Origin of the sequence: Streptomyces sp. NBC_01176 (assembly GCF_045039825.1) — a bacterium.
Lineage (GTDB): Bacteria > Actinomycetota > Actinomycetes > Streptomycetales > Streptomycetaceae > Streptomyces.
The window spans coordinates 2,807,628-2,865,298 of record NZ_CP108600.1 but is presented as its reverse complement, the minus strand read 5'-3'; the positions used below and the strand labels follow the sequence as shown (position 1 = coordinate 2,865,298).

The 57,671-nt window shown below is 71.7% G+C and carries 45 protein-coding genes (2 of these 45 cut by a window edge); 16 read left to right on the top strand and 29 right to left on the bottom strand.

Annotated features, from left to right (window positions below; translation table 11 throughout):
* Together murC and msrB are read left to right on the top strand one after the other, a co-directional pair.
* Nucleotides 1–1,069: the 3' portion of a UDP-N-acetylmuramate--L-alanine ligase gene (murC, locus tag OG199_RS12150; protein ID WP_356798626.1), read on the top strand. It extends 317 nt beyond the left edge of the window; only the last 1,069 of its 1,386 coding nucleotides appear in the window; the start codon falls outside the window, past its left edge; its stop codon occupies nucleotides 1,067–1,069.
* 28 nt (nucleotides 1,070–1,097) lie between these two features.
* Entirely contained in the window at nucleotides 1,098–1,505 is a 408-nt protein-coding gene (msrB, locus tag OG199_RS12145; RefSeq protein ID WP_266702513.1) for a peptide-methionine (R)-S-oxide reductase MsrB, read from the top strand.
* 111 nt (nucleotides 1,506–1,616) lie between these two features.
* On the opposite strand, the gene OG199_RS12140 is transcribed toward msrB, so the two are convergent.
* The 13 genes from OG199_RS12140 to OG199_RS12080 form a co-directional block, all read right to left on the bottom strand.
* Nucleotides 1,617–3,032 carry a DUF6177 family protein gene (locus OG199_RS12140; RefSeq protein WP_405829470.1) on the bottom strand — a complete coding sequence of 472 codons (1,416 nt, stop codon included), beginning with the start codon at nucleotides 3,030–3,032 and terminating at the stop codon, nucleotides 1,617–1,619.
* Nucleotides 3,029–7,027 (bottom strand): type VII secretion protein EccCa, encoded by a 3,999-nt coding sequence (eccCa, locus tag OG199_RS12135; protein WP_405829468.1) that lies wholly within the window; start codon nucleotides 7,025–7,027, stop codon nucleotides 3,029–3,031. The genes OG199_RS12140 and eccCa overlap by 4 nt, the downstream gene beginning before the upstream one ends.
* A gap of 43 nt (nucleotides 7,028–7,070) precedes the next feature.
* Complete coding sequence (locus OG199_RS12130) at nucleotides 7,071–8,234, bottom strand: hypothetical protein (RefSeq protein ID WP_405829466.1); 1,164 nt, start codon at nucleotides 8,232–8,234, stop codon at nucleotides 7,071–7,073.
* A gap of 4 nt (nucleotides 8,235–8,238) precedes the next feature.
* Nucleotides 8,239–9,624 (bottom strand): type VII secretion integral membrane protein EccD, encoded by a 1,386-nt coding sequence (gene eccD, locus OG199_RS12125; RefSeq protein WP_405829464.1) that lies wholly within the window; start codon nucleotides 9,622–9,624, stop codon nucleotides 8,239–8,241.
* A gap of 21 nt (nucleotides 9,625–9,645) precedes the next feature.
* Nucleotides 9,646–9,912, bottom strand: coding sequence for a hypothetical protein (locus OG199_RS12120; RefSeq protein ID WP_405829462.1), 267 nt, complete (start codon nucleotides 9,910–9,912; stop codon nucleotides 9,646–9,648).
* Between the two features lie 45 nt (nucleotides 9,913–9,957).
* Complete coding sequence (locus OG199_RS12115) at nucleotides 9,958–10,830, bottom strand: immunity 49 family protein (protein ID WP_405829461.1); 873 nt, start codon at nucleotides 10,828–10,830, stop codon at nucleotides 9,958–9,960.
* Between the two features lie 12 nt (nucleotides 10,831–10,842).
* A complete protein-coding gene (locus OG199_RS12110; protein ID WP_405829459.1) occupies nucleotides 10,843–13,338 on the bottom strand; it encodes a hypothetical protein in 2,496 nt (831 codons plus the stop codon).
* A complete protein-coding gene (locus OG199_RS12105; protein WP_405829458.1) occupies nucleotides 13,335–13,730 on the bottom strand; it encodes a DUF6507 family protein in 396 nt (131 codons plus the stop codon). Before OG199_RS12105 ends, OG199_RS12110 begins: the two co-directional genes overlap by 4 nt.
* A 48-nt stretch (nucleotides 13,731–13,778) precedes the next feature.
* Nucleotides 13,779–14,090 carry a pore-forming ESAT-6 family protein gene (locus OG199_RS12100; RefSeq protein WP_405829456.1) on the bottom strand — a complete coding sequence of 104 codons (312 nt, stop codon included), beginning with the start codon at nucleotides 14,088–14,090 and terminating at the stop codon, nucleotides 13,779–13,781.
* A 23-nt stretch (nucleotides 14,091–14,113) separates the two neighbouring features.
* The gene (locus OG199_RS12095; protein ID WP_405829454.1) at nucleotides 14,114–14,446 is read right to left on the bottom strand and encodes a hypothetical protein; all 333 of its coding nucleotides are present in this window, start codon (nucleotides 14,444–14,446) and stop codon (nucleotides 14,114–14,116) included.
* A gap of 259 nt (nucleotides 14,447–14,705) precedes the next feature.
* Nucleotides 14,706–15,488 carry a hypothetical protein gene (locus tag OG199_RS12090; RefSeq protein WP_405829453.1) on the bottom strand — a complete coding sequence of 261 codons (783 nt, stop codon included), beginning with the start codon at nucleotides 15,486–15,488 and terminating at the stop codon, nucleotides 14,706–14,708.
* A 5-nt stretch (nucleotides 15,489–15,493) separates the two neighbouring features.
* Nucleotides 15,494–17,755 (bottom strand): CHAT domain-containing protein, encoded by a 2,262-nt coding sequence (locus tag OG199_RS12085; protein ID WP_405829451.1) that lies wholly within the window; start codon nucleotides 17,753–17,755, stop codon nucleotides 15,494–15,496.
* Complete coding sequence (locus OG199_RS12080) at nucleotides 17,752–18,402, bottom strand: hypothetical protein (RefSeq protein ID WP_405829449.1); 651 nt, start codon at nucleotides 18,400–18,402, stop codon at nucleotides 17,752–17,754. Before OG199_RS12080 ends, OG199_RS12085 begins: the two co-directional genes overlap by 4 nt.
* A 208-nt stretch (nucleotides 18,403–18,610) precedes the next feature.
* On the opposite strand from OG199_RS12080, the gene OG199_RS12075 reads away from it, so the two are divergent.
* A complete protein-coding gene (locus tag OG199_RS12075; protein ID WP_401801276.1) occupies nucleotides 18,611–19,168 on the top strand; it encodes a cysteine hydrolase family protein in 558 nt (185 codons plus the stop codon).
* A gap of 164 nt (nucleotides 19,169–19,332) precedes the next feature.
* Here the strand turns inward: OG199_RS12075 and OG199_RS12070 are convergent, their stop codons facing one another.
* The 5 genes from OG199_RS12070 to OG199_RS12050 all read right to left on the bottom strand — a co-directional run bounded on the left by OG199_RS12070 (nucleotide 19,333) and on the right by OG199_RS12050 (nucleotide 24,557).
* Nucleotides 19,333–19,977 carry a GTP-binding protein gene (locus tag OG199_RS12070; protein WP_405829447.1) on the bottom strand — a complete coding sequence of 215 codons (645 nt, stop codon included), beginning with the start codon at nucleotides 19,975–19,977 and terminating at the stop codon, nucleotides 19,333–19,335.
* Nucleotides 19,964–20,320, bottom strand: a complete 357-nt coding sequence (locus OG199_RS12065) for a DUF742 domain-containing protein (RefSeq protein ID WP_266702523.1) — start codon at nucleotides 20,318–20,320, stop codon at nucleotides 19,964–19,966. The genes OG199_RS12070 and OG199_RS12065 overlap by 14 nt, the downstream gene beginning before the upstream one ends.
* Before the next feature lies 1 nt (nucleotide 20,321).
* Nucleotides 20,322–20,750 carry a roadblock/LC7 domain-containing protein gene (locus OG199_RS12060; protein WP_356798606.1) on the bottom strand — a complete coding sequence of 143 codons (429 nt, stop codon included), beginning with the start codon at nucleotides 20,748–20,750 and terminating at the stop codon, nucleotides 20,322–20,324.
* A gap of 11 nt (nucleotides 20,751–20,761) precedes the next feature.
* The gene (locus OG199_RS12055; RefSeq protein WP_401801270.1) at nucleotides 20,762–23,359 is read right to left on the bottom strand and encodes a nitrate- and nitrite sensing domain-containing protein; all 2,598 of its coding nucleotides are present in this window, start codon (nucleotides 23,357–23,359) and stop codon (nucleotides 20,762–20,764) included.
* 190 nt (nucleotides 23,360–23,549) lie between these two features.
* Nucleotides 23,550–24,557, bottom strand: a complete 1,008-nt coding sequence (locus tag OG199_RS12050) for a substrate-binding domain-containing protein (RefSeq protein ID WP_405829444.1) — start codon at nucleotides 24,555–24,557, stop codon at nucleotides 23,550–23,552.
* A gap of 267 nt (nucleotides 24,558–24,824) precedes the next feature.
* Here OG199_RS12050 and OG199_RS12045 point away from each other — a divergent pair, with 267 nt between their 5' ends.
* Complete coding sequence (locus OG199_RS12045) at nucleotides 24,825–25,004, top strand: hypothetical protein (protein ID WP_401801265.1); 180 nt, start codon at nucleotides 24,825–24,827, stop codon at nucleotides 25,002–25,004.
* A gap of 78 nt (nucleotides 25,005–25,082) precedes the next feature.
* Here OG199_RS12045 and OG199_RS12040 read toward each other — a convergent pair whose 3' ends face one another.
* From OG199_RS12040 to OG199_RS12025, 4 genes are all read right to left on the bottom strand, one after another.
* On the bottom strand, nucleotides 25,083–26,138 hold the full coding sequence (locus OG199_RS12040; protein ID WP_405829443.1) for an alpha/beta fold hydrolase: 1,056 nt from the start codon (nucleotides 26,136–26,138) through the stop codon (nucleotides 25,083–25,085).
* Nucleotides 26,139–26,158: 20 nt separating this feature from the next.
* On the bottom strand, nucleotides 26,159–28,546 hold the full coding sequence (locus OG199_RS12035) for a SpoIIE family protein phosphatase (protein WP_405829442.1): 2,388 nt from the start codon (nucleotides 28,544–28,546) through the stop codon (nucleotides 26,159–26,161).
* A 177-nt stretch (nucleotides 28,547–28,723) separates the two neighbouring features.
* The gene (locus OG199_RS12030; protein WP_405829440.1) at nucleotides 28,724–29,143 is read right to left on the bottom strand and encodes a DUF6114 domain-containing protein; all 420 of its coding nucleotides are present in this window, start codon (nucleotides 29,141–29,143) and stop codon (nucleotides 28,724–28,726) included.
* A complete protein-coding gene (locus tag OG199_RS12025) occupies nucleotides 29,143–29,802 on the bottom strand; it encodes a DUF6230 family protein (protein ID WP_405829438.1) in 660 nt (219 codons plus the stop codon). The genes OG199_RS12030 and OG199_RS12025 overlap by 1 nt, the downstream gene beginning before the upstream one ends.
* A 650-nt stretch (nucleotides 29,803–30,452) precedes the next feature.
* Between OG199_RS12025 and OG199_RS12020 the strand changes: the two genes are divergently transcribed.
* Nucleotides 30,453–31,103 (top strand): Tat pathway signal sequence domain protein, encoded by a 651-nt coding sequence (locus OG199_RS12020; RefSeq protein ID WP_356805825.1) that lies wholly within the window; start codon nucleotides 30,453–30,455, stop codon nucleotides 31,101–31,103.
* A gap of 19 nt (nucleotides 31,104–31,122) precedes the next feature.
* Here the strand turns inward: OG199_RS12020 and OG199_RS12015 are convergent, their stop codons facing one another.
* Nucleotides 31,123–32,067 carry a lytic polysaccharide monooxygenase gene (locus tag OG199_RS12015; RefSeq protein WP_405829436.1) on the bottom strand — a complete coding sequence of 315 codons (945 nt, stop codon included), beginning with the start codon at nucleotides 32,065–32,067 and terminating at the stop codon, nucleotides 31,123–31,125.
* A gap of 396 nt (nucleotides 32,068–32,463) precedes the next feature.
* Between OG199_RS12015 and OG199_RS12010 the strand changes: the two genes are divergently transcribed.
* Nucleotides 32,464–33,657 carry a damage-control phosphatase ARMT1 family protein gene (locus tag OG199_RS12010; RefSeq protein ID WP_405829434.1) on the top strand — a complete coding sequence of 398 codons (1,194 nt, stop codon included), beginning with the start codon at nucleotides 32,464–32,466 and terminating at the stop codon, nucleotides 33,655–33,657.
* A gap of 10 nt (nucleotides 33,658–33,667) precedes the next feature.
* Here OG199_RS12010 and OG199_RS12005 read toward each other — a convergent pair whose 3' ends face one another.
* The gene (locus tag OG199_RS12005; RefSeq protein WP_405829432.1) at nucleotides 33,668–34,933 is read right to left on the bottom strand and encodes a cytochrome P450; all 1,266 of its coding nucleotides are present in this window, start codon (nucleotides 34,931–34,933) and stop codon (nucleotides 33,668–33,670) included.
* Nucleotides 34,930–35,730, bottom strand: a complete 801-nt coding sequence (locus OG199_RS12000; protein WP_405829431.1) for an alpha/beta fold hydrolase — start codon at nucleotides 35,728–35,730, stop codon at nucleotides 34,930–34,932. Before OG199_RS12000 ends, OG199_RS12005 begins: the two co-directional genes overlap by 4 nt.
* 274 nt (nucleotides 35,731–36,004) lie before the next feature.
* Here OG199_RS12000 and OG199_RS11995 point away from each other — a divergent pair, with 274 nt between their 5' ends.
* The 4 genes from OG199_RS11995 (at nucleotide 36,005) to OG199_RS11980 (ending at nucleotide 43,135) form a co-directional block, all read left to right on the top strand.
* Nucleotides 36,005–38,467: a germacradienol/geosmin synthase gene (locus tag OG199_RS11995; protein WP_405829429.1), complete on the top strand. Its 2,463-nt coding sequence runs from the start codon at nucleotides 36,005–36,007 to the stop codon at nucleotides 38,465–38,467.
* 1,697 nt (nucleotides 38,468–40,164) lie between these two features.
* The gene (locus OG199_RS11990) at nucleotides 40,165–40,842 is read left to right on the top strand and encodes a PDZ domain-containing protein (protein WP_405829427.1); all 678 of its coding nucleotides are present in this window, start codon (nucleotides 40,165–40,167) and stop codon (nucleotides 40,840–40,842) included.
* Between the two features lie 218 nt (nucleotides 40,843–41,060).
* Nucleotides 41,061–42,176, top strand: coding sequence for an aminopeptidase P family protein (locus tag OG199_RS11985; RefSeq protein ID WP_356805839.1), 1,116 nt, complete (start codon nucleotides 41,061–41,063; stop codon nucleotides 42,174–42,176).
* A 29-nt stretch (nucleotides 42,177–42,205) separates the two neighbouring features.
* Entirely contained in the window at nucleotides 42,206–43,135 is a 930-nt protein-coding gene (locus OG199_RS11980) for an aminoglycoside phosphotransferase family protein (protein WP_405829425.1), read from the top strand.
* Nucleotides 43,136–43,472: 337 nt separating this feature from the next.
* On the opposite strand, the gene treZ is transcribed toward OG199_RS11980, so the two are convergent.
* A complete protein-coding gene (gene treZ, locus OG199_RS11975) occupies nucleotides 43,473–45,218 on the bottom strand; it encodes a malto-oligosyltrehalose trehalohydrolase (protein WP_356807988.1) in 1,746 nt (581 codons plus the stop codon).
* A gap of 193 nt (nucleotides 45,219–45,411) precedes the next feature.
* Here treZ and OG199_RS11970 point away from each other — a divergent pair, with 193 nt between their 5' ends.
* The 3 genes from OG199_RS11970 (at nucleotide 45,412) to OG199_RS11960 (ending at nucleotide 48,275) form a co-directional block, all read left to right on the top strand.
* Nucleotides 45,412–45,963, top strand: a complete 552-nt coding sequence (locus OG199_RS11970; RefSeq protein ID WP_356807986.1) for a DUF1707 and FHA domain-containing protein — start codon at nucleotides 45,412–45,414, stop codon at nucleotides 45,961–45,963.
* Nucleotides 45,964–46,275: 312 nt separating this feature from the next.
* Entirely contained in the window at nucleotides 46,276–47,643 is a 1,368-nt protein-coding gene (locus OG199_RS11965) for a M14 family zinc carboxypeptidase (protein WP_405829423.1), read from the top strand.
* Nucleotides 47,640–48,275, top strand: a complete 636-nt coding sequence (locus OG199_RS11960; protein ID WP_405829421.1) for an SSI family serine proteinase inhibitor — start codon at nucleotides 47,640–47,642, stop codon at nucleotides 48,273–48,275. Before OG199_RS11965 ends, OG199_RS11960 begins: the two co-directional genes overlap by 4 nt.
* Nucleotides 48,276–48,303: 28 nt before the next feature.
* Here the strand turns inward: OG199_RS11960 and OG199_RS11955 are convergent, their stop codons facing one another.
* From OG199_RS11955 to glgX, 3 genes are all read right to left on the bottom strand, one after another.
* Entirely contained in the window at nucleotides 48,304–49,554 is a 1,251-nt protein-coding gene (locus OG199_RS11955; protein WP_405829420.1) for a M14 family zinc carboxypeptidase, read from the bottom strand.
* Between the two features lie 277 nt (nucleotides 49,555–49,831).
* Nucleotides 49,832–52,270, bottom strand: coding sequence for a malto-oligosyltrehalose synthase (treY, locus tag OG199_RS11950; protein ID WP_405829418.1), 2,439 nt, complete (start codon nucleotides 52,268–52,270; stop codon nucleotides 49,832–49,834).
* Nucleotides 52,271–52,552: 282 nt separating this feature from the next.
* The gene (gene glgX, locus OG199_RS11945; protein WP_401801228.1) at nucleotides 52,553–54,670 is read right to left on the bottom strand and encodes a glycogen debranching protein GlgX; all 2,118 of its coding nucleotides are present in this window, start codon (nucleotides 54,668–54,670) and stop codon (nucleotides 52,553–52,555) included.
* Between the two features lie 178 nt (nucleotides 54,671–54,848).
* On the opposite strand from glgX, the gene OG199_RS11940 reads away from it, so the two are divergent.
* The 3 genes from OG199_RS11940 to OG199_RS11930 form a co-directional block, all read left to right on the top strand.
* Nucleotides 54,849–55,664 carry a Tat pathway signal sequence domain protein gene (locus OG199_RS11940; protein WP_405829416.1) on the top strand — a complete coding sequence of 272 codons (816 nt, stop codon included), beginning with the start codon at nucleotides 54,849–54,851 and terminating at the stop codon, nucleotides 55,662–55,664.
* 93 nt (nucleotides 55,665–55,757) lie between these two features.
* On the top strand, nucleotides 55,758–57,074 hold the full coding sequence (locus OG199_RS11935) for a copper amine oxidase (RefSeq protein WP_401801222.1): 1,317 nt from the start codon (nucleotides 55,758–55,760) through the stop codon (nucleotides 57,072–57,074).
* 114 nt (nucleotides 57,075–57,188) lie between these two features.
* On the top strand, nucleotides 57,189–57,671 hold the 5' end (the start) of the coding sequence (locus tag OG199_RS11930; RefSeq protein ID WP_266702594.1) for an SAV2148 family HEPN domain-containing protein. Its footprint extends 756 nt past the window's final position; 483 of the gene's 1,239 nt are visible here — the first part of the coding sequence; the start codon lies at nucleotides 57,189–57,191; its stop codon lies off the right edge, out of view.

Below are 57,671 nucleotides of genomic sequence, written 5' to 3'. Positions count from 1 at the left end.
GATGGACGGCCTGCGCCCGATCGCGGTCGCGGGCACGCACGGCAAGACCACGACGACGTCGATGCTGGCGGTGTCGCTCTCGGAACTGGGGCTGCGGCCCTCGTACGCGATCGGCGGCGACCTGGACGCCCCCGGCTCGAACGCGCTGCACGGTGAGGGCGAGATCTTCGTCGCCGAGGCCGACGAGTCGGACCGGAGCTTCCACAAGTACGCGCCCGAGGTCGCGATCGTCCTCAACGTGGAGCTGGACCACCACGCCAACTACGCCTCCATGGACGAGATCTACGAGTCCTTCGAGACGTTCGCGGGCAGGATCGTCCCCGGCGGCACCCTGGTGATCTCCGCGGACAACGAGGGCGCGCGCGAGCTGACGCGGCGGCTGCCGGCCGACGTGCGCGTGGTGACGTACGGCGACTCGGCGGACGCGGACGTCCGTGTGCTGTCCGTCGTCCCCCAGGGCCTGAAGAGCGAGGTGACGGTGGACCTCGACGGCGCGGAGCTCACCTTCACGGTCTCCGTTCCCGGCCGCCACTACGCGCACAACGCGGTGGCCGCGCTGGCGGCCGGCGTGGCGCTGGGCGTCCCGGCGTCCGAGCTGGCCCCCGCGCTGGCCTCCTACACCGGAGTGAAGCGCCGCCTCCAGCTGAAGGGGGAGGCGGCGGGTGTGCAGGTCGTCGACTCGTACGCGCACCACCCGACGGAGATGACGGCGGACCTGGAGGCGATGCGCGCGAGCGTCTCCGGCCGCATCCTGGTCCTGTTCCAGCCGCACCTGTTCTCCCGCACCCAGGAGCTGGCCAAGGAGATGGGCGAGGCCCTGTCGCTGGCGGACGCCTCCGTGGTCCTCGACATCTATCCGGCCCGCGAGGACCCGATCCCGGGCGTCACCAGCGACCTGATCGTCGAGGCGGCGCGGGCGGCGGGCGCGGACGTGACGCCGGTCCACGACAAGGCGGAGGCCCCCTCGGTCGTCGCGGGAATGGCGAAGCCCGGTGATCTCGTTCTCACCATGGGCGCGGGTGACGTGACCGATCTCGGCCCCGAGATCCTGGCCCGCCTGTCGAAGTAGTCACAGCGTTTGTAAGGGGTTGAGCTTCATGTCGTACGACATCGAAAAGCCGGACGAGCAGTGGCGCGCGGAGCTGACCCCGGCCGAGTACACCGTTCTGCGCCGTGCGGGCACGGAGCCGGCGTTCACCGGGGAGTACACCGACACCAAGACCAAGGGCGTGTACTCCTGTCGCGCCTGCGGTGCCGAGCTGTTCACCTCCCACGAGAAGTTCGAGTCGCACTGCGGCTGGCCGTCTTTCTACGACCCGAAGGACTCCGACTCGGTCGAGCTGATCGAGGACCGCTCGCACGGGATGACGCGGACCGAGGTGCGCTGCTCCCGCTGCGGATCGCATCTCGGGCACGTCTTCGAGGGCGAGGGGTATGCGACCCCGACCGATCAGCGGTACTGCATCAACAGCATCTCGCTGCGGTTGACGGAGGACGAGGGCTGAGCCGTCCCGCATTCCGGCGCCGGAACCACCGCTCTGGCGTCGGGAGCTGCCCGCACGTGGCCACGCCGATCACTTCGGGGCGGTGCGGGTGGGCGGGGAAAAGGCCCGGGTTCACGAGGTCCGCATCAAGTACTGACTGAGCTGCTGGAGAGCGTTCCATGCGCGGGGGTCGGTGCCGTCGCCGAGTGGATAGTGCAGGGCGGGTTCGGTGGCGGGGCCGAGTCGGACGGGAGCCGGGCCGAAGGGCGGGCGGAGGGCCCGGGCGAGGCCGACGTCCCGGAGTTCGCCCGCGCCCAGCGTGAATGAGACGGGGATCGGCGGGACTTCGAAGTGCGGGGGGACGGTCAGATCGTGGCGGGCGGCGCGGAGCGACGTCAGCATGGTGGTCAGGCCGTGATCGGTGCAGAGAACCTCGGCGAGGGGCGCGATCGCGTCCAGGGGCGGGGTCCCGTCCTTGCTGTAGCCGAGGGTGAGGGTGATGTCCTCCTCGACGCCGGCGGGGGTGCGGGTGACGCGGGCGGTGGCGATGGCCGGGAGGTCGGGGCGGCCTACGGTGATCAACCAGGTGGGCTGGGGGGCCCGGTTGCGGGCGAGGTCGGTCAACTGACGGGTGTTCCAAGGGAGGTTGACGGGTTCGGCGGTGCTCCAGCCGGCGGGTGGCGTGCCGGTGAGATGCTGCCAGGCGGCCTCCACGGCGTGGCCGAGGACCAGGTCTTCGTCCGCCGGGTGCCGGGTCCGCAGGGAGAGGACGAGTTGGCGCTCGCCGATGCCGGTGGTGGCCTTGAAGGCTTCGGCGACCGAGGCCGCGCCGTTCTCGTCGAGGACGGGGGTGAAGATGCCGCCCTTCCAGTGGAGGACAGCGCCGGACAAGCCGTCGTAGAAGCCGTGTTCGGGGTCTTGGACGACCCAGCGGTTGGGGTGGCCGAGCAGGGCGGCACGGGTGGGCAGGGTCAGGCGGGTGGTGGGTGGGGTGACGATCTGCAGGGCGCGGTCGTCGGCGGTCGCGGCGCGCAGGGCGTCGGAGAGCCAGCTGGTCATCGTGACGAGGGGGCGGTCCTGGATGACCACGGCAGCCTTGGTGGTGAGGACGTCCACCGCCGGGGCCGAGGTGGCGGTAACGGGGATCGCGGAGACGTCCGTGGTGAGCGGGACGAGGTCGGTGCGGGCGGCTTCCGGAGGCCAGACGGCGCCGTTCAGGACCGTGGCGAGGCGTCCGGCGAAGGAGCCCGCCAGTCGGCCGCCCTCCGCGACGGCGGTGGAGGCGCGGGCCTCGGTCCACCACACCGGGCTCTCGGGAAGAGGCAGGTCGGGACCGGAGCCGAGGAGGCGGGCTGTTTCGCCGGGGACCTGGATCAGGATGGGCGCTTCCACGGAGACCAGCGGCCGGCCGTCCGAGGCGCAGAGCTGGATGACGGCACCGTCGGCCAGGGTGTTCACGCCGAGGTCCGGACCGCCGGCGTAGAGGCCCGCGAGGAGGGTGCGCAGGTCCGGCATCTCGGGGGTGAGGGCGATGACGTCCTTGGTCACGGAGCGGATCCCGGCTCTTCGTCTGCTTCGTCGGTCAGCGCGGTCTGGACGAGCTGGTGGCGGCGGCCCCGGCGGACAAGGGTGCCGCGGCCAGGCGGTTGTGCGGAGGCGTACAGGCCCGGAAAGAGCTGGCCCTCGGTGCGGTCGCCGGTCATGAGGAGGGCAGTGGTGGCCGACTCGCGCAGGGTGGTCAGCAGTGGTTCGTACAGGGCGCGGGAGGATCCGGCTGCGCGGCGGGCTATGACGAAGTGGAGGCCGATGTCCTGGGCGGAGGAGATGTACGGCAGGAACGGGGCCAGGGGCTGCTGGCCGGCGGTGGTGAGGATGTCGTAGTCGTCGACCAGGATCACGATGCGCGGACCGGGGAACGTGGGCTCCGCACCGATCGCGTCGGGGTCGGCGGTCTCCGGCAGGCGCTTCTCCAGCTCGGTGGCGATGCCGGTGGCCAGCGCCGCGGCCAGCTTCGCGTTGTGGGCGTAGCCACCGCGGTACGGCTCCGGAACGACGCCGCGCAGGCCTCGGCGTGGGTCGAAAACGCCGAACACCAGCTCCTCATCTCCGTACCGGCCGACGAGCTGACGGGATATCAGGGTCAGCAGATTGGTCTTGCCGCACTCGGTGTCGCCGAGAATCAGCAGGTGTTGATCGCTTCCGAACAGGTCCAGGAGAACCGGGGCGAGTGCGTCCTGGTCCACGCCGATGGGAATGGTCCCGGGCGCGGTGGCCGGTGAGGGGAGCTTCGCCGCGGGAAGCCGCGTCGGAAGCACCCGGACGGGGGCGGCCACCTCGCCGTGCCAGCCCGCGCGGATCGTGCGGCCGGTCCGCTCCAGGGTCTCCGCGAGGCCGTCCGTGTGGGCGCGGCCGTCGACGCGGGGCACCGCGACCTGCGCGAACAGTTTCCCGTCGGTCAGCACCCGGCCCGGAACACCGGGTGAGAGCGTCTCGGACAGCTTGCGGTCGATGGACGAGTCGGCCGGGTCGTTGAGCCTCAGCTCGACGCGCGTGCCGAACATCGACTGGGTGGCGATGCGGACGTCGTTCCAGCGGAGCATCCCGGCGACGATGTGGACGCCGTAGCCGCCGCCGCGCTTGAGGACGTCGGCGACAGCGTCGTCGAGCTCGGTGAACTCGTCGCGCAGTGCGCCGAATCCGTCGACGAGCAGCACGATGTCGGTCGAGCCGAGCTGCGGCAGCCTGCCCTGGGCGCGCAGGTGGCGCAGCTGGTCGACGGAGTCGATGCCGTACGTGCGGAAGACCTCCTCACGCTCGGCGAGCATGGTGCGGACCTCGGCGACGGTGCGCGCGGCCCGCTCGTGGTCGGCACGCCCGGCGATGCCGCCGACGTGCGGCAGCCCGGAGAGGGCCGACAGACCGCCGCCGACCAGGTCGAGGCCGTAGACGGCGACGTCGTAGGGGGTGTGGGTGAGGGCCAGCGAGAGGGTCAGCGTACGCAGCAGGGTGGTCTTGCCGGACTGCGGGCCGCCGATGACGGCCGTATGACCACCGGCGACGGTCAGGTCCAGCAGCCACGGCTGCTGGACCTGCTTGGCCGGATCGTCCAGGATGCCCAGCGGAACGCGCATCGCGCCGTCGCGGCGCGCGAGCCGGAGGCCGTCCCTACCGGCTTCGAGGGGTCCGGCCGCGGCGTCGAGGGCGATGGAGTCGGGCAACGGGGGCAGCCAGATCCGACGTACCGGCGGGGCCGCGGCGACGAGTTGGCCGACCATCATCGACATCACCGTCGGTCCGGTCTCGCGCCTGGTGGCGGTGTACTCCTCCGCGGCGTCCTCGTGGGGTGTGCCGAGCGTGTTGTACGTCGGATACAGCGAGGCGAGGGGTTCGTCGGCCTGCTTGTCGCGCAGCGCGGGACCGGTGTAGGCGCCGGATACGTACCCGGCCTTGAAGCGCTCGTAGGTGGAGGTGTCGACCTTCAGATAGCCGAATCCCGGCAGCGGCGGCAGGTGGAAGGCGTCCGTGGTGTCCAATACGGTGCGCGACTCGTCGGCGGAGAAGGTCCGCAGGCCCAGGCGGTACGACAGGTACGTGTCCAGGCCCTTGAGCTTGCCGCCTTCGATGCGCTGACTGGACAGCAGCAGGTGGACGCCGATGGAGCGGCCGATCCGGCCTATGGACAGGAACAGGTCGATGAAGTCGGGCTTGGCGGTGAGGAGTTCACCGAACTCGTCGATGACGACGAACAGGTGCGGCAGGGGCTCCAGGTCGGGGCGCCCGGAGGTGCGCAGAGCGGCGTAGTGGCCGATGTCGGCGATGTTTCCGGCATCCTTGAGGACCTGCTGGCGACGCTTGACCTCCCCGGCGAGGCTGGTGTGGACGCGCTCGACGAGCCCGGCCTGGTTCTCCAGGTTGGTGATCACGCCGGCCACGTGCGGGAGGCCGGTGAAGGGGGCGAAGGTGGCGCCGCCCTTGTAGTCGACCAGGACGAGTGCGAGGTCCTCGGGGGAGTGGGTGGTGGTGAGCGCGAGGACGAGGGTGCGCAGCAGTTCGCTCTTGCCCGAGCCGGTCGCCCCCACGCACAGCCCGTGCGGACCCATGCCGAGTTCGGAGGACTCCTTCAGGTCCAGCAGCATCGGCTCGTGACGGTCCGTCAAGCCGATGGGCACGCGCAGAAATGCTCGTTCGCCGCGCGGCGACCACAGTTCCGTGACGTCGAGTGCCGCAGGGTCGTCGATGCCCAGCAGGGCGGGGAAGTCCACCGGTCCGGCGACAGGTGTTCCCTCGGCCGCGGACTGCGCCGACAGCCGGAGCGGGGCCAGCATCCGGGCCAGCCCCTCCGAGCCCGCAGCGGTCACGGCGTCCGCTGAGCCCCGCGTCACCATGGAGGTCTCGTGCAGGTCCTCCACGGTGATCCGGGCGCCTTCGACGGTGACGCGGACCGTCACCTGATCCGGCTCGTGCACCTGCTGCTCCAGCAGGTGCACCACGGTCACGCCCATGTCCGACAGATCAACCACCGGGTCGGGACGCGGCAGTTCAGCAGCCGGCTCGCCGTACCCGTCGCTGATGACCAGCAGTCGACTGGTCATCCGCAGAGCGCCGCGGTCCGACAGCCCGCGCCGCACCTCCGCCGCGTACGAAGCCCGCTGTCGCAGATCATCGCGGCAGAGCGCGGCCAGCTCAGCCAGGTTCGGCGCGATCCGGCGGGCGGCGACCGCTCCGTCGTGCATGCCCGGGTCGAGCACGTGGGGAAGCCACTTGGCCCACTCCCACGAGGCCGACCGGTCAGCGGGTACGCCGAGGGCGACCGCCACGTCGTCGGGCGCGTGCGTGACCGCGGTCTGGATCAGCAACGCGCGGGCGACCCGTAGCACGGCCTCGCGGTCACCGACGATGCTGACATGGCCCGCCCGGTCCAGCGGCACGGTGAGCGGGAGGTCCGTCGCCGCGGTGAACCGGTTCTGCAGAGCGCGGGCCTCGTTGAGCATGAACGGGTCCGGCGGGGTGAGCACCCCGCCCACGCCGCTCTGCCCGACACTCAGCTCCTGCACCGGTACGTCCCCGGTGCCGACCCGGACTCGCAGGAAGTCCGCGTCCTGCCGGCGCCGCTCCCACAGCCGCGCCGGATCACGTACAAGGTCGTACAGGGCATCCGGTGGCGGATCGACCAACTGCGACTGCCGACGCCGCTCCCGCTCGCCGGTGCTGAGCTCGTCGCGCAGTTCCTCCAGGTATTCGAGATACCGCTCGCGCTGGGTGCGTCGGGTGCGCTGCGCCTTGCCCCGCTGGGACAGGAACAGTGCCACCGCGCCCAGCAGTGCGAAGACCAGGACGATCGCCCCGAGCGCGGCGAACTGGCTGTTGCGGATGACGGTCATCATCACGACCGAGCTGATGACTCCGGCCATCGGTAGCAGTGCGGTCGCGGCGTTGCCGATCTTGCCCTCGGGCAGGTTCGGCGGCGGCTCGATGGTGCGCGGCTGGGCTGGGGCGAGAGGGCGGGTGGAGCGGGCGGGCCGGTGGACGAGGTGCTGGGTCACGGACGGGCCTTTTCTTGAACGGGTCCTGAAGTCTGGCTCGTGCTCATCGCACTCTCACCGCCCGATGCATCGCCTCCGCGGCGAGCCGGACGACAGCTTCCCTGGTGGCCTGGCCCAGCAGGGCGGTGTGGATGGGGCCTCCCTGGGCCAGATGACGGTCGTAGGGGAGCCGGACGACGGGCGCGCCCGTCTCCCGCAGATGCGCCGCGGCGGTCTTCTCGTCGAGCGTCGTGTCGGGGGAGCTCGCGGAGAGCGCCACCACGGTGCCGGACAGGGCGGAGTGCGGCAGTTGAGCCAGCCAGTCCAGAACCTGCCGAGTGCCGTTGACGCCCTCCGCGGTCATCGGCGCGACCACCACCCGGGCATGAGCGGTGTCCATCGCCGTACGCGCCACCTCGCCCGGCAGGGTCTCGCAGTCCACCACCGTCACCGCGAAGTAGCGCCGCAGCGCCAGCGTGACCGTGCGGTAAGTGCGTATGTCCATCGGCGCGCCGACGCGTCCCTGGCTCGCGGGCAGCAGCCAGCCACCGTCGGAGACCGGCACCAAGTATCCGGTGACGTCCGTGAGCTGCATGGCGGGAGTGAGAATCTGCGCGAGGTCCGCGCATGACCAACGCACCGTCTCGGCGCCCATCCGTACGGGAAGGGTGCCGAGCGCGGCATCGGCCTCCAGCGTGAGCACGGGGTCGTGCCGATAGTGGTTGAGGGTGCGGCCCAGCAGGGCGGAGACAGTCGACTTGCCCACTCCGCCCCGTATGGACGTCACCGCGATGACCCGACCGGTGGTCACGGGCTGCTGGAGCTCCCGTGCGAGGCGTGTCTCTTCGGCGACGTCCTGGGTGACCGACGTGGTGAGTTTACGGAGCGTGCGTCCGGTGCGGCGGGTCGCGGACTCTCCGTGCTGCGGGCGACCCAGGGCGTGTGCCAGGCGAGGGTCGACCGTGGGTACGGACTCCGGGGTGTACAGGGGGAGCCGGGGCTCATGGCGGAACCGGACAGCGGGTTCCGACTGCGGAGCCGGGACAGCGCGGTGAGGTGGCGGACCCGTGGGGGCAGCGGGACCTGCGTCACCAGGGGGTTCCGGGACTGCGTGCATCGGTCGAGGCCGCGGGGTGGACTCGGTGGCGGACTTGGCGCCTTCGTCCGCTGTACCGTGCTGCCCCAACTGCCGCAGCACCTCCTGTTGCCAGTCCTCCCCCTGAGTCATGAAGTCACCCCCGCGCGAAGGTGCCGAGCAGACGCCCGTACACACCGAACGCGCCGATGACGAGTGGGAACAGGGCGATGACTCCCACCGACTCGACTACGTCGCCGAGGCGCCGCAGCCGCACCCGCACGTGCTCCGCAGGGTGCACCGCCAACACCATCAGGGGCAGGACGGCCGGTGTGACGAGCACGGCTGACGACCCCACGGCACCCGAGTGCTCCGTCCACACCACGACGAGCCGGACGGCGACCACCGCACCGGCCCCGAACAGTGCCACGACCTCGGTGACGAGCGGGAAGGCACGCGCCCGCAGTGCCAGAACGACCGAGACGATCACGGCGAGCGACACGCTCCACACCGAAGGCGCGCGCAATACGCAGAGCCCCGCCGCCATGGCCGAGACGGCCAGGACGGCCGTGGCGAGAGCCAGACCACGATGAGTGGCGGTCAGGGCGGCACTCACCTGGTACCTGCTGACGGATGTGCCGCTGGAGCGCCGGTCGTCCAGCCCGGACAGGCCGGAAGCCATGAGCGCGATCCGCGGCAGTACGCCGAGGGCGACAACCGAGACGACACTCAGCAACGCGCCCACACGCGCCTGCTCCACTGACGTCCCCGCACCCGATTGGACCGCCAATGCCGTCTCCCAGCAGACGACACAGCCCACCACCGCGGTGGCACCGACGATCCCGCCCCGGCCCAGTGCCGTGAACCAGCCCAGCAGGAGCAGCGATGCCACCAGAGCGACCCCCACCCCGGCCAGCCGGACTGCGCCCGACCAGGCATGGGCGTCGGCCAGCGTCCATACACCGAGCGCACCGAGGTTCCCCCCGGTGACGAGGAGCGTGGTGGCCAGGCCACGTTGCCCGGACCGCCCGAAGAGAGCCCCCGCGAGCGTGGACACCGCCGCGACGGTCACCAGAACGCTGCCTACCGCAGGCAGCGCGAACTCACCGCGGGCCAGTACGCCGGCCACGACGGCCCAGCCGACCGTGGCGGTTCCCGCGACGATGCGCCGTGATGCGGGGTTCCACCGCCACACGCGTGTGTTCAGATCGTCGGCGACCTCGTCGGTGACGTCGTGCACGACGGGTGCCGCGGGGGCGTCCTCCAACCGCACGAGCCTAAGGACGGCGCCGTCCTGGACCCCGGCCGATTCAAGTGTGTCGTCGTGCGCGAGCGCCGAACCATCTGCGGTGACGAGATGCCGCGACTCGGGCCGGGCCGACACCCGGTCGTCCAGCAGTCGCATCACTTCGGGCAGGAGGAGCCCGACGGGTTCACGGGAGGGCAGGACCAGATCAACCCGCCTTCGCTCGCCGACCAGGGTGACCCGGCTCAAAGCGGTCCGGTTCGGCGTCGTACGGCTCAGGGACCCCGCAGATATCACGCTTTCGAACCTATCATCGAGTTATCGGGTGGAAGACGCGGAAGGCGTCGCGGAAGGCACGGAGGGGCCGTACGGGCTTTTCCCGATGACCCGGTGCGAAACGAACGACCAGCCCACGCAGCCGGCACACAGCACCGCCGCGACCACGATCCCGGCGAACGCCTTTCCCAACCGCTCGTCCACCGACCGCCGTTGCCGCTGTGCCCCGAACAAGACGGCGTCGCGAAGCCGGCGGCGCCGAACCGACACCGACTCCAGCAATTGACTGTCGTAATCCTGGGCTGCCACAGGTATCCGCTGTCCGTTTCGGTTCTCAGAGTGAGGTATCGGCTGTCAGGTGGCGTACTCGCCCACCCAGTTGCGCTGCAGAAGGGCTTTGGGTAGGTACTCGGACTCGACCTCGATGGGGAAGCCGTTGTCATAGGCCATGCAGGCGATGGCTAGTGGGCCGAGAGCGACCAGGCCGTCGCTGCTCAGGGATCGTGCTTCGTCGCCGGTCCAGTACTGCTTGTGCCAGGTGAGGGCTTGGACCAGTGACCTGTTGAACTCATCGGTCTCTTGACGGTTGTAGAGCTGGAAGAGTTCGAGTGGTGGGTACAGGACCATCAGCATGGTGTCCCTGTCGGCGACCTGGGCCACGTCGGGGTCTGTGCCGTTGATCGCAGCGACCAGCTTGTCCCACGTGTTTGCAGCCTGACCGTGCCAGTAACTCTGTAGAGCCTCCACCCAGTCGTAGGTGCACTCGTCGAACAGAGCGCCGGACGCACGAAGGAACGACACAGGTACCTGCATCAGCCGGTCGAGGCGCTCATTCTCACGGCAGATCATCGCCAGGTAGACCGAGGTGATCCAGGCTCCCGCGTGCGTATAGGATGTCGGGCCGGTCGCCGGGAGGTTCTTCACCTGTCCAGTGCTCCCGATACGGCAGGGGACGGGGCCGTCGGCTGCCGTGGCCGAGTCGAACAAGGCGGAGCCGACCTGCATGGCCGTGACCCACGCCTCCCACGTTTCGAACTTACCCCCGTACGGATCCGTCAAGCAGTACGACTGGGCCACCGTCAGGGCACTGCCCAGGGCTCGGGAACGGGACATCTCCGATTCTTCGAGCCGATTGAGCATGCGACCGAGGCTCTCGATGCGCGCGGCATTGCCCTCCGCCGCAACGCTCTCTACGGGGAAGCCGTGGCGGGAAACGCTCGTGGCCACTGGATCTCTCCTCTAGTAAATCTTGAAATGCTCCAGCACGGCACCAGCGTACGAGGTGCCCGCGTGGTCGTTCGCCTTCACCAGGACGTACTGCAGCTTGCCCTTCTCCAGGGCCTCGGACAGGTCGTCCGCGATCCTGACGTCCTCTGGGCCTCGTTTCCACATCTCCTCGAGGATCGTTTCCACGTACAGCTTGGTGCCCTGCTTGACGCGCATGCCTCTGGCCGCATCGCCAGCCCCGTTGCGCCAGTCGAGTTCCCCCTTTGGCGCCTTCGCCTCGACTATCAAGTAATCACCGTCACTGCCGAGCTTGTACACCTGGTCGAACATGTTGGAGCCGTTTGCCGTCTTCGGGAGTTCGACCCACTCGGCGTTGGGGAACTCGTGTGGGGTGACGTGCAGTTCGGCTGCCTTTTCGCCGAGATTCTCGGATATCTTGCTGTTGTTCGGCAGGTCGCCGAGCTGTTGGTGATAGGCGTTCTGGGCGTCTTCCAGGGCTTTCTTCGCTGCAGCGGACGGACTGTCCTCGAATGCCTTTTCCGCCTTGGCGAGGTCCATGGACACCCTGCGGTTCTTCGTCGCCTCGTTGAGATCCGAGCGATGCGCGGGATCGACCGAGTCCGGGCCGAGTGGCGTCCGGCCGTGCCTCATCTCGGATGGCCCGCTCGGCAGGTCATGTGCGGCGACCCACTTGCCTCCAGCGTTCTTGGCCAACTGGGGGAGCTCGACGCCGTCCACCAACTTTGTGGTGCCGTCCGCGTTCAACAGGTGCCTACGGCGACCCAATTTGTCGTAGTGCTCCTTGAACCATGTCCGGTCCGGGTGGTTGGCCTTCCGTATGTGCTCGTCCTGGATCTGCTTCCGCTCTGCGGCGGTCAGCTCCCGCTCTCCGCCGTGGCCGCCGTTTCCGGTGCCCTCGTTCGTATGGTGCGCAGGCGGGACGACCCCGTCGCCAGCGTGGTCCGCGCCGCCCACCGCGTCGTCGCCTGCCCGTCCGACGCCGTCCGGGCCACCGCTTTCATGGCCTCCTGATCCCGTGCCGACATGGCCGTTGCCGACCGGCCCCGCACCGGACCTAGGGGTCCCGGGGCCGACGGAGTGCGAGGCGCCGGCCCCGCCGGATGCTTCCCCGACGTGAGTCGTGGCTCCGGGAGTGCGTGAGGCAGCGCCGACTCCGGCTGGCTCCCGCTGCTGTGCCCTTGTTCCCTCCGGCGTGGACCGTGCGTCCGCGGATGCTTCCTGGCGCGGCGTGTTCCCGACGACGTCACCGTGCTTGTCGACGGGGATGAACCTGCCGTCCTCGATGACGACTTTGGAGCCGTCGCCGAGTTCGATGACGCTGTGAATCCGCTGGGAGTCCGCCGAGACACCGAGGCCGGTGCGGATTCCGGCGGTGAGGTCGGAGAGCTTGGGCAGTGCGCTGACGGCTTTGCCGGTCGCCTTGAGGCCGACGTTGACCGGGTCGATGTACTCGCCGACCTTTGCGGCGATGCCCGCGCCCTTGGCCACCGAGCCGACCTCACCGCCCTTGGCCGCGATGCCCAGGGGGCCGGCGCCGAGGGTGAGGCCGTTGAAGACGACCGTTGCCGCGGCGCGGGCGGGGTTCTCGCTCCACATGTCCCAGGCAACCAGGGACTTGCCGAAGTCCTTGGCGGCCTCCTTCTGCCGGACCTCCGTGGCACTCTCCTTGTCCGGGCCGATCGCCCAGTCCATGAGCGCGTCGTACGGTTTGGCGGTGTACTGGCCGATCCCGCTGACGACGTCTCCGAGATGACCCCAGGCGCCCCCGGCCGCGTCCCAGCCGTTCCAGCCGACCAGGGTCCCCAGGCCCTTGACGCCGCCCCAGATGTTGTCGATGACGAGGCCGTCCCAGAAGAAGCTCTTGGCCCAGTGACCGACCTCCCACGCATGGTGGGACTCGCTCTCCGGGGCGCCCCACGGCGTCTTCTTGGCGTGCTTGAGGACATCGAGGTCGTATCCGTACATCACCGTCTTCGTGTTGACGGTGTGGTGACCGTCGTCGACGACGAACTCCGGGCCGCCCACGAGGGCCGAGATCTTGGTCGCGGCTCGGCGCTCGGCCTCCCGGAAGGCGCTCTCGGCGGCGGCGACACCGTCCATGAGTTCCTGGTGACGGTGGATCTTGTCCCCGTCGTACGTCCAGTCTTCGTCGCCCTCGACGCTGTCGACGAACGCGAAGGCGTCAGTCTTGAGCTGGGCGAGCTTCCTGGCGAGCGGACGGGCCTCGACGGAGTACGTGTCCAGCGCGTCCGCGACGGTCTCCAGCTGGGCGGCGAAGGTGTCGGCCCTGTCCATCACCGGCTGCGTGGTCGCGAACAGGTCGTCGGCCTCCGGTGCGGTGTAGAAGGCCTCCAGCATCTGGAAGCGGGAGTACACGTCCATACCGCCGTCACGGATCCCGACGGCGTCGCCGCGGAGCCCCGAGGTGTCCTTCTCCAACTGGTCGAAGTCGCCGGTGAACTGGGGTATGGCCGACGGTTCGATCACTTGTCACCGCCGCCCTTGCCCGTGCCGTCTCGGCCGGGCAGATCGACCTTCGGCGCGCCGAGCGCCTTGTGCTCGGCCTGGGCGGCCATCTCGAGATCTCCGGCCAGGTAGTACGCGGTCGCCTCCCGTGCCCCGTTCACCGACTTGGCCGCCCGCGCGCCGAGGAACAGCACGTCACCCGCGGTCTTCTCGACGAATACGGCCAGCGCCGCCCCGATCGCACCGGTCGGCGCGGACCCGCAGTACGGCCCGCTGATGGTGCCGGCAGAGGTGGCCGCGCTCTCCACATCCGTCCCGTACGCCTTGACGTTCTTGGCCACATCGTCCATCGCGTCCGCGACCAGCGAGGTCACGAACTCGACGCCGGACGACGAGATGTCCCACCCCGACATGTCAAACCCCCGTGGAAACGTTCCTGCTTACTTCGGCCCCGACCTCGGTCAGCCGATGTTGTCGACGGCCGCGCGGGCCTTGGCTATGGTCGACTGCGCGGTGCCGTCGTTCTGCTCCAGCGTGGTGCGTACGAGCCGGATGATGTCGCGGACCTCGTTCGCGGCACGGTTCCAGCGAATTTCCTTACCGTGGTACTCGTCGGCCACACCGTCGGCGGTGAAGTCGGCCATCGCGGCCTTCACCGCGCGGTCGCGGTCACCGAGGACGCGCTCCAGCTGGCCGATGACGCCCTGCAGGCTGCCCTGCACCTCGGTGGAGGCGCCGGTGTCGTACGAGCGGCGGTCCTGGTTCTGCCCCATGGTCAAGCTCCCCCTGTGTTTGCTTATCGGGCGCCGAAGCGGGCAGCGTCGAAGTTGGACTGGCCCATGTTCTGGTGGGCGTTGTCCTCCTGCTCCAGATCACCGGAGCCGAACGCGGTGTCCATACCGCCCTGGCCACCCAGGATTGCGCCCAGCGAACCGTTCAGCGCGTTCGTGATCTCGTCCGTGTGCGCCTTGAACGAGTCGAAAGCGGTCTTGCCCGCCCCGTTGAACTTCCCCTCCAGCGGCTCCGCCGCCTGGACCAGCCACCGGATCAGCGTGCCCAGGTCCTCGGTCGAACCGACCGTGCTCCTGCCGAGATCCGCCAAGGTCGACGACCCCATGTCGAACTTCATCCACGCGCCCCCGTAAGTGTGTTGTGCACCGCTGCCGTCCGACTGCCGTGTCGTGACCGCGTGTTCACGCACGTCTCGCTGTGCGTCGAACATCCTCTCGCATCGAGCGTTGCAGACGCAACGCAGTAGGACGAGAAGTGGCGTGATCTATTGCATGCGGCGGATCAGTGCGTCCAGGGCAGTCAGGTGGTCGGCACAGGGCGGGAACGGACACGAGCCTGACGCCGGAACTGGGCGATCGTCCGCGCCGGAGGCGGGGTCAGTCGGCCGCCTCCAGGTCCACGCGGAACGTGGCCGGTGGGGTCCGTGGCAGTGCCCTGCGTGGCTCGTGGAGGCCTGCCACCCGGCGCGCCACGAACGCCTCCGCGTCGAAGGTGCCGGTCAAATCAGTGGTGTTCGGGGGGAGTTCGGCGACCACGACGGTCTGAGTCCGCTGCGGTACGAGCGGGGCGCCGGCCTGGGCCTGGAAGGTCCAGCCGAAGCCCGCCGGGCCCTCGTCGACGCCCGTGACGACGGGGAGCCGGTCGACGCGGCTGGCGCTGCCGGTACGTGTGTGTTTGACGCCCATCCCGAGAAGCCTGGTCAGCGTGGGCCGGAACTCCGGGCTGAAGCCCCGCGTCGCATGGGAATCGGGGTACGTCAGATGCGGACGCAGCAGCATGAGGGGCGGCTGCGGTCGCAGCACGATCCGTACCCGGGCCGTCTCGTAGCGGCGCCCCGCGGGCAGTTCACGCAACATGAAGGTGAACTTGAGCAGTTCGAGCCGTCGCCGCTCGGAGCCGGCCCGTCTGCCCGCCATCGCGGGGAAGTCGGCCGCGGTGACGCGGTAGTTGTCCACCTTCAGCAGCAGCACCCCGCCCTCCTGGACGAAGCGGCTGCGGTCGCCGAGCAGCGGCTCGCCGACGAACAGGTCCCGGACGGCGACCGCCGGGCCGTCCGCGCTGGACCCGGCGGACCCCGAACGCCCGGACACCGGGGGCTCGTCGCGCAGGAACCGCAGCCACTCCGGGGAGTCCGCCCCCGTGGAGTCGTCCTCGGTCATCGTGCTCACCCCAGTCCGTACAGCAGGAACGGCGACCACTCGTGTGGCCGGTACCCTTCGGCGGCCAGCTCCCGCTGCACCCTGCACAGAGCGAGCGCGGGAGGGCAGTCACCGGCCGCGAGAAGGCGGTGGAACCCGTAGGAGATCTCGAAGCCGGCCGATTCCTCCACCTCGCACAGGGTGAGGACGAGCGTCGTCGGCCCGGCCGCGAGGAAGGACCGGGACAGCCCGATCACCCCGTCCGCGCTGATCCGTCCGGCGCCGGTCCGGCACGCGGACAGGACGGCGACGTCCCCCGGGACCCGTAGATCCAGGACGTCCCGCGCGCGCAGTCTGCCGTCGTGCCCGCTGGTCGCGGAGAGCGCCACGAAGGAGTCGAGGGCGGCGTCGTCCAGGGCCACCGCGTGGGTGGCGAAGTGCACGACGGAGGGCGGCGGACGGCGAGCGTCGAGCGCCGTGACAGCGGCCGCCTCCCCGGTGTGCACCTCCGCCCGCGGATACAGGCCGGCGATCGCGGGGAAGCGCCGCCGCGTCCAGCTCAGCGGCTCGAAGGGGGCACCACCCGGGGGTGGGTCCGGCAGCGGCTCCGGATCGACCAGTGCGAGCAGCCCTTGCGAAGGCCGCGGCCCGGCGGCCCTTCGCCCGCGCAGCGCCGGGAGCAGCGCCAGCGCGGGGAGCAGCGCGACCGGGTGCCGCTCCACCAGATACCGTCCGTCGGCCGTCCGCAACGCCGGGAACGGCACCCGTAGAAGGTCTCCGTGCGGCACCACCGTCACCGTCTCGTCGGGGGCGGCCGGCAGCCAGGAGTCGGGGATGGGGTCCCACAGCAGTGCGCCGAGGCCGCGGAGCACCTCGTCCAGCTCGCGGACGGAATCGTCGTCGACCGCGCCCGGCGCGAGAGCGAGGTAGCGCCCCGCGAGTGCCCCGAGTTCCGCGGCGGGCAGCGGCCCGAGTGTGTGCAGGGTGCCGTCGGGCCGGGCGACCCAGATCAGCAGGAGGTCGCCGTGCACGGCGTACTCGACGACCGTGCGGCCGTGGTCGGCCAGCACCGACCGCAGCGCCGCCCGGGTCGGCCGCGACGCGGCGGACGCCCCGGCCCGCGACGGCCACCGTGCAGCGGACGCGCCGAGCAGGTCGGCGAAGGCACGGGCCCGGCCGGCCTCGGAGGCGACCAGGGCGTCCTCGTACGCGCCCTGGTCGAAGAGGTACAGGGTGAGGGCCGCGTAGAACGGACGGCCCGCGTCGACGGCGTCGATCCGGGCGGTGTCCTCCGCCAGCCGTGACCGCCAGGCCTCCACGAACCCGGGCAGGAACCGGGCACCGGCGCGCACCTCCTCCTCGTACTCGGGGCCGTACCCGGCCCCCGACGACGCCGCTGTCGCCGTCAGCGCCCGGCGCAGCTCCACGCCCGCGAGAAGGCAGTCCAACAGGCCGTCGTAGTCGCCGAGTTCCAGGGCGCACAGGGCCTGATAGGGGGTCATGAAGGCCAGGCTCGTCAGATCGGACACGACCCTTCCCGACCAGGCGTCCGGGTGGCTCGCGGACGCCGCGTACAGCGCGGCCGAGCGGGCCAGCAGGGGCCGCGCCTCCGCGTACCGGCGCTCCAGGACCAGCGACTGGGCCAGCGAGCGCAACTCCATACGGTCGTCGGCGGGGACCTGGGGGACGGCGCCGGGGTCGGCGGGGCCGGCCGGAGCGGGAGGCGGGGGCGCGGCGTTCGGCGGCGTACGGTTCGCGGGTGTGCGGCTCGACGGAGGACGGCTCGACAGCGGACGGTTCGACGGCGGGCGGTTCGACGGCGGGCGGCTCCCGGTGACCGTCGCCGTGTAGTGCCGCGGTCGTGGCCACCCCGCCTTCGGGTTCGCCCACAGCCGTACCGTCCCGGTCACGCGGTCGCCGTGCAGCCGGAACTCGGCGGTGCCCGCGTCCGCCTCGCGGGGCAGCAGCAGTCGCGGCACGGGGTCCGGTCCGGGCCACGCCTCGGCCTCGGGCCACATCATCCAGTGCGGCAGCACACCGTCCCGGTGCTCGGGGCCGACCCGGACATCGACCGCGCCCGGCGTGTACCGGACCTCGCCGTCGCCGGCCCCCGCCACCATCCAGAACGGTGCTCCGGGGCGGGGTTCACCCTCCGCGGCGAGGGTGAACACCTCTCCGAGGACCAGTGTGCCGGGGAATTCCGGCAGCGCCGTCCCGTCCAGCTCCGGCCGGATCAGGACCGTGTACGCCGCCTCGGATCCGGACCCGCCGTATGCGGGCGGGTTCACCACAGGTCGTAGGGCCGGTCGCCGTCGAGCGTGTCGGCGACCGACGTCTCGGAGGGGGTGTCCCGGCTCCGCCCGTCCTCGGGGGCGGGGCCGCTGTCGCCGCCCGGCACGAAGAGCCAGCCGTGGGCCTCGAAGAGCTTCACGCGCAGGAGATGCCGTACGAAGGAGTCACCGGGAATGCCGTGATGGCCGTGCCGCAGCACGTCCTGGTAGAGCCGGTCGGCCGCCACGAGGGCCAGGTCCGCCGCGGGGTTGCGGCGCAGCGCGTCCCTGACCGGGCCGGCGTCGCACATCCGGAACGCCTCCACGACGGCGTCGCCCACATAACCGTGGTCGGCGCGGTACACCACCCCTTCGTGCAGGGCCATCCGCAGTCTGATCCGGCCTCCGGCGTCGCGCAGACCGTTCATGCCGCCCAGTTCGGCGGTCACCGCGCGCAGGAAGGAGGCGATGAGGCGCGGTTCGTCCACCTTGCCGCCGGTCGGCAGCAGCGCGAGCCCGCCGTCCCCCTGCGGCTGCATCTCGTACTCGCCCGGCGACAGTCCCGCACGGGCACAGGCACCGTCGAGGAGCGCCTGCAACCGACGCTGCACGTCGAACTGCGCCTCTTGGCCGAGCCCGCTGTACCCCTCCACGTCGTACGCCACGCACACACGACGGTTCCCCGGCGCTTCCAATCCCACTGCCCCCCAGGTCAGGCGGTGGAGCAACGGTAGCCCAACACCACGTACGCAGAGGGGAGTTGCGGGAGATGGGCGTGCGGGGGGGGGCGGGGCGACGACAGCCGGGCCGTTGTCAGTGGTGCGCTCTACCGTGGTGCCGCAGGAGATCCACGGCGAGAAACAGGAGGTTCTCATGACCAACCTGCCCGATCGGCCGCACACCGCGCTGCTCGTCATCGACGTCCAGAACGGGGCGATGGCGGGTACCCACGGGCGCGACGAGGTGATCGCGAACATCAACACCCTGGTCGAGAAGGCCCGCGCGGAAGACGCGCCCGTGGTGTGGGTGCAGCACTCCGACGACCAGCTCGTGCGGGGCAGCGAGAGCTGGCGGTACGTGCCGGAGCTGGTCCGGGAGGACGGGGAGCCGCTCGTGCACAAGCTCTACGGGGACTCCTTCGAGAGCACCGAGCTGGAGGAGCTGCTCGCCGAGCGCGGCGTGGGCCGGATCGTGGTCACGGGCGCGCAGACCGACGCGTGCATCCGGGCGACCCTGCACGGGGGCCTGGTCCGTGGGTACGACGTGACGCTGGTCGGCGACGCGCACACGACGGAGGACCTCACGGCGTACGGCGCACCGCCCCCGGACCAGGTGATCGCGCACACCAATCTCTACTGGCGCGAGGCGAGCGCGCCCGGCCGTCGCGGAGGGACCGTCGACACGGCGGAGGTGACGTTCGCGGCGTACTGAGCGACGTGACGTACCGGGTCACGTACCGAACGGGCGACGTGAGGTACCGGGTCACGTACCGAACGGGCGACGTGAGGTACCGGGTCACGTACCGAACGGGCGACGTGAGGTACCGGGTCACGTACCGAACGGGCGACGTGGCGTACCGGGCACGTGCCGAGCGACTACCGCCGGTCCTGCGCGGAGGAGGCGATCAACTCGTCGATCAGGGTGATCAGCACGTCCCGGCACGACGTCCGCTCCCGCGCGTCGCACAGGAGCACCGGGGTCCGCTCCGGCAGGGCCAGGGCGTCCCGGATCTCCTCGGGTGTGTACGGATGCCGTCCGTGGAAGCCGTTGACGCCCACGACGAACGGGATACCGCGTCGCTCGAAGAAGTCGACGGCGGCGAAGCTGGACTCGGGCCGGCGCACGTCGATGAGGACCACGGCCCCGAGGGCGCCGATGGCGAGGTCGTTCCACATGAACCAGAACCGCTGCTGGCCAGGGGTTCCGAAGAGATACAGGACCAGTTCGGGGCTGAGGGTGATGCGGCCGAAGTCCAGGGCCACGGTGGTCGCCCGCTTCTCCTCGATGCCGTCGAGGTCGTCGACGTCCAGACCGGCGGAGGTGAGGGGTTCCTCGGTGCGCAGCGGGACGATCTCGCTGACCGAGCCGACCATGGTGGTCTTGCCGACACCGAACCCTCCGGCGATCAGGATCTTGACCGCTTCGGGTGCCTGGGGTGGTCCGGGTGCTCGTGGTGCGCGCGGTGTCGTTGGTGTTTCGGGTGCTGAAGTCCCTCGCGTGGCGGGGTCAGAGCCGGCCAAGGCCGTCCCTCACTTTCTGCAGCAGGTCCAGATCCGGGGTGCGGGAGACGAGACGCGGCGCCTGGACCGTGATCCGGCCCGCCTCCAGCAGATCGCAGAGCAGGATGACGACGACGCTCACCGGGAGGTCGAGCTGGGCGGCCAGTTCGGCCACCACGACCGGCCGCGCGCACAGCCGCACGATGCGCTGGTGCTCGGGCTGCGAGCGGGCGGACCCGTCGGGCGGCGGATCCACGGCGGTCACCGACGTGATGAGGGTGAAGTCGGCGCGGCTGGGCCGGGTTCGGCCTCCGGTCAGCGTGAACGGCCGTACCAGACGGCCGGCCGCGTCGTCTTCGCTCACCTCACTCGCCGTGGTCGGCGGCGGCGCTGCCCGCACGCGGTGCTGCCCTGAGGTGCTCGCCGATCTTCTTCACCAGCATGTTCATCTGGTAGGCCACCACGCCGACGTCCGCGCCCTTGTTGGTGAGCACGGCGAGATGGGCGCCGGGTCCCGCGGCGGTGAGGATCAGATAGCTGTCGCGCATCTCGATGAGCGCCTGCCGTACGGGTCCGCCGCGGAAGTCCATGCTGACTCCCTTGCTCAGGCTCATCAGTCCGGACGCCGTCGCCGCCAGCCGCTCGGCGTCGTCGCGGACGAAGGCCGTGGACTTGCTGACGACCAGTCCGTCCTCGGACAGCACGACGGCGTGGTTCACGTCGGCCACCCGTTCCACCAGTCCGGTGAGCAGCTGGTCGAGCTGGCTGTGTGTGGCGGGGCTGGGGCGTGTCATTTCTCAGTCCTTCACGAGCGGTCTGCGGGCGGAGTCGACGAGCGGTCTGCGGGCGGGCCCGATGAGTGGCCCTCGGGCGGCGGTGACGGGTGCACGGGCGGCGGTGACGACTGGTGCGCGGGCGTGGTCAGGGTGGGGGCCGCGGCGGGGACCCGGTCACCCGGCTCTTCGCGCGTGTTCTCCGCCTCCCCTTCCTCGCTCGGTTCGCCCCGGTCGTACGGCGCCCCGTCGTCGTCGGTGGCTCGGGCCCGGAGTGTGCCGCGCTGGAAGCCGGCCAGAGAGGAGGCCGCCCGTTCCGCGGTGAAGTCGGTGAGGTCGGTGAAGCCGTCCGCGTCCTGGCCGCCGGTGTCCGCCGGCCCGGCGTCCTCCCGCAGTTCGGTGGCCAGGCTGGTCTGCGGCACGCGGCGGGGCAGCGGGGTGAGTCCGTCCCGCCGGACGGTGGCCGCGGCCGGAGCGGTGCCGGTGCCGGACCGGGAGGCGGCCGGGGCCGTGCCGGACCGGGAGGCGGAGGGATCGGCCGTGCGGGCCCGGGCGGCGGGCCGCGCCTCTCCGGTGCGCTCGTGCGACAGGCGGCCCCCGGCGGCAGCGGTGCCCGGGTTCGTCACGGCCCTGGCCGGTGCGGGTAGGTCGGCGTCCGCCGGGCCGGCGGGGTCCGTGTCCGGAGCGGCCGGGCCCGGTGTCTCGCACACCACGATCTCGTGCGGGATCAGCACGATCGCGGTGGTTCCGCCGTACGGCGAGGACCGCAGGGTGACGGCGATGCCGTGCCGGGTGGCGAGCCGGGCGATCACGAACATGCCGAGCCGCAGGTCGTCGGCCAGCGCCACCACGTCGAACTGCGGAGCCACCGTCAACTGGGAGTTGAACGCCGCGTAGTCCTCCTCGGACAGGCCCAGACCCCGGTCCTCGATCTCCACGGCCAGCCCCTTGGCCACCATCGCGGCCCGCACCCCGACCGGGCTGGGCGCGGGGGAGTAGGCGGTGGCGTTGTCGATGAGCTCCGCCAGCAGGTGGATGACGTCCGCCACCGCGGGCGGCGTGAGGTACACCTCGTCGTCGGCGTGCACCTCCACCCGCTGGTACTGGGCGACCTCGCCGACGGCGCTGCGCAGGATGTCGATCAGCGCGACCGGTTCGGTCCAGCTGCGCCGGGGCTGCTCACCGCTGATGATGACGAGGTTCTCCTCGTAGCGCCGCAACTGACTTGCCGTGGAGTCGAGTTCGTACAGGCCCTTGAGGATCTGCGGGTCCTGGTGCTCGCGTTCCAGCGCGTCGAGCTTGCTGAGCTGCAGGTTGACCAGGTTCTGGCTCTGCCGGGCGATGCCCAGGATCACCTTCTGGAAGCCGCGTCTGGTGTCGGCGAGTTCCACCGCGGTGTGCACCGCCGTGCGTTGCGCGGTGTTGAAGGCCTGGGCCACCTGGCCGAGTTCGTCCCCGCCGTAGTCCAGCGGCGGGGTGGCGAGGTCCACGTCCACCTTCTCGCCCCGGTCCAGCCGGGCGACCACGTCGGGCAGCCGCTCCTCGGCCAGGCTGAGCGTGGCCAGCCGCAGGCCGCGCAGCCGCCGGGACAGGGAGCGCGTGATGCGCCACGACATCACGACGCACAGCAGCAGGGCGACGAGTCCGCCCGCGCTCAGCGCCGCCGCCTTGACCAGCAGCCCGTGGGCCTTGTCGGCGCTGCGGTCGAGCAGCCCCGCGGTCTGCTGCCGGATCAGGTCCGAGTACTGGGCGGAGATCCTGGTGAGCGCGGCGTTCCAGCGCCGGCCCGCGTCCGGCAGCTCGACCGTCCGGGCCACCGCGCCGTGCGCCGTCCGGGCCGCGAGCACCTGGTCCTCGACGGACTCCAGCGTCCTCCAGTCCTGGCTCTGCAGGATCCGTTCGACCCGCGTCTTCACGGCGCCGTCCAGGGAGGAGAGGACCTGGCCGCGGAAGACCCAGCGCCGTACGTCGACGAGTTGCGCGAACCGTGTCCACGCCTTCTCGTCGAGCTTCCCCGTGGGCCAGGCCAGTGCGAGTTCGGCGTCCTCCTGGGCGACCAGTTCCGCGCCGCTTCCCAGGGTGATCAGCGGGCCGGCCTGGGAGGTGAGGTCGCCGTCGTCGACCTGGGAGAGCTCCTGGAAGGCGTGGATCTGGCCGTCGATGATCGCGGTGTACTGGTCCAGCGCCTGCTGGGCGGTGATGTCGGTGGGGTGGTCCACCTGTCCCCGGTAGTACTCCAGGCTTCCCACCGACGCCAGGACCGAGTACAGGCGGTCCCCGACCCGGGCGGGCGCGTTCTTGATGTCGTCCGAGCGGCGCACCAGTTTCGCGACGGCCTCGTCCGTCCTCCCGCGCTGCCGGTCCAGCGCGGTCCGTGAACCGTGCGGCGAGGCCAGCCACGCCGCCGACAGACTGCGCTCCTGTTGCAGCGCGAGCGTCGCGTCGGTGCCCATGGCGCCGGTGGACCTGCTCAGTTCGGTCTGCGACCGCAGCCGCAGCCCCTCCGAGAAGATCTGCGTGGTCGTCACACCCCACATGGCGCCGAGGGTGACGCTGGGCACCAGCGCCAGCAGGATCAGGGAGAGACGTATGGAGCCGAGACGGCGCCGGGCACCTGTCCGTGGAGACATCGTCGTCCTAGTGCGATCAGCGGGGGGAGGAGCGGTTCGGCGGACGGGCGGGGGGTGACCGCGTGTCCGGTACGGCACTGGAGGTGCGCAGGATGCTATCCGTACAAGTGCCCGTACGCACCGTGAGTGTCCGAAAACCTTGGGGCCTGTGATGCCGTGCGCGCCGCCGGGGACGAGCGGTGGGACCGGCTCAACGGGTGCCTTCGGCGGCGAACTTGGCGACGGAGGCGACGTTCTCCTTGGTGACGAACGCCGGTCCGGTGAGCACGGGTGCCGTTCCGCCGCCGCTGAAGTTGCCGTTGGACCTGTAGAGCCAGAGCGAGTCCACGGCGAGGTAGCCCTGTAGGTAGGGCTGTTGGTCCACCGCGAACTGCACGTCCCCGCTCCGCACCGCCTTCACCAGACTGCTGTTGAGGTCGAAGGTGGCGACTGCCGCCCTGCTGCCCGCCTCCTTCACCGACTTCACCGCGCCGAGCGCGAACTGTGCCCCCATCATGACGACTTCGTCGACGCTCGGGTCCTGTCGGAGTCTGGTCGCGACGGCGGTGGTGACCGCCTTCATGTCGGTACCGTTGACATAGAGCAGGTCGGTGTCGCCGGTGAACGCCTTCTTCACCCCGGCGCAGCGTGCCTCCAGGGCGACGTTGCCCTGCTCGTGGATGACGCAGAGGGCGTGCCTGGCCTTGAGTTCGTCCAGCTTGTCGCCGAGCGCCCGGCCCGCGACGCTCTCGTCCTGGCCGAAGTACTCCAGCAGGCCCTCGGACCGCCAGGCGTCGATACCGGAGTTGAGGCCGACCACCGGTATGCCCGCGGCCTTGGCCGCGGTGACGGCGCTCTTCATCGCCTCCGGTTTGGCCAGGGTCACCGCGATGCCGTCGACCCGGTCGCGGACCGCGTCCCGCACCAGGCTCGCCTGCCCCGCGGCGTCGGAGTCGCTCGCGTAGGTGAGGTCGATGTCGTCCTTGGCGGCCGCCGCCTGAGCGCCCTTCCGCACCAGTTCCCAGAAGGCGTCTCCGTCGGCGCCGTGGGTGATCAGGGCGACCTTGATGTGGCCGGTGCCCGCCTTCCCCGCCGCTCCGGTGCCCGCGCCGGAGTCCGATCCGCCGGAGCAGCCGGCCAGGAGCAGGGTGACGGCGACGGCGACGACCGTGCCGCGCGCGGATCCGGGGGAGTGGTGAGGTGTGGGGGACGTGTTCATCGGAGTGCGGCACCTCGCTGTGCGGCCCAGCAGAAGGACGGGGAGGGGGGAACTCGGCGCGGTCATAGGGCTGTTGTGCACCGACTCTTGGACTTTCGTTGGGCCGGAGCCAATCGTGTGTGACGCACGGTCGTCAAGCGAGCGGTCATGAGCGGGGAGTGCGCACGGTCGAGTCCAGGCCTCACCGGGACCCCGACCGTCACCCCCTTGACAGGTGACGAACGGCTTGCGAGGATCAGGCGCAACGTTCAGGACGGGGAGGTCGGAATGACGGGTGAGAAGCAGGAGCCGGGTATGGCCGAGGCGGCGGTCCGGCGGGCGCGGTTCGGCGCGCTTCCGGAGCGGATCCGCCTGGAGGACACGGTCGAGGAGCGGCCGGCCACGCTGCCGGACCCGGCGAGGGACGCGTACAACGAGGACGAGTGGCTCGTCCGCACGTGCCTGTGAGACCGCGTTCCGACCGGTCGGCGCGGACGTCTCCTTCGTACGTACGGCGATCCGTACGGGGCTGAAGGGCGCACGCGGTCAGCTCCCGGCGAGGCCGTCCGCCTCCACGACCGCCCGCGCGAAGGCCTCGGGCGCTTCCTGTGGCACGTTGTGACCGATGTCCGCCAGGGTTCGGTGCGCGTAGGGCCCCGAGAACCGGTCGCGGTACGACGATCCGTCGCCGGCCGCGGTGAAGGGGTCCTTGCCACCGTCGAGGGTGACGGTGGGCACCGCGACGACAGGGCTCGCGGCCAGCTGCCGCTCCAGCCGGTCGTAGCGCGGGTCGCCCTGCGCCAGGCCGAGCCGCCACCGGTAGTTGTGGATCACGATGGCGACGTAGTCCGGATTGTCGAACGCCTTCGCCGTACGGTCGAACGTGGCGTCGTCGTAGTGCCACGTCGGGGAGTTGAACGTCCAGACCAGGCGTGCCAGGTCGGCCCTGTTCTCCTTGAGGCCGAGCCGTCCACGCTCGGTGGCGAAGTAGTACTGGTACCACCACGCCCACTCGGCCTTCGGCGGCAACGGCCGCTTGTTGCGCTCGCGGTCGGTGATCAGATAGCCGCCCACGGAGACCAGGGCCCTGCACCGCTCGGGCCGAAGCACGGCGATGATGTCGGCCGTCCGCGCTCCCCAGTCGAAACCGGCCAGCACCGCCTTGTCGATCTTGAGTGCGTCCATCAGCGCGATGATGTCGAGCGCGACCACCGACTGCTGGGCGTTGCGGAAGGTCCTGGCGGACCGGAAGCGCGTGGTGCCGTGGCCGCGCAGGTACGGCACGATCACCCGGTGGCCGCGCGCCGCCAGCAGCGGCGCGACCTCGACGAAGCTGTGGATGTCGTAGGGCCAGCCGTGCAGCAGGACGACCGCGGGGCCGTGGGCGGGGCCGGCCTCCGCGTAGCCGACGCTCAGTTCCCCGGCCTCGACCCGCCGGAGACGGCCGAAGGACGCGTGCCCCGGCGCGGGCGTCGGGGAGACCGCCCCCGTGGGAGCGCCGACCGCCCCGTCCGCGGTGGCGCCGGTGTCGGACCACCCGGTGAGCGAAGCCCCTGCCGCGCCCACGCCCACGATCTTGCCGAAGCTCCGTCGGTCGACCATCCGTAACCCTTCCGTGGCGGTCAGGGGACCGGCAGCGTCTGCTCGGCCCAGATCGTCTTCCCTGCGCAGGTCGTGCGGGTGCCCCAGCGGTCGGTGAGCTGGGCGACGAGGAGCAGCCCGCGACCGCCCTCGTCGTAGGTACGGGCCCTGCGCAGATGGGGAGAGGTGCTGCTGGCGTCGGAGACCTCGCAGATCAGGGCGCGGTCGCGGATGAGCCGGAGCTGGATCGGCGCGCCGCCGTAACGGATGGCGTTGGTGACCAGTTCGCTGACGACCAGTTCCGTCACAGCGGCGATCTCGTCGAGTCCCCAGCGGGCCAGCTGCTCGGTCGCGTGCTGCCGCGCCTCGGCGACCACCGCCGGATCGGCCGGCAGGTCCCACCGGGCCACCTGCTCGGCGTCCAGCGCGCGGGTGCGGGCCAGCAGCAGGGCCACGTCGTCCGCGGGGCGCTGGGGGAGCATGGCCTTGAGCACGTTGTCGCAGACGTCCTCCAGGTCCCCTGCGGGGGTCGCCAGCGCCTCGCCCAGGGCTCTGGTGCCCGTGTCCACATCGAGGTCGCGGGCCTCTACGAGACCGTCGGTGAAGAGGGCGAGCACGGTTCCCTCCGGCAGCTCCAGCTCGGTGGACTCGAACGGGAGGCCGCCGACCCCGAGCATCGGTCCCGCGCTCACCTCGACGGCCCGGACGGTTCCGTCGGGGAACAGGGCGACGGGCGGCGGGTGCCCGGCGGCGGCGACCGTGCAGCGCCGGGACACCGGGTCGTAGACCGCGTACAGGCAGGTCGCGCCGATCTCGCCGCCCGTCGCGCCGTCGTCGCCCGCGAGGTGTCCGACCAGGTCGTCGAGGTGGGTGAGCAACTCGTCCGGGGGCAGATCGACGTCGGCCAGCGTCCACACCGCCGTGCGCAGCCTGCCCATCGTCACGGAGGCGTGGAGGCCGTGCCCGACGACATCGCCGACGACGAGCGCGACCCGGGTCCCGGACAGCGGGATCACGTCGAACCAGTCGCCGCCGACACCGGCCCGGGACAGGGCCGGAAGATAGCGGGAGGCGAACTCGACCGCCGCCTGGCCCGCCATCGCCTGCGGCAGCAGACTGCGCTGCAGGGCCAGCGCGGTGGTGCGCTCCTTGGTGTACCTGCGGGCGTTGTCCACGCAGACGGCCGCCCGGCCTGCCAGCTCCTGCGCCAGCGTCGCGTCGTCCCGGTCGAAGGGGTCGGGGTTCTCGGCGCTGAGCAGCCGGGCGAAGACCGCCACCCCCAGAGTCGTGCCCCGCGCCACCAGCGGTACCGCCATCAGCGAGAAGGCGCGGTGGGCCGCCTGGTGCAGCTTGGTGGACCGGGAGCCGTGCTCCGCGAGCCAGGTGTCGACGCCCGGATCGCCGGTCCCGGCGAGCACCGCACGACCGGTGGCCAGGGCGCGGGCCGGCGGGGAGTACGACGGATAGACGTCCGCCGCGCCCAGGTCGATCGCGGCCTCCGGCACCCCGGGGGTGCCGGAGTGGTGGGCGACTCGGCGCAGTTCCACCTCGGCGTCCACCGGTCCCACGGCCGGTTCGTCGCCCCGGAGCACCGAGTCCAGCAGGTCCACGCTCGCGAAGTCCGCCAGCTTGGGCACCGTCAGCTCGGCCAGTTCCCGTGCGGTGTGGATCACGTCCAGCTTGGTGCCGATGCAGGTGGCGGCCCTGTTCAGGAGGGCGAGCCGCTGCCGTGTCCCGTACTCCTCGGTGCTGTCGAACGCGGCCAGCCCGACCCCGAGCAACTCCCCGGCCGGCTCCCGCAGCGGCCACATCTCTATGGTCCAGGCACGTGTGCGCGATCCGGAGGGGGAGCGGGTCCAGCTCTCGTAGTGGACCGGCCGCCCGGTCTCGACCACCTTGCGCAGATGATGCAGGAAGCCGCGGCTGAGTTCCGCGTTCTCCACGGTGTCGGGAAAGAAACGGTGGCGCACCTCGGCCTCCCGGGCCCCGATGATCCGGCACGCCGTGTCGTTCACCCGCAGATACCGCTGTTCGGTGTCGAAGACCGACATGGGCGTCGACGACTGGGTGAAGGCCAGCTCGCCCAGCATCCGGCCGCGCTCGTCCGGCGCGCCGGTGATCACGTACCCCCGCTGCTCCCCGTGCTCGCCCTGGAGCGGGCAGACCCGCAGGGCCAGTTCGCTGCGCCGACCGTCCCAGTGCCGTACGGCGACGATCGCGCCGTGGCTGGTGCGCAGGATCTGCCAGGCCGCGGCGGCGTCCCCGTCCACCAGGGCCGACACCGGACGTCCGGCGATCTCCGCGGCGGCGTAGCCGGTCAGCAGGCGGGCGCCCTCGCTCCAGCCCCTGACGATGCCGTGGGCGTCGACCACCACCATGGCGTCGCCTCGCGCGGCCGCGCGCCCGGCATCGCCCGGCAATATCACCATATGTACAAGGATGCGGTGATCGGGCAGTCGCATCAACCCAGGGGCCGGAGCGGGTGCCGGGCGCGTTCGGCTCTCCCGCGGGCCGCGCCACCGGTGCCCGCACCGGCCCCGGCCGTCCACCTGTCCTGGGTCCGGCCGGGGCGGGCGCTGCCACCGGGCTCTTGCGGGTCCTCCGGGCTATGCCTTCGTCGCCGTGGTCTGCCGCTGCCGGCGCCCGCGCAGCAGACGCCTGCGCGGCTCCTGGTCGGGAAGCCAGCCGAAGGCCATGCAGCTGCCGGCCGCCCCGAGGAGCAGGCCGAGGAAGAAGCCTCCGAGGTTGGAGGTGAGCCAGGTGCCGAGCGAGAGAAGGATGCCGAGCAGCGAGTAGAACAGGCGCTGCGCGGGGTTGAAGAGGATCAGCAGACCGCACACGAGCATGACCGTCGGCAGCAGATAGCCCGCCACGCCCTGCATGCCGATGTGCATGACGACCTTGAGGGACGCCTTCTCGGTCAGGAGGATCTCCGCCCCGCCCAGGGTGAGCAGCAGCCCGCCCCAGAAGGGGCGGCGTGCGCGCCACTGCCGGAAGCCCGACCTCGGATTCCGGACCCGGGTCATCAGCAGCCCGTGCCGCTGAAGCGGAGCTTGAGGCCCGGAAGCTTGAACACGGCCGCGGTGGTCGCGTAGTTGGTCTGCCGCAGATTGCCGATGTGGACGGTGTCGGCCTGCTGGCTGAAGACGCCCTTGTTCCCCTGGACGCTGGCCTTGTCGAGCGTGCTCGCGTCGTTGCCGATCTCGATGTTCCCGAAGGACGCGTCACCCGACAGCTCGGTCGAGTCCGTGGTCAGGTCGGTCGCCTGCACCTTGTCCGAGCCGCCGCCCGCGGTGATGACCAGGTTGGTGCCGCCCAGGTCGACGCTCTGGCACAGCTTGGTCAGCGTCGCGTTCTTGATGGCGGAGGTGACGACCAGGACCTGGCCACCGGTGTCGCCGGCGTTCGGGCTGTCCTCGGCCATGTTGTCGAGGTTCCCGAACTGCTCGAAGCCGGTGCCGTTCAGCTCCGTGGCCGTCACGACGAACGGCATGCCGGAGATGGCGAACTGCACGCCCAGGGCGCCCTGGGCGGTGAGGATCATCAGTCCCGCGGCGATCGCGGTGGCAGGCACCGCCATCACCGCGGCGCGGCGCAGACGGACCCGCCCGCGTCGGTCGGAACCGCTCTCGGGGTTCTCGGGGGTGGGACCGGTGGACGCCGTGGCGTCCGAGGACGAGGCCATGTTCTGCTCCCTGGACATAGTCAACGCAGGTGCGGCTTGAGCGGCACGTGTCCTGGCGCGGACAGGGCTGCCGCGTACGCCTCCTCGCAACTCCCGGCGATCGCAAGGGCTTTCTCGTTACGCAGCAGTAGCCTGCTTGGAAGTTACCGGGGGTTACATTCGCGGGTCAAGGGACTTGTGGCAAGCGGATGTCGATTGTGTGGCATCTGTGTGCACGGCTTCCCGTCGCCGACCCGTTGACCTCCAACTTCCCTACCGTGCCTTGACGTTGACTATCCATCAGGTCTACAACTCAGCCTTGTTTCCGATGGATCCGTGGCGCCGGGTCCGTCAGCACGGCGCATGTCACCCTCCCGGCCCCGCCCCCTGCGGCGGGGCGTGCGTGACCCCTCCGAACGTCCCGTGCGCATCCTCGTCACCGTCGTCACCCCACGGCACCGGCGCGGCCGACTTCCCCCCTTGCGGTCGCGCCCGGTAGCCCCTCGCCGCTGCCGGTCCGTCGCGTACGGAGAAGACGTCACGGGCCGGCAGCGGACTCCAGCTCCGTGTCCACCGGGACGGCCAGGACCATGCCCCCCGGTGAGCCCGGGACCGCACCTCTCTCCGAACCAGGCCCCGCACCCCCCGTCAGATCAGAAAGAGGCTCCCCCATGCGTACGCGATCCCTGCTCGCCCTCGTCGGTGTCGCCGCGGCCCTCTCGGTCTCCGCGATCTCCCCCGCCTCCGCCGACGACACCCCGGTGCTCACCGCGGGCGGCGCCGCCGTCGCCACCGGCGATGTGCTCACCGCCTCGCTGGCGAGCGGCACCAAGGCCACGCTCTACTCCAGCAGCACCGGCACGAGCGGCGTCTCCTGTGCCGCGTCGGCCTTCACCGCCACGGCCACCGACAACCCGACGGCCCCCGGCACCGCCACCGAGTCGCTCACCGGCCACACCTTCGGCAGTTGCACCAGCAATGTCATCGGCGTGCTCGGCGTCACCGGCGTCACGGTCAACAACCTCCCGTACGCCACCACGGTCGCCTCCGACGGCACGGTCACCGTCACCCCGGCCGCCGGCTCGACCATCCAGACCACCGTCGTGCTGCGCACCCTTCTCGGCAGCATCACCTGCGTCTACCAGGCCCCCAGCCTGACCGGTACGGCGAGCAACACCGACAACAGCATCACCTTCACCAACCAGCAGTTCGCCAAGGCCTCGGGCTCGTCCCTGTGCTTCAGCAACGGCTACTTCACCGCCAAGTACGCCCCCGTCACCGACACCACCCAGCCGGGCGGCCCGGCGGTCACCGTCAACTGACCGACCACCGGACCACCGGTCACCGCCGGCGTCGCAGCGTGAGCGCGACGCCGGCGGTGAGCAGGAGGGCCGCCGCTCCCCCCGCCCCCGCGACGAGGGGGAGCGAGCCACTGCCCCCGGACGAGTTGTCGGCGGCCGGGGTGAGGTGGTCGGGCGCGGACACCTGCGACGCGGACGGCGTGACCGGCCGCGAGGGTGTCGGCGACTGCCCGGCCGGCGACTTCGTGCCCTGCGCCGCCTTCCCGGTCGCGCGGCCGGGTGCGGTCGTCCGTGCTGCCCGCGCCGATGTCGGCGCGGCCTTGGCGCCAGCACCCGTGCCACGGGCGGCGGCGGGGAAGACCACGTCCGAGCACGAGTAGTACGTGTCCGTCGTACTCGTGTTCTGCCAGATCGTGTAGAGCATCTGCCGGCCGGTGCGGTCGGACGGCAGCGTGGCCCTGATCCGGTACGCGCCGTTCACCAGCGCCGGGTCGGTGGCCGTGGCGAACGGCTTCGTCGGCAGGTCGGACCAGGTCAGGGGCTTGGACGGGTCGTAACCCGGCTTGCTCAGATACAGCTTGAAGGTCCCCGTGTGCGGAATCGTCGAACTGTAGGAGAGGGTGAAGCTCGCGCCCGGTGTCATCCGGGTCGAGGGCCAGTCGGCGCGGGCGAGGTCGAGGCCCTTGTAGGCGGGCAGGTTCCCGCTGCACAGCTTCCCGTCCGGGATCACCTGCCGGTCCCTGCCGTTGACGCCGGCGACCCGGAGGTTGTCCCACGCGGTGAAGGGCGCTCCGTTCGCCGCGATCGCCGCCTTGCAGGCCGTGGTGCGGTTGTCGCCGCCGCCCTCGGGGGAGCAGGCGAACACCCGGCTGACCGGATCCGTCGGCGCTCCGTGCGCCTGGGCCGGTCCCGCGGCCCACGTCAGCAGGAGCAGCGGGGCCGCCGCGGCGACAGCGGCCGCGGTGGCGGTGCGGTGTGCGGTCATCCGGTGGGTCTCCTCGACGGCTGGGATGCGGGTGCGGCCGTACCGCGCCTCGCGGCGACGGCCACAGGGCTGCACTGCGTGACGGCCACAGGGCTGCGCTGCATGGTGAAGTACGGGGGCGCGCGGCCGTGTGTTCAGATCCGCAGCACGCCGCGGTACGGGGAGCGCTGCCGTGCGTCCGGAGCCGGGGTGCGGCGGCGACGCGCCGGTTGTCCGGGTCCGGGTGCGGCGTGTGCCGCCGGGTGTCCGGATCCGGGGTGCGGGCGTGTGCCGCCGGGTGCGTGAGGGGACCTCTCCGGCGGGCGCGGGCCACCGCCGGGCAGGGGTGCCGACGCGCTGCCGCGGCCCGCCGCCGGCTCGGCCGGTACCGCGGACGCAGCCGGTACGGTGAGCCGCATGCCTGAGCCCGTCGCCTCCGCCGAACCCCCCGCTGCTGCCGGCGCGCCCGTGATCCTCGGCGACGTACCGGGCTCGTTCCCCCGGAGCGTGCTGGCCGAACGGCATCCGGCGCTCATCCGGAAGGTGCGGGACGCCTTCCCGTACGGTCCCGAGCAGCGGCGCGCGCTCGACGCCCTCCTGAAGAACTCCGCCGAGGGCGTCCTCGAACCGCTCGGCGCGCGGGCGCGGGACCGCGAGCAGTGGGAGGTCTGGGGCGGCCGGGAGTACTTCGGCCGGCCCTGGTTCGACGTGCCCTTTCTCTGGTCCGAGAGCTACTTCTACCGCCAACTCCTGGAAGCCGTCGGTTACTTCACTCCAGGACCCTGGCAGGGCGTCGACCCCTTCCGGCCGTTCAAGCTCGCCGAGCTCGACACCCCTGAGGCGGACGAGGAGCTCGCCGCGCTCGACGAGCTCGCCGACCGGCCCACGGCGGAACAGGACGAGGCACTGCTGCTGGGCTCACTGTGGGGCAACCGCGCGGACCTCGGATTCCGCCTCGCGGCCGCGAATGACGAGGCGGCCACCGTTTCCCAACTGGTCGTGAACGAGGGCGAGTCCCTGCGGTCCCTGTTCGCCGGCGGCACCCTCTGTGTGGTCGCGGACAACTCCGGTCGGGAACTCGTCCCCGACCTGCTGCTCATCGACCACCTCCTGCGCGGTCGTCGCGTCGAACGGGCCGTCCTGCACGTGAAGCCGTACCCGTACTACGTCTCCGACGCCACCACCGCCGACGTGATCGACGCCCTGCGCCGTCTCAAGGCCGCGCCCGGTGCGGCCGGGGCCTCGGGCCACCGCCTGTGGTCGGCGATGACCGACGGCCGCCTCACGGTCCGGGCCCACCCCTTCTCCTGCGCCCCGCTGCCCTACGCGGACATGCCCGACGACCTGCGCCGGGAGTTCGCGGAGGCCGACGTCACCCTCATGAAGGGCGACCTGAACTACCGCCGCCTCGTGGGTGACCGGCGCTATCCGGCCACCACCCCGTTCGCCGGGACGACCGCCTACTTCCCGGGCCCGGTGGCCGCCCTGCGCACGCTCAAGTCCGACGTGGTCGTCGGTCTCGACCCCCGCACCGAGACCGCGCTCGTCGCGGCCGAGGACCAGCGCTGGCGCACCGGCGGCACGCATGCGCTGATCCAGGTGAGGCGCTGAGACCGCGGGCTCATCCCACCCGCACGGGCAGTGACTTGAGGCCGTTGATGAAGTTCGAGACGAGACGGCGCGGGGCCCCCGCCATGGTCAGTGTCGGCAGGACGCGCAGCGACTCCTCGTAGAGCACGCGCAGTTGCAGCCGCGCGAAGTGCGCGCCCAGGCAGACGTGCGGTCCGTCGCCGAAGGAGACGTGGGGGTTGGGGGAGCGGGCCAGGTCGACCCGGTGCGGGTCGGCGAAAACGCGCTCGTCGTGGTTGGCCGAGGCGTGGAAGACGACCACCTTGTCACCCGCGCGGATGCGCTGCCCCGCCAGCTCGGTGTCGACGGCCGCCGTACGGCGGAAGCTGAGGACGGGCGGGTGCAGACGCAGCAACTCATCCACCGCGGTGTCGAGTCCGACCGTCCCGGAGCGCAGGGCGGCATACGCGTCCGGATGGCGGGCGAGCGTCAGGAGACCGCCCGGAGCGGCGCTGCGCACGGTGTCGTTGCCCGCGACCGTGAGGAGGAAGAAGAACATCTCCAGTTCCGCCAGGGCGAGTTCGGGATCGGTGGCGAGCGTGGTCAGCACGTCGTCGCTCGGCTGGGACTTCTTGTGGAGAGCCAGTCGGTGCGCGTAGGCGAACATGTCCCGCAGCAGGGCCGGGGAGCGCGGATTGACGGGCCTGCCGCTCGCGTCGTGGACGGGCTCGCCCGCCTCGTCGGGGTCCTGGTAGCCGATCACCCGCCGCGTCCAGTGCAGCAGCAGGTCGCGGTCGCGCTCCGGTACGCCGAGCAGGTCCGCGAGGTTGAGCAGGGCGTAGTCGTCGGTGACGGAGGCGACGAGGTCGCAGCGTCCGTCACCCGCGCGGGCCTCGCGGACCGCGTCCTCGAGCAGGGCGCGGGCCCGTCCGCGGACGACCGACGTGAAGTGCTCGATCCGGCGGGGCGTGAAGGCGCGGCTGACCAGACGTCTCAGCCGGCCGTGGTCCGGGGGATCCTGATTGAGCATCATCCGGCGGATGAACGGGAGGTCGTCCGGATCGGGATCCCGGATCTGGGTCGCTCCGAGACGCGAGGAGTACGTCGCCGGGTCCTTGAGCACCCGGACCACGTCCGCGTGCCGGGTCACCGCCCAGAACCCGGTTCCGGCGGGCCAGCCGAGCACCTCGGGTTCTTCCTGCCAGGCCACCGGGTGATGGTCGCGCAGCGTGCGGTAGGCGGCGTGCGGGACTCCGTCGGCGTACCGCCGGGGGTCGAAGACGTCGGGGACGGGCGGCGCGGTCTCCCGTACGCTCACGCCCCGCCTCCGGCCCTGTCCGCGTCCGTTTCCTCCGCGCGCAGGAAGGACTCCACGACGCCGATCAGGTCGAGCGGGCTCTCGTCCATCGCGTAGTGCCCGGTCCGGGCCAGCTCATGGAGTTCGGCGTCCGGGTACCAGCGCATCCAGGTCTCCCGCATCAGGGTGGCCGACAGGGCGGGGTCCAGGGCGCCCGTCACGGCCAGCGCCGGCACCCGCGCGCCCTCGACCTCGGCGTGGAAGTCCGCGCCGGCCCACGAGTCCAGGTAGGCGCGGAACGCCTTCGGGTCGCTGAGTGCCAGCGACCTCGCCACCATCCGGTCCAGCCAGGCCGCGGGCAGTCGGCCGCCGGTCGTGACGTCCATGATGGTCCGCCGGTTCTCCGGCCGGTGCGCCGCGTCCGCGAACAGCTCCCACTGCTCCTCCGGCAGGGACAGTCCCGACGCGGGCACCGGCGAGACCCCGACCAGGCGGCGCAGCCGGTCCGGGGCGAGTGTGAGCACGCGCTGCGCGACGGTGCCCCCCATCGAGTGGCCGATCACCGAGAACCGCTCCCACCCCAACCGGTCCGCCAGCTCGACGACATCGGCGGCCGCCTCGGCGGTCGTGTACGCGCCGACGACGTCCTTCGCCTCCCCGTAGCCGCGCAGGTCGACCAGCGCGTACTGGAACGCGGCACGGTCGAGGTCGGGCAGCACGGCCGCGTACGCGGACCGGTCGGCGAACCAGCCGTGCACGGCGATCACCTTGTGGGGGCCGTCGCCGTGCACTTCATGAGGAAGCACGAAGGAGGTCATGCGCCCACGGTGACGCCGGGCGCCCGGGTCGGCAAGAGCACCGACGGACGCCCGGTGTTCCGCCGGGGGAACCGACGTGCGGACGGGTCGGCCGTCGCCGAACGCCCGTCGGGGCGGGTGTCGCCACCGGCCCGACCCGCCGTTCCCGACCGAACCGAACCGAACCGAACCGAACCGACCCGGCCGGAAGGCCCGTTTCGTACGGATTCACGCGATGGTGTGATCATGTCCCGGTGGGTGGATGTGCCCGGAGGGGCGTGGGTAGGGCCCGGCCATGACGCAGCCGTTCGAACTCCCGCACTTCTACATGCCGTATCCCGCGCGGCTGAACCCGCACCTCGACGAGGCGCGGGCGCACACGGTCGAATGGGCCCGGGGGATGGGCATGCTGGAAGGCTCCGGCATCTGGGAACAGTCCGACCTCGACGCGCACGACTACGGCCTGCTGTGCGCGTACACGCACCCCGACTGCGACGGACCGGCCCTCTCGCTCATCACCGACTGGTACGTGTGGGTCTTCTTCTTCGACGACCACTTCCTGGAGACCTTCAAACGCACCCAGGACCGCCAGGGCGGCAAGGCCTACCTGGACCGGCTGCCCATGTTCATGCCGCTGGACCTCTCGACCCCCGTGCCGGAGCCGGAGAACCCGGTCGAGGCGGGGCTGGCCGACCTCTGGGCGCGCACGGTGCCCTCGATGTCCCTGGGGTGGCGCAAGCGTTTCGCGGTCTCCACCGAGCACCTGCTCAACGAGTCGATGTGGGAGCTGTCCAACATCAACGAGGGGCGGATCGCCAACCCCGTCGAGTACATCGAGATGCGCCGCAAGGTGGGCGGTGCCCCCTGGTCGGCCGGGCTCGTCGAGTACGCGACCGCCGAAGTGCCCGCCCCGGTGGCCGGATCGAGGCCGCTGCGGGTGCTGATGGAGACGTTCTCGGACGGCGTGCACCTGCGCAACGACCTGTTCTCCTACCAGCGGGAGGTCGAGGAGGAGGGCGAGCTCAGCAACGGCATCCTCGTCCTGGAGACCTTCTTCGGCTGCACCACCCAGCAGGCCGCCGAGACCGTCAACGACATCCTCACCTCGCGTCTGCACCAGTTCGAGCACACGGCGCTGACCGAGGTCCCCGCGCTCGCCGTGGAGAACGGGCTCACCCCGGACGAGGTCGCGGCGGTCGCCGCCTACACCCAGGGGCTCCAGGACTGGCAGTCGGGCGGCCACGAGTGGCACATGCGGTCCAGCCGGTACATGAACGAAGGTGCCCTGGAGGAGAACCGGCCGTTCGGATCCGGCGTCCTCGGCACCTCCGCCCTGGACGTCGGCGCCCTGCTCTCGGCCGCCGGGGCGGAGCGGCTGCGCGCGTACACCCATGTCCCGTTCCAGAAGGTCGGCCCGTCGCAACTGCCCGACTTCCTGATGCCGTTCGAGGTGACGCTCAGCCCTCATCTCGACGGGGCCCGGCACCGCCTCGCCGACTGGATGCACGCCATGGGGATGCTCCAGGAGGGCGTCTGGGACGAGGACAAGCTGGACGGGTACGACCTTCCGCTGTGCGCGGCCGGCATCCATCCGGACGCCACCGCGGACGCCCTCGACATCAGCGCGCAGTGGCTGGCCTGGGGCACGTACGGGGACGACTACTATCCGCTCGTCTTCGGCAACCGCCGCGACCTGGCCACGGCCAAACTGGTCACCGCGCGTCTGTCGGCCTGCATGCCCGTCGACGGCGAGGAGCTCCCCGTCCCCGTCAACGGCATGGAGCGCGGCCTCATCGACCTCTGGCAGCGGACCGCCGCCGGCATGAGCACCGACGAGCGGCGGCAGTTCAGGTCCGCGGTCGACGTGATGACGGAGAGCTGGGTGTGGGAGCTGTCCAACCAGATCCAGCAGCGCGTCCCCGATCCGGTCGACTACCTGGAGATGCGCCGGGCCACCTTCGGCTCGGAGCTCACCATGAGCCTGTGCCGGCTCGGCCACGGCCGGAAGGTCCCGCCGGAGGTCTACCGCAGCGGTCCCGTCCGGTCGCTGGAGAACGCGGCGATGGACTACGCGATGCTCCTGAACGACGTCTTCTCGTACCAGAAGGAGATCGAGTACGAGGGTGAGATCCACAACGGCATCCTCGTCGTCCAGAACTTCTTCGGCTGCGACTACCCGACCGCACTCGGCGTCATCCACGACCTGATGACCCAGCGCATGCAGCAGTTCCAGCACGTCGCCGCTCACGAAATGCCCGTTCTGTACGAGGACTTCGAGCTCCCGGAGGAGGTGCGCGAAATCATGGAGGGCTACGTGGGGGAGCTGCGGAACTGGCTGGCCGGAATCCTCAAGTGGCACCAGGAATGCCGCCGTTACGGCGCCGAGGACCTCGCCCGCCGCGCCCACGGCTTCGTACCGGACCTGGTACCCGGCGTGCCGTTCGGCGGCCGGGGATTCGGCCCCGCGTCGGTCCCGGTGCCGGCACCGGCGGGGGAGGCCGCGTCCGCGTACCGTCTGCCCGCCGGGGTGGGGGCCGGGAGCATCGGTGACGGCGGGGCGTTCAGGCTTCCCAGGGCCACGGGCGCAGCCGCCGAATTCACCCTGCCGTCGGATCCCAGGGACTCGACGGGCCCGACGGACCAGGCGGCGTGGACGGATTCGGCGGGCTCGGCGGATTCGGCGGGCTCGGAGGGTCCGACGGATCGGGTGACGGGCCGGAAGACACCGTCCGCTCCGGTGGTGCCGCGGCCGAGGTGACGACGGCCGTCTCCTCGGCGCGGCTCCGCTCGGCGAACGCCCTGGCCGCCCCGGAGAGGCTCGCGAGCAGCTCCGCGGCGGCCGCGGTGACCTCACGGGCCTCCTTCGCGAGCGTCGCGTCGACGCCGGCGGCCCGGGTGAGCGCGTGATGCTCCTGGACGACATACACGCCGAGATTGGTGTCCCGCCACCGCGCCGTCGTGTCGTCGCCGGGGTTTTCCAGGGTGGCGCACAACGACGCCAACGTGTGGGCGGCCCGCCCGAATCGGCCCTCCTCCCGCTCCAGCCGGGCGATTCCGAGGAGGGCCGAGACGCGGTCGCGGGCCGTGGTCAGCAGCGGCAGGCGCAGACGCTGGGCGCGCAGGGCCTGGAAGGTGTCGCCCAACCGCTCAAACTCGTGGACGAGGGAACCCAGCGGGTCCGCGAGGCTCCGGCCCGGGGCCCCGCCGTCGCGCTCGGCGGCGTACACACGCAGGTCGAAGTCGTCCAGCGTCCGGATCAGCGCGACGCGGGCGAGTTCGACCAGGCCCTGCTCGCGGGCGAGACCGGTCCAGGTGAACAGCGGTTCGTCCGCCGGATCGGTGCCGAAGAACGAGTCGTCGAGATCGCGCGCCCAGCTCAGCATGTCGGCCGATCCCGCGCCCGGCTCGGGCATGCCGCCAAGGCCGCACCAGGTGTCGAAGTCCGTCTCGCGCACCTCAAGCAGCAGCGGCAGGTCCTCCGGGAGGCCGTGCAGGCCCACCAGGGCGGCGGCGAGGCGCAGTTCGTCGGTCATGGACGCATCGGCCTCGTGCCGTAGCAGGTGCCGCAGCAGCGGCAGGTCGCCCTCGCGCCGGTCGAACTGGGCGGCTCGCAGCGCGAGCGCGCGCCGCGCCCGGTCACCGGCCACCTCGTCCCAGGCGGTGCCCGCGCGCAGCAGCGCCAGGTCGGCACGGCCCCGCGCGAGGACCGTCTCCCACAGCGGCGGGCGGGGGTGCGGGTCCAGGAGGTCGTGGGCGCCGCCCTCCGCCGCGCCGAGCAGCAGGAAGTCGGGCTCGGTCCGCAGCAGGGCGGTGTGCAGCATGCCGACGAGCTGCGCCGGGGAGCGCTCGGGCAGGCCGAGTGCGGCCCGCAGTTCGCTCCGCTCGGCGTCGATGCTGTAGTACTCCCGGATCTCCTCCTCGCTCTCGGCGACCGCCGCGAGGATCCTCTCCTCCCCGTCGGCCGGCGTGAGCCGCAGGTGGTCGTGCCAGCCGGGCAGCCCGACCAGCACCTCCAGGGCCTCGTCCACGCTGTTGCCGATGACTCCGGCCGAGCCCTCGGAGTCCGCGTAGAGCACGGAGCCGTCTCCGCACACGAAGTACGTTCCCCCTGTGTCGTCGCCCGCTATCGGCTCCAGCGGTCCACCGGAGGCGAGCCGTACGTCCTCGGCGTGCTCCGCCCGGTCGAGGTCGAAGTCGAAGGGGAACGCGGCCAGTTCGGCCAGGCGGGGGTCGTTCCGCAACAGACGCAGGGCGTGATCGGTCATGTCACCGAACGTAACAGCCGGCACCGACAACGGGACTTCCGGCTTCGGCCGGGCGCGGCTCGGGCGGCGGGGCACGCGGGCGATTCGAACGCCGGTGTCAGTCTCACTCGTTCGTGAATCGTCGTGCGCCGGGGCGCAGGGTAGATCAACAGCTGGGGGCGGTCCGTAGAGCAGCTGCCGGAGGCGATCCATGGAACAGACCGCGTTGCGTCCCAAGCCGATGCCCGGTCAGGAGCCGGGCGGCGACGTTCGTCCGGCGCCCGCCGTCCGGCGCCCGCACGCCGTGCGACGCCGTGGCAGGCGGTTGATGTCCCTGCTCTTCGGCCTCTTCGTCGGGACCGTCCTGGTTCTGTCGGGCGTCGGGCTCGGCACCGTGGGCGCCACGGTGATCGGCATGAGCAGGCTGGCGGACCTGCAGAAGCAGGCCGGCGACGCCAAGGCAGGTCGGGAGCAGGGGCACGGACAGGGGCAGGGACACGGACAGGGGCAGGGGCAAGAGGCGGGACACGGACAGGGGGGACGGCAGAGCCCGGGGGCGGGGCCGGGTGAGAGCGCGGGGCCCCGGTCCGCGTCCCCGCGTGGAGGTGCCGAGGCGGTCACCAGGGCGACGCTCGGGGTCGAGGCCGTCGACGCGCCCAAGGGCGCCGGTGCGCTGATCACGGGTGTCCACAACCCCGGCCCGGGCTACGCGGCCGGTCTGGTCCGCGGGGACGTGCTCGACGCCTTCGGCGGGACCCACGTCGGCTCGGCCGCCGACCTGGCGAGGGCCGTCGCCTCGGCGGATCCGGGGAGCGCGGTGACGCTCGGTGTGCGCCATGCCGGCGGCGGCCGTCAGCAGCTGTCCGCAGTTCCGGGCATCGTGACCTGACACGGGCGCCGGCCGGCTCACCCCCGGGTGACGCCCGGCCCACGGACCGGGCGTACGCGGTCGCGAACCGGCGGATCCCGGGTCACAGAGGCATACCATCGTCCATAAGACCCCGGGAACGGCTCCGGAGCCCTCGCGAGCGGCTCGCGAGGGCCGCGACGAAGGGGCAGGATGCTGCCCGTAGCCCCTGCGGGGAACTCGGACATGCGGAGGCATGGATGACCGGCACGCCCACACCCTTCACCGCCGGTGACTACGAGGTCCGTATGCGGCGCGCGGCCGAGGCCGCCACGGAGGCCGGACTCGACGGCCTCCTGGTCGCCCCCGGACCCGACCTGGTGTGGCTGACCGGCTACCGGCCGGTGGAGACCGAGCGGCTCACCCTGCTGGTGCTGCGGGCCGGACAGGACCCCGTGCTGGTGGTGCCGACCCTGGAGGCCCCGGACGCGGCGGCCGCGGCACCCACGCTGACCCTCCGTGACTGGACCGACGGCAAGGACCCGTACGAGGCCACCGCGTCGCTCGTCGACGGCGGCGGCCGCTTCGGTGTCAGCGACAACGGCTGGGCACTGCACCTGCTCGGTCTCCAGAAGCGGCTGCCGGACTCCCGCTACGTCGCCCTCACCGAAGCCCTTCCGATGCTCCGCGCCGTCAAGGACGCGGCGGAACTGGAGCGGCTGGCGGCGGCGGGCGAGGCCGCGGACGCGACGTACGAGGAAATCCGGAAGGTGCCCTTCGGGGGACGCCGGGAGACCGATGTCGCCGCCGACATCGCCGATCTGCTCCGGCAGTTCGGGCACTCCCAGGTCGACTTCACGATCGTCGCCTCGGGGCCCAACGGTGCCAACCCGCACCACGAGGCGGGCGACCGGGTGATCGGGCGCGGCGACATGGTCGTCCTCGACTTCGGAGGCCTCAAGCACGGCTACGGCTCCGACACCTCCCGCACGGTCCACGTCGGCGAACCGGACGCCGAGGAGCGCGAGGTCCACGACGTGGTGCGCGCGGCCCAGGAGGCGGGCGTCGCGGCGGTCCGGCCGGGGGCCGCCTGCCAGGACGTCGACCGGGCGGCCCGCGCGGTCGTCGCCGAGGCGGGATACGGAGACCGCTTCATCCACCGCACCGGGCACGGCATCGGCGTCACCACGCACGAGCCGCCCTACATGATCGAGGGCGAGGAGCAGCCCCTCGTGCCCGGGATGTGCTTCTCGGTGGAGCCCGGCATCTATCTGCCCGGCCGCTTCGGGGTGCGCATCGAGGACATCGTGACGGTGACCGAGGAGGGCGGATGGCGCCTCAACACCACGTCCCGCGAGATGGCGATCGTCGACTGACGGGCCACCGGGAGCACCACGGCGCGACCGTGACCCAGGCACCGGCACCGACCGCGGACACCGTCCGCCGACTGGTCCGTTCACTGATCGCCGACAGCGAGTCGGCCGACGCGGGGCCCGAGGTGCGGCCCGTGACGGAGGCCGGCGAGCACTCCACCTGGTGGGTCGGCCGCCGGCACGTGCTGCGGCTCACCCGGGACCGTGAGGCCGCGATGCGCGGGCGCCGCGAACTGAGGGTGCGCGACCTGGTCCGTCCGCTGGTCGGGGTCCCCGTGCCGAAGTGCGTCGCGCACGGGGACTGGGCGGTCGGACTGGCCTACACGCTGGACACCAGACTGCCCGGGCGCTCCGGCGAGGTGCGGGACGTCTCGGCGGTCGGGGAGGCGGACCTGGCCGGTCTGCTCACCGGACTGCGCGAGGTGCCCGTACGGCAGGCGGAGACGCTCGGTGTGCCCCGCGCCGAGCCGCGCTCCCTGGAGGAGCTGCGGACGGCCGCCGAGGGGGCCGCCGAGCGGCTGGCCGCCGAGGACGAGTTCGACCCCGGGAACCTCGCGCAGCTCACCGCCGCCGCCGCCGTCCAGCTCGCCGCCCAGACCGGGGCCGCCGTCCTCGTGCACCACGCTCTCAAGGGGGAGCACCTGGTGGTGAGCGCGGACGGGCGGGTGCGGGGCGTCCTCGACTGGACCGGCGCGGTCCTCGGGGACCCCGCCGAGGACATCGCCGGACTCGCCGCGGCCGTCGGGGCTCCCGCCGCCGTACGCGCCGCCACCCTCGCCGGGTACGGCGCCCGCCCCTGTCTGCGCGGCCTGTGGCTGGCCCGCTGCGACACGGTGATCCGGCTCGCCGACCGGCTCGCGGGCCGGGACGACAGCCCCTTGGCGCCGCGGCGGACCCAACTCCGCCGCGCCTGGGAGTCGATCCTCCTGGAGCGGGTCACGGAACTGCCGGGCGACGACTGAGCCCCCTCGGCGGCCCGCACGCCGCCGAACCCGCGAGCGACGCGAGGTGCGCGCGGCCGGAGGCACCCGTACACACGCGACGTCACGCTCACGTGTCCGTACGCGGTTCGCGAGCGCAGTCTGCCGTCCGCGCGGTCCGGAGACCGCAGACCCCAGTCCGGAGACCCCAGTCCGGAGACCCCAGTCCGGAGACCGCGGTCCGTCGACCGCGGACCGCGGTCTCCGGACCGCGGTGCGCCGTACGGTCCGCCGGCCGTGCCCGACGTACGGGTCCCCGACGGCCGGACCCGCCGTACACGGTCCGCCGCACCGTCCACGCGGGCCGGCGTCCGCGTTCTCACGCCTGCGTCAGCACCACGCACGACTCGCCGGGCACGCTCAGCAGCCCGTCCGCGTCCGGTGTCCGCACCGGCTCCCACGCGGCCAGCACGCGCGCCCGGCTCAGGCCGAGCGGGATCCCGGCCGCCTCCTTGCCGAGGTTCACCGCCACCCGGACGTCCCCGCGCCGCAGGGCGAGCCAACGGCCTCCCTCGTCGTGGGCGATCCTGACGGCGGCGAGATCGGGGTCCGAGAGGTCGGGGTGCCGCCGGCGCAGGGCGATCAGCTCGCGGTACCAGGCCAGCACGCGCGCGTGGAACGCCTTCTCGGGCTCCGACCAGTCCAGACAGGAACGCTCCCGCGTCGCCGGGTCCTGCGGGTCGGGGACGTCCTCCTCGGCCCAGCCGTGCGCCGCGAACTCCCGTCGTCTGCCCCGCCGTACGGCCTCCGCCAGCTCGGGATCCGTGTGGTCGGTGAAGAACTGCCAGGGCGTGCCCGCGGCCCACTCCTCACCCATGAACAGCATCGGGGTGAAGGGCCCGGTGAGCGTCAGCGCGGCCGCGCAGGCCAGCAGCCCGGGGGAGAGCGACGCCGAAAGGCGGTCACCCTGGGCGCGGTTGCCGATCTGGTCGTGGGTCTGGGAGTAGCCGAGCAGCCGGTGCGCCGAGACCCGGGTACGGTCGAGCGGGCGGCCGTGGTGGCGCCCGCGGAAGCTCGAACAGGTGCCGTCGTGGAAGTAGCCCGACGTCAGCGTCTTGGCGAGGGCCGCGAAAGGGGCCCGCGCGAAGTCCGCGTAGTAGCCCTGCGTCTCACCGGTCAGTGTGGTGTGCAGCGCGTGGTGGAAGTCGTCGTTCCACTGGGCGTGCAGCCCGAGGCCGCCCTCCTCGCGGGAGGAGATCAGCCGAGGGTCGTTCAGGTCCGACTCGGCGATCAGGAAGAGCGGCCGCCCCAGCTCGTCGGCGAGCGTGTCCACGGCCGTGGACAACTCCTCCAGGAAGTGCAGCGCGCGGGTGTCCCGCAGCGCGTGCACCGCGTCCAGCCGCAGCCCGTCGAGACGGAAGTCCCGCAGCCACGCCAGCGCGCTGCCGACGAGATAGGCCCGCACCTCGTCCGAACCGGGCGCGTCCAGGTTCACGGCCGAGCCCCAGGGCGTCTGATGGGTGTCCGTGAAGTACGGCCCGAACGCGGGCAGGTGGTTCCCGGACGGGCCGAGGTGGTTGTGCACCACGTCGAGGACGACGCCGAGGCCCAGCTCGTGCGCCCGGTCCACGAAGCGCTTCAGGGCCTCGGGGCCGCCGTACGGCTCGTGCACCGCCCACAGCGAGACACCCTCGTATCCCCAGCCGTGCCGCCCGGGGAACGGGCACAGTGGCATCAACTCGACGTGTGTGACGCCCAGTTCCGCGAGATGCCCGAGCCGCTCGGCGGCCGAGTCCAGGGTGCCCTCGGGGGTGTACGTCCCCACGTGCAGCTCGTACAGGACCGCGCCCGGCAGTGGACGGCCGGCCCACTCGGCGCGCCAGGCGTACCGGTCCTGGGCGACCACCGCGCTCAGCCCGTCGGGGCCGTCCGGCTGCCGCCGCGCGCGCGGATCGGGCAGTACGGGGCCGTCGTCCACCGCGAACCCGTAGCGCGTCCCGTCCCGCGCCTCCGCGTCTCCCGTCCACCACCCGGCGCGCTCCGGATCGCGCTCCAGCGCGCTCGTGGCGCCCTCGCAGTGGAGTGCCACCCGGTCGGCCTGCGGTGCCCACACCTCGAACCGCACTGACGGTTCCCCCTTGTCCGCTCTCCGTGACGTAGCCCGTCCATGGTGCGCCACCCGAGATCGATTCGCGCTCCTCTCCACCCATTTGCCGCGCGTTCGCCACGTGATGGACGCGCGGCGGGAACATGTCGGTGGGGACGGCCGTTTCCGGGTCTTCTGGACACCCCGCGCCTCCTGACCGACAATCACCTGCGTGACGTCGTCTTTCGAGTTCCACACGTACCCCGCGCGGTTGTCCGACGCGGAACGCGACCGGGCGCTGAAGGCCCTCCGTGACGGCGTCGCTCTCGGACGTCTCTCGCACGACACGTTCATCCACCGCATGGAGCTGGCGCTCTCCGCCCGCCGGTCCGACGAACTCGCCGCGCTCACCGCCGACCTGACCACCGAGGGCCGCTGGTCGAAGCTGGTGTTCGGCACCGTCGAGGCCGTCTCCGGCTTCACCGTACGGGTGCGCAGGGCGTGGCAGGCCGAGCGGCTTCCGAAGCTGCTGCTGCCCCACCCGGGCAACGGCTACCCGTTGCGGATCGGCCGCGACCCCGCCAGCGGGCTGCGCCTCAACCACGAGACGGTGTCACGGATCCATGCCGAGCTGAGCCGCCAGGGCGGCCTGTGGGTGCTGCGCGACCTGGGGTCGACCAACGGGACGACGGTCAACGGACGGCGCGTGATCGGCGCGGCCGTCGTCCAGGACGGCGACCAGATCGGTTTCGGACGGATGTTCTTCCGACTGTCGTCCTCCTGATCCGGCCGACCGACCGTCCAACCCATCCGACCGACCGTCCAGCCCATCCGACCGACCCGACCGGCCCGACCGATCCGACCGATCGGCCTGATCCTCCCGGTCCGTCCGATCCGCTCTGATCCGACCGGCCTGTCCGATGTTCCCTGTCCGTCCGATCCTCACAACCTCCGGCACGGCCGGGCCGAGTTCTGGCCTGGGTTTCACTCAGCGATTTCGTCTCCTTCCCTTGTGTTCCGCGGTGTTGACGTACCTTCACAGTCATGACTGACTGTGCGTACACCGTGTACATCAGGTGAAGCGACGGCACCACATGTGTGGAGGTGCGCCCTGCCGCCACTCCTCCGCTACCCGACCGTCGACGAGCTGGGTGCCCGTGCCGCCGCGCTCGTCGCCCGCCGTCCGAGGGACGCCCGGCTGCGCCGCGTGGGCACGTCCCGGGCGGGCACACCCCTCTGGCTCCTGTCCGTCGGGCACGGCCACCGCCAGGCCCTCGTCGTCGCCGGACCGCACGCCAACGAGCCGGTGGGCGGCGCCACGGTCCTCCGCCTCGCGGAACGGGTGCTCGCCGACCCCCGGCTGCGCGACGGCGCGGACGCCACCTGGAACCTGCTGCTCTGCCTCGACCCCGACGGCTCCCGCCGCAACGAGGCCTGGCTGTCCGGCCCGTACACCCTCGGCCGCTACTTCCGGCACTTCTTCCGCCCCGGCTTCCTCGAACAGCCCGAGTGGCTGCCCGAAGGCGCGGACGCCGTGACCCTGCCCGAGACCCGCGCCCTCCTCGACCTCCAGGACGAACTGCGGCCCTTCTTCCAGTGCTCCCTGCACGGCGTCGACGTCGGCGGCGCCTTCGTCGAGCTGACCCGCGAACTGCCCGGCCTCGCCCAGCGCGTCGCCCACACCGCCGCGCGGCTCGGCATCCCGCGCGAGCTCGGACCGTACGACACCCTGTACTGGCCGCCCCTCGGGCCCGCCGTCTACCGCATCCCACCGCCGCACCGCGGCGACCTGGCCGCCGCGATCACCGAGGCCGCGGTGGAGTCCACCTGGTTCCACCCGCACCGCCACGGCACCGTCACGGCGGTCGTCGAGGCACCCATGTGGGGCGTGGCGGCCGTGGAGGACGCCACCCGGCCCGCCGACACCGACGCGGTGCTGCGCTCCGTCAGCCACACGCTGCGCAACGACACACGCCTTCTCGAGGGCATCCTCGCGCGCGTGCGCCCCGGTCTCGGCACCGCTCCGGACGCGGCCCGCCTCCTCGCGCCGGTCGACGACTATTTACTGGTCGGCCCCGGCCTCGCGGACTCCTGGGACCCCGATCTGCGGGACTCCGGTTCGCGGCCCCTGCCGTCGCTCGGCACCGCCCGGCTGACGTCCCTGCGCCTCGCCGGGCGCCGGGTCGCCCTGCGCACGGCCGGTCTGCTGCACCAGCTCGTCACCGGTTCCGGGCGCGACCCGCGCAGGGCGCTGCCGGAGCTGGACCGGCTGATCGACGCCTGGTGCGCCGACTACCGGGAAGGCTGCGGGGCACGCTGGATCCCGGTCGCGCGCCAGGTCGAGTACCAGGCGCGCGTGGTGATCGCCGCGTTCGAACTCGCCGGGCGGTACGCACCGGTGGGCTCCCCTTCGGGTGAGACGGGGTGGAGTCCACAGGCCGCACTGCCGATGCACCGGGAATGACGAGAACCACCGAAGCGCTGCGCGGCGCGCTGCTGGCCGCGGCGGCCCTGCTCACAGCCGCCGCGGCACCGGCACCGGGATCGGCCATGGCACCGACACCGGCACCGGCACCGACCCTGGCATCGGCCATGGCCCCGGCCCCTCCTCCTGCCTTGATCTCGGCCCCTGTACCGACTCCAGCAGCGGCCTCTGTACGGGAACCGGTCCCGGGGACGTCCCACCGGGCCGTCCCCGGCAGCTGGCTCCACCTCACGATCACCCGCGGCGAGGCCTCTCCCCAAGCCCTCCCACCCCTGCGGGCACCCGTCGGAGCACCGGTCCGAGCACCTGCCGGAGCACGCCTCCGGGCGGAGACCACCCCCGGCACCGACACCCGCGGCGCACTGCTGCTCTGCGACCCGCCCCAGGGCCACCCCCACGCGGCACAGGCCTGCGCGGAACTCACCGCCGTCGAGGGCGACATCGGCCGCCTCCCGGTCACGCCCGGCGTCCTGTGCCCCATGATCTACGCACCCGTCACCGCCGCCGCGCGCGGCGAGTGGGACGGCCGCCCCGTCACCTACGCGCACACCTTCGCGAACTCCTGCGTGATGGGTGCCGCCACGGGCGTGGTGTTCGCGCTGGGGGAGTAGCTGGAGCGGCTGGTGCGGCTGGAGCGGCTCAGGCCGCGTTGCCGCGTGCGTGCAGGGCCGCCGCGACCACCGTGCGGGACTGGTGCTCGACCTGATGCTCCAACGGGACCCAGCGGGCGCCGAAGCGTTCGGCGAAGGCGTCGCTCCAGGAGGCGACAAGGCGTTCGAGGCGAGGCGCCGCCCGGTCGTCGACCTCCTGGAGGACGCGCAGCAGCATCGCCGCGGCCCGCAGCGGCAGCCGGCGCCCGAACGCGTCCACGCTGCCGACGTACGCCCTCGTGGTGTTCGCCGGCGGGGTCCGGACCCAGTCGTCGGCGAGCCCCGGCACCAGCTCCAGCGCCCACTTGGCGGCCCGCAGGAGCGGCCCGTCGGGGCCGGGCAGCCGCGCCACGACCTCCGTCAGCACCGCCTCCACCTGACGCGCGTCCCGCCGCAGCCGGTGCGCCAGACCCCGCATCGCCGCGGCCGGTGCCGGGTGCGGGGCGGGGTCGGCCACCAGGTCGCTGGCCCACATCGGGACCTCGACGACCGCGGTCAGCCCCCCGTACCGGTGCGCGTGGTACCAGGTGCTGTGGCGCGCGTCGTCGGGCATGCTCGGATAGGCCGCGTCGGAGCCGGGGGCCGGCATCACATGCACCCCGGGCCCGGAGGCCGGCCAGCCCGCGGCGTCCGACGCGCCCGTCTCCACCGGGATGTGCAGCTCCGCCGCGGACTTGGCGAACGGCTCGGCGAGCCCCGGGATGTCCTTGGTCAACTGCACCCAGCTGCCGCCGAGATCGGTGCCGTGCAGGGTCGCCTGGAGGTAGGGCCGCAGCTCGTCGATGACCCGGGTGAGGGCGCGGGTCTCCGGCGGCAGCCTGTCGGGCGGCAGTACGGACGGCGACCACTCCGGCTGCTCGGGTCCGGCCGGACGGAAGAAACCGAGGTGGTAGTCGAGCAGGGTGCGCGGCGCCGGCGTCACATGCAGACTCGCCCCGTCCGGGTCCGCGCAGAGCAGGAAGTGCCAGGAGGTGTCGGCCCTCAACTCCGCTCCGTACAGGACGCGTTCGGCCAGCGACAGCAGCGTCGAACCCCCGGCCGGCTCGTTGGCGTGGGCGCCCGCGACGACGAGGACCGCGCGCCGCGCGTGACCGACGGACAGCAGGTGGAGCGGCCTGCCCGCGCGTGAGACGCCGATCTGTCTGAGCCTGCACAGGCCGGGCCGGTGAGCCGCCAACGCCCGTGCGGACGCGACGATTTCGGCCACACTGGGGTAGCGCAGCTCCTGCAGGAGACTCACCCCCGACTTGTCCGCCCTGCATCGCTTTCCGCAGTACTCCACGGACTGCGGGAACTGTCAAGCAGAGGTGGGCCGGCGCCGGGCGCGCCAGGTGGCGTCCACCGCCGGCAGCCCGCGCCTGCGTCACCGAAAGAGGGAGGCCCCGCCTGGGCGTTCGTCGATCCTCCGGCGCGGGCCGGGGCCCGGTGGTGAGCCCCCGACATCACCCGTATGGGCGTACGGGGGCCGCGTTCCGTGCCCGGCGCCGGACGTTCGGCCCGTCGCGGCGGCCCTGATGTCAGCCGCTCGTCGCGGAGTCGGGGCCGTCCTCGGCGACGCGTTCGAGCAGCGCCACCGGCGACCGCTCGAAGAGCTCAGCGACCCGCGCGTGCCCCGTGAACTCCCGTCCCGGAGCGAGCAGGTCCGTCCAGCGTCCGGCGGGCAGCGCGAGACGCGTGTCGCGCCAGCCGCCCTCGTCCGTCAGCCGCAGCGACAGCCGGGTGACGGCCGAGACCACCTCCCCGGAGCGCACGAACGCCACGCAGTGCGCGGCACCCGGACCCTCCGCGGTCAGCGGCGCGTACGTCGCCGTGTCGCCGAAGACGTCCGGGCGCCGCCCGCGCAGCCGGAGCGCCGCCGTGGTGAGCGCGGCCTTCTCGGAGACCTCAGCGGCGTCCCGCGCCGACGGCCGCGGCGAGGACCGCCGGGGCGGTGCGAACGGCTTCCGGTTGTCCGGGTCCACCAGCGCCAGGTACTCGTCCTCGGTGCCCTGGTACACGTCCGGCACCCCCGGCATGGTCAGCTGCACCAGGGCGGCTCCCAGGACGTTCGCCCGGACGTGCGGCGCGAGCCCTGCCCTGAAGTCGGCCACGTGGCGTCCGGGCGCCCCGCACGGGCCCGCCGCGACGAACGCCGCGACCGCCTCCTCGTACGCGGGGTCCTGCTCGGTCCAGGCGGTGTGCAGCCCCGCCTCCCGGACGTGCTTCAGCAGCGCGCCCCGGACGCGGTCCGCGTCGGCGGGGCCCAGCCCGAACACCGTCTGCCACGCGGCCCACGCCAGCTGGGGGTCGGGTACGCCCGCCGCCCCCTCCGGCGTCACCTCGGTCAGGAGGTCGCCCCACCGGCGCGGGCACTGGGTGAGCACGGACAGGGCCGCGCGTACGTCGGCGCTGCGTTTCGTGTCGTGGGTGGACAGGGCCGTCCCGGTGCCGGGCCAGTCGCGCTGCACGCGCGCGCAGTAGGCGTGGAAGTCCTCCGGGGTCACGGCCGGAGCCCCCGGGTCGCCGCCCACCTCGTTGGCCGACAGCAGGGGCACGTAGCGGTAGAACGCCGTGTCCTCCACGGACTTCGCCCGCAGCGCGGAGGAGGTCTGGGCGAACCGTGCCCGGAACTCCGCGTGCTCCGGGCCGTCCCCGCCGCGCCCGAGCACCAGGTTCCGTACGACGTCCACGGCGTGCGCCTCCTCCGGCACGGTGAAGACCGCGCGGGCCTCGGCGGCGGCCTCCGCGGTGACGATCCCGGAGGCGTCCGTGGAGGGATACGGCCGGTACACGTCGACCCGCACGAGCAGCTCGCGCAGCGCGGCGCCCAGGGCCCAGGGAGCGTGGTCACGCAGTCCGGGGTCGAAGGAGCGGGCGCACAGACGCTCCGCCGCACGCGTGAGGCGGTCGAACTCGGTGGCCAGCTCGTGGGTGATCACCTGGTACGCCGCCCGGCGCACCGTCGCCTCCCAGGAGCCGCCCAGGTCGGCCTGCGGAGCCGCGAACTTCCGGTACTGTCCCAGGAGTTCAGCCGCTCCCGCCGGGTCCGTGAAGAGGCCGTCGACCTGCCGCAGCGCGTCGTAGCCGGTGGTGCCCGCGACGGGCCAGGCGGCGGGCAGCGGCTCACCGGCCGCGAGGATCTTCTCGACGACCGTCCAGCGTCCGCCGGTCGCCTCGTGCAGGCGGCGCAGATACGCGTCCGGGTCCGCCAGGCCGTCCGGATGGTCGACACGCAGTCCCTCGACCACGCCGTCGGCCAGCAGCTCCAGGATTTTGCCGTGGGTCGCCGCGAACACCTCCGGGTCCTCGACCCGGACTCCGATGAGTTCCGAAATGCTGAAGAAGCGGCGGTAGTTCAGTTCGGTTCGGGCCAGCCGCCACCAGGTCGGGCGGTACCACTGCGCGTCCAGGAGCTGGGGCAGCGGCAGCTCCCGCGTGCCCTCGCGCAGCGGAAACTCGTGGTCGTAGTAGCGCAGTACGTCGCCGTCCACCTTGAACCGGTCGATCTCCGTGCCGAGCCGGCCCCCGAGCACCGGCAGCAGCAGCCGGCCGTCCTGCGCGTCCCAGTCGATGTCGAACCAGCGCGCGTACGGCGACTCGGGTCCCTCGCGCAGCACCTCCCACAGCGGGCGGTTGTGACGCGGGGCCATGGCCATGTGGTTGGGCACGATGTCCACGACCAGACCGAGCCCGTGCGTGCGCGCGGTGCGGGCGAGGGAGCGCAGTCCCGGCTCGCCGCCCAGTTCCTCCCGGACGCGGGTGTGGTCCACCACGTCGTAGCCGTGGGCCGAACCGGGGACGGCCTCCAGGACGGGGGACAGGTGCAGATGGGAGACCCCGAGCGAGGCCAGGTACGGCACGGCGGCCTCGGCGGCCGCGAAGGGGAACTCCGGTTGCAGTTGGAGCCGGTACGTGGCGGTCGGCGCGGCGGGAACCATGGAGTCCGGGATCTCCCGTTCGGGACGCTCAGGTGTCATGGGAACCTACGTACCCCTCTCGCCCGGTTTCGTTACATCGACGCCCGCATACGGGTTCCTGTGGTGCCGGGTCCCGGACACGGGAAGACCCGTGCGCGTGCCCCGCGTCCTCGGCCGGAGCCGCCCGGAGACCGTCCGGTCGGGGCCGGGCCGGGTGGGCGGGCCGGGCGGATCGACGGGACGGCCGGGGCCGGCGGGACGGTGGGGCGGTCGGACGCCCCCGGGCACGGTTTCCCGGTCCGCGCCCGCCCGCCCCGCCGTCCGCCGGTCCGACGCGAAGGATCAGAGATCCTGGGCGGGCCGTTGCAGCACCGTCACGCTCCGGTCGATCAGTGTCAGCCGGTCCCCGGCCTGGACCTTGGCGCCGGTGCCCGGCACCAGGCCCTCCGGGAGGGCGGTGTCGACCACCACCTGCCACTGGCGTCCGTGGTCGACGGGCACCACGAACTCCAGTGTTCTCGGCGAGGCGTTGAACATGAGCAGGAAGGAATCGTCGGCGATGTGCTCCCCGCGCGGGCCCGGTTCGGAGATCGCGTTGCCGTTGAGGAAAACGGACAGCGCGTGCGTCTGCGTCGAACCCCAGTCCTGCTGGGTCATCTCGGCGCCCGCCGGGGTGAACCACGCGATGTCGGACAGTTCGTCGTGCGTGCCCTGGACGGGACGGCCGTGGAAGAAGCGGCGGCGCCGGAAGACCGGGTGGTCGCGGCGCAGCCACACCATCGCGCGCGTGAAGTCGAGCAGTTCGCCGCCGTCCTGCGGCCACGGCACCCAGGCGAGCTCGCTGTCCTGGCAGTACGCGTTGTTGTTGCCGCCCTGGGTGCGGGCGAACTCGTCGCCGTGGCTGAGCATCGGCACACCCTGGGACAGCATCAGCGTCGCGATGATGTTCCGCTTCTGGCGGGCCCGCAGGGCGAGCACGGCCTCGTCGTCGGTCTCGCCCTCGACCCCGCAGTTCCACGAGCGGTTGTGGCTCTCGCCGTCGCGGTTGTCCTCTCCGTTGGCCTGGTTGCGCTTGTTGTTGTAGGAGACGAGGTCGTTGAGCGTGAACCCGTCGTGGCAGGTGACGAAGTTGATGGAGGCGAGCGGGCGGCGGCCGTCGTCCTGGTAGAGGTCCGACGAGCCCGTCAGCCGGGAGGCGAACTCGGCGAGCGTGCGGGGCTCGCCGCGCCACAGGTCGCGTACGGTGTCGCGGTACTTGCCGTTCCACTCCGTCCACAGGGGCGGGAAGTTGCCCACCTGGTAGCCGCCCTCGCCGACGTCCCAGGGCTCGGCGATCAGCTTGACCTGGGAGACGACCGGGTCCTGCTGCACCAGGTCGAAGAAGGACGACAGCCGGTCCACCTCGTGGAACTGCCGTGCCAGGGTGGCCGCGAGGTCGAAGCGGAAGCCGTCGACGTGCATCTCGGTGACCCAGTAGCGCAGCGAGTCCATGATCAGCTGGAGCACGTGCGGGGAGCGCATCAGGAGGGAGTTGCCGGTCCCCGTGGTGTCCATGTAGTAGCGGGGATCGTCCGCCAGACGGTAGTACGAGGCGTTGTCGAGGCCCCTGAAGGACAGCGTCGGGCCCAGGTGGTTGCCCTCGGCCGTGTGGTTGTAGACCACGTCCAGGATGACCTCGATCCCGGCCTCGTGCAGCGCCCGGACCGCCGACTTGAACTCCAGGACCTGCTGACCGCGGTCGCCCCAGGAGGCGTACGTGTTGTGCGGGGCGAAGAAGCCGATGGTGTTGTAGCCCCAGTAGTTGTTGAGCCCCATCTCCACCAGACGGTGATCGTTCACGAACTGGTGCACCGGCATCAGCTCCAGTGCCGTCACCCCCAGTTCCGTCAGGTGTTCGATGATCGCGGGGTGCGCGAGTGCCGCGTACGTGCCGCGCAGTTCGTCCGGCAGCGCCGGATGCTGCATCGTGAGGCCCTTCACATGGGCCTCGTAGATCACGGTGTGGTGGTACTCGGTGCGCGGGCGCCGGTCGTCTCCCCAGTCGAAGTACGGGTTGACCACGACCGACGTCATGGTGTGCGGCGCCGAGTCCAGGTCGTTGCGCTTGTCGGGGGACCCGAAGGGGTAGCCGTACACCTCCTCGCCCCAGGTGATCGAGCCACTTATCGCACGTGCGTACGGATCGAGCAGCAGCTTGGCGGAGTTGACGCGCTGTCCGCGCTCGGGCGCGTACGGCCCGTGCACCCGGAACCCGTACCGCTGTCCGGGCATGATCCCGGGCAGATACGCGTGCCGTACGAACGCGTCGCTCTCGCGCAGTTCCACCGCCGTCTCCGAGCCGTCGTCGTGCAGCAGACACAGCTCGATCCGGTCGGCGGCCTCCGAGAAGACCGCGAAATTGGTACCGGCGCCGTCGTACGTGGCACCGAGTGGATATGCCTCACCAGGCCAGACCTGCATGGATACGACTCTCCCAGTAGTGCCGCGCCCCGGGGGGCGACTCCGAAGCGAGTCTCCCCGAAAGTGATGGAACCTCCTATGACTTACGTCCCTCTTACCCGCTGACCAGGCATACCTCGTATGCCGAACCAGTGGTACTCGAATCGCTCCTAGAGAAACAGGGGGAGTAGGGGGAAATGTGCGCAAGATAGTGCACCGCCATCTGGGAAAAGTGGTGGCGGGTGCGGCCATCGCGGTGGCCGGGACGGCCGTGATGGTCGGGATCACCCTGCCGGGCTCGGCGGGGGCCGATGAGTCGGGCCGGGGTCCGGCCGGCTCGCAGCAGGCGGGATCGGAGCAGGGACAGGGACAGGGGCAGGCAGCCGCCCGGCCCGGCGTCGTGGAGCAGGCTCCGGCGCAGGGCGACAAGGGCACCGGCCGAGACCCGCTGACCGACGACGAGACGGCACGGGTCGAACGGATCGCGGCGGACCGGCAGTTGTTCGGCTCCAGTGAGAACGTCGAGGGGAAGCGCGGCCCGCAGCGCATCGGTGTCGACCTCGCCGAGCCCGAGGAGAACGAACTCGACGATCCCGGGGCGCCGCGCCGCGCGGACGTCACGTTCTACGACTACGGGAACGACACGCTCGTCACCAGGACCGTCAACCTCGACACCGGCAAGGTGGAGAGGACGGACACCCAGCACGGGACCCAGCCGCCGCTGGGCCGTGACGAGATGACGGAGGCGGCCAGGCTGCTCATCGCCGACCCGCTCGGCGCGGGCCTGCGGGCCGACTACAAGGACGCCACCGGCAAGGAACTCACCTCGCCCGACCAGCTCACGCTGAACAGCATGGTCTACCGGGCGACTCCGGGCGCCCAGCCCGGCCTCCTCGCGAAGTGCGGCGAGCACCGCTGCGTGAGGCTCTTCCCGAAGGTCAGGAACGGGTCCTGGATCGACAGCCGTGACCTGGTGATCGATCTGAGTGCCCGCAAGGTCGGCACACTCGGCTGACGTCGGCGTCCGCCTCCGAGAAGCGGCGCCGCCTTCACCTTCACCCTCTCCAACTCCCAACTTCTGCATGCTTTCGCGAGGAGTCTCTTCGTCATGCGCGTGAACAGAAACAGCCGTGCCCGCAGCCGGACGGCGGTGGGCCTTTCGGCGGCCGCACTGGCCGTCGGCGCGACGACGGCCGCGGGTCCGGCCGTCGCCCAGCCGAAGTCAGCCCCGGCGGCCGCCAGTTGCAGCACGGCCTACAAGATCGAGCAGAAGCTCTCCACCGGCACCACCTGGCGCATGTGCTGGCACTACGAGAGCGAGGCCGGGCTCGTCCTGGAGAACATCTCGTACCAGCCCAAGGGCGAGGCCCAGCCGATCAAGGTCCTCACCAGCGCCAAGCTCGGCCAGATCCACGTCCCCTACGACGACGGCAAGGCCGAGTACGACGACCTCACGGGCGCCGGGTTCGGCCAGGGCCTGATGAAGATGGCGCCGGGCGAATGTCCCGGCGGCACCATCAAGAACGTGAAGATCCCCAACGCCTGGGACCCGCAGCACCCGAACGTCAACGGGCTGTGCACCACGACCCGTTCGCGTGGTCACGCCTACCGCATGGAGGCCGACACGGGGAACAAGGTCTACCAGACCCAGGGCAAGGACCTGTTGATCTACACCGTCAACAAGGTCGGCTGGTACGAGTACATCACCGAGTGGCGCTTCCAGGACGACGGCACCGTCAACATGAACATCGGTGCCACCGGCAGCCTCTCGCCCGGCGACTACGACGCGGGCGACGGCCGCGGCTGGCCCATCGGCAAGGGCGCGAAGGCCTACGCCACCAGCCACAGCCACAACGTCTTCTGGCGGCTCGACTTCGGTCTGGACGGCTCCTCCAAGAACAAGATCGAGCAGTACGACTCCGTGGTCAGCCCGCCCCGCAACGGCAACGAGGGCCCGACCAACAAGACCACCCGCACCAAGATCACCAAGGAACTCGCGGGCGACGCCAAGAACATGCGCTGGTGGCGCGTCGTCAGCGACACCGGCAAGAACAAGGACAACCACGCCCGCTCCTACGAGATCGTCCCGGGTGCCACCACCAAGTACCTCGGCCGCAGCTTCACCAAGCACGACCTGTACTTCACCGAGTACAAGAAGTGCGAGCAGTTCGCCAGCAACAACCTGCTCAACTGCGGAGCGGGGGCGGGCAAGTCCGTCGACAAGTACGTCAACGGGCAGACCCTCACCCACCCCATCGTCTGGGTCAACGTCGGCTTCCACCACATCGCACGCGACGAGGACCAGCAGCCCATGCCCGTCCACTGGCAGGGCTTCTCCATCGCTCCACGTGACGTCACGGCTATGAATCCGCTCACTCCGCCGGAGCTGGCCGACCAGAACGGGCATGTTGAAAACGGTAGTTGAGAAACGACCTGTCCATCGGGCTGCACCGCCCGCCGCTCCCGGAGTACCCTTCCTTGATCGTTGAGTGGGGCTGGCCCCACGGGAGAGCTCGGGGGAGCGGAAGGCGGTGCGCGGGTGGGCTCGGGAGGGCTGGAGTTGCCTCCTGGTGACGAGGGTCACGAGGGAAACTCCACAGATGTCCCACCCGGCGCGGTGTCCCTGGCACGGCCGATGGAGATGGGATCCATCGGACCGGAACTGGACTGGGGCGCCGACGCCTGGCGCGAGGTGCGTACGCGCGCCCAGCGGGCCGGGCGCGCCTACATCTGGCTGAACCTGGTCGAACAGCGGCTGCGCGCGGTCGTGGCCGCTGTTCTGCGCCCCATCTACGAACCCGTCCACGGCGACGACTGGGTGGTCGCGGCGGCCGGCCCCGCCGGGCAGGAGTGGGTGCAGCGCGCGGTCGCCGTACGCGAGGTCAGCCGGCGCAAGGGCTACCTGCTCGACCCCGCCGACGACAACGTGCTCAGCTTCCTCACCCTGCCGCAGCTGCGCGAGCTGATGGTGCAGCACTGGCCGTGCTTCGAGCCCTACTTCGACGAGCGCCGGGACGTCGAA

Bases quoted from the DNA above. Each gene is read 5' to 3' on its own strand.
- msrB (WP_266702513.1), top strand. From the start codon at position 1,098: ATGTCGTACGACATCGAAAAGCCGGACGAGCAGTGGCGCGCGGAGCTG.
- OG199_RS12130 (WP_405829466.1), bottom strand. From the start codon at position 8,234: ATGACTCAGGGGGAGGACTGGCAACAGGAGGTGCTGCGGCAGTTGGGG.
- OG199_RS12105 (WP_405829458.1), bottom strand. From the start codon at position 13,730: ATGTCGGGGTGGGACATCTCGTCGTCCGGCGTCGAGTTCGTGACCTCG.
- OG199_RS12100 (WP_405829456.1), bottom strand. From the start codon at position 14,090: ATGGGGCAGAACCAGGACCGCCGCTCGTACGACACCGGCGCCTCCACC.
- OG199_RS12095 (WP_405829454.1), bottom strand. From the start codon at position 14,446: ATGAAGTTCGACATGGGGTCGTCGACCTTGGCGGATCTCGGCAGGAGC.
- OG199_RS12090 (WP_405829453.1), bottom strand. From the start codon at position 15,488: ATGACCGAGGACGACTCCACGGGGGCGGACTCCCCGGAGTGGCTGCGG.
- OG199_RS12075 (WP_401801276.1), top strand. From the start codon at position 18,611: ATGACCAACCTGCCCGATCGGCCGCACACCGCGCTGCTCGTCATCGAC.
- OG199_RS12060 (WP_356798606.1), bottom strand. From the start codon at position 20,750: ATGACACGCCCCAGCCCCGCCACACACAGCCAGCTCGACCAGCTGCTC.
- OG199_RS12055 (WP_401801270.1), bottom strand. From the start codon at position 23,359: ATGTCTCCACGGACAGGTGCCCGGCGCCGTCTCGGCTCCATACGTCTC.
- OG199_RS12050 (WP_405829444.1), bottom strand. From the start codon at position 24,557: ATGAACACGTCCCCCACACCTCACCACTCCCCCGGATCCGCGCGCGGC.
- OG199_RS12045 (WP_401801265.1), top strand. From the start codon at position 24,825: ATGACGGGTGAGAAGCAGGAGCCGGGTATGGCCGAGGCGGCGGTCCGG.
- OG199_RS12040 (WP_405829443.1), bottom strand. From the start codon at position 26,138: ATGGTCGACCGACGGAGCTTCGGCAAGATCGTGGGCGTGGGCGCGGCA.
- OG199_RS12035 (WP_405829442.1), bottom strand. From the start codon at position 28,546: ATGGTGATATTGCCGGGCGATGCCGGGCGCGCGGCCGCGCGAGGCGAC.
- OG199_RS12030 (WP_405829440.1), bottom strand. From the start codon at position 29,143: ATGACCCGGGTCCGGAATCCGAGGTCGGGCTTCCGGCAGTGGCGCGCA.
- OG199_RS12025 (WP_405829438.1), bottom strand. From the start codon at position 29,802: ATGGCCTCGTCCTCGGACGCCACGGCGTCCACCGGTCCCACCCCCGAG.
- OG199_RS12020 (WP_356805825.1), top strand. From the start codon at position 30,453: ATGCGTACGCGATCCCTGCTCGCCCTCGTCGGTGTCGCCGCGGCCCTC.
- OG199_RS12015 (WP_405829436.1), bottom strand. From the start codon at position 32,067: ATGACCGCACACCGCACCGCCACCGCGGCCGCTGTCGCCGCGGCGGCC.
- OG199_RS12010 (WP_405829434.1), top strand. From the start codon at position 32,464: ATGCCTGAGCCCGTCGCCTCCGCCGAACCCCCCGCTGCTGCCGGCGCG.
- OG199_RS12000 (WP_405829431.1), bottom strand. From the start codon at position 35,730: ATGACCTCCTTCGTGCTTCCTCATGAAGTGCACGGCGACGGCCCCCAC.
- OG199_RS11995 (WP_405829429.1), top strand. From the start codon at position 36,005: ATGACGCAGCCGTTCGAACTCCCGCACTTCTACATGCCGTATCCCGCG.
- OG199_RS11990 (WP_405829427.1), top strand. From the start codon at position 40,165: ATGGAACAGACCGCGTTGCGTCCCAAGCCGATGCCCGGTCAGGAGCCG.
- OG199_RS11985 (WP_356805839.1), top strand. From the start codon at position 41,061: ATGACCGGCACGCCCACACCCTTCACCGCCGGTGACTACGAGGTCCGT.
- OG199_RS11960 (WP_405829421.1), top strand. From the start codon at position 47,640: ATGACGAGAACCACCGAAGCGCTGCGCGGCGCGCTGCTGGCCGCGGCG.
- treY (WP_405829418.1), bottom strand. From the start codon at position 52,270: ATGACACCTGAGCGTCCCGAACGGGAGATCCCGGACTCCATGGTTCCC.
- glgX (WP_401801228.1), bottom strand. From the start codon at position 54,670: ATGCAGGTCTGGCCTGGTGAGGCATATCCACTCGGTGCCACGTACGAC.
- OG199_RS11935 (WP_401801222.1), top strand. From the start codon at position 55,758: ATGCGCGTGAACAGAAACAGCCGTGCCCGCAGCCGGACGGCGGTGGGC.